General features: G+C 72.0%; 40 protein-coding genes, 1 tRNA gene, 1 rRNA gene and 1 pseudogene. 6 read left to right on the top strand and 37 right to left on the bottom strand.

Features of this window, described 5'->3' with window-relative positions; all coding sequences use genetic code 11:
- Together ACFYO8_RS28980 and ACFYO8_RS28975 are read left to right on the top strand one after the other, a co-directional pair.
- Positions 1–202 (top strand): hypothetical protein (locus ACFYO8_RS28980; protein ID WP_387257800.1); only part of this gene is annotated, 202 nt, incomplete at its 5' end.
- Between the two features lie 196 nt (positions 203–398).
- Entirely contained in the window at positions 399–1967 is a 1569-nt protein-coding gene (locus ACFYO8_RS28975; protein WP_387257799.1) for a hypothetical protein, read from the top strand.
- Positions 1968–2059: 92 nt separating this feature from the next.
- Here ACFYO8_RS28975 and ACFYO8_RS28970 read toward each other — a convergent pair whose 3' ends face one another.
- From ACFYO8_RS28970 to ACFYO8_RS28920, 11 genes and pseudogenes are all read right to left on the bottom strand, one after another.
- Positions 2060–3412 (bottom strand): zinc-ribbon domain-containing protein, encoded by a 1353-nt coding sequence (locus ACFYO8_RS28970; RefSeq protein WP_387257802.1) that lies wholly within the window; start codon positions 3410–3412, stop codon positions 2060–2062.
- Positions 3413–3511: 99 nt separating this feature from the next.
- Positions 3512–4828, bottom strand: a pseudogene (locus ACFYO8_RS28965) (zinc-ribbon domain-containing protein); the annotation flags it as partial.
- Positions 4829–4998: 170 nt separating this feature from the next.
- Positions 4999–5262: a DUF1883 domain-containing protein gene (locus ACFYO8_RS28960; RefSeq protein ID WP_387257797.1), complete on the bottom strand. Its 264-nt coding sequence runs from the start codon at positions 5260–5262 to the stop codon at positions 4999–5001.
- A 631-nt stretch (positions 5263–5893) separates the two neighbouring features.
- Entirely contained in the window at positions 5894–6844 is a 951-nt protein-coding gene (locus ACFYO8_RS28955; RefSeq protein WP_387257796.1) for a hypothetical protein, read from the bottom strand.
- A gap of 99 nt (positions 6845–6943) precedes the next feature.
- Entirely contained in the window at positions 6944–7453 is a 510-nt protein-coding gene (locus ACFYO8_RS28950; RefSeq protein WP_387257794.1) for a DUF4913 domain-containing protein, read from the bottom strand.
- A complete protein-coding gene (locus ACFYO8_RS28945) occupies positions 7450–8589 on the bottom strand; it encodes a hypothetical protein (RefSeq protein WP_387257793.1) in 1140 nt (379 codons plus the stop codon). The genes ACFYO8_RS28950 and ACFYO8_RS28945 overlap by 4 nt, the downstream gene beginning before the upstream one ends.
- Positions 8590–8608: 19 nt before the next feature.
- The gene (locus ACFYO8_RS28940) at positions 8609–10036 is read right to left on the bottom strand and encodes a relaxase (RefSeq protein WP_387257791.1); all 1428 of its coding nucleotides are present in this window, start codon (positions 10034–10036) and stop codon (positions 8609–8611) included.
- A gap of 8 nt (positions 10037–10044) precedes the next feature.
- Positions 10045–10461, bottom strand: a complete 417-nt coding sequence (locus tag ACFYO8_RS28935; protein WP_387257790.1) for a plasmid mobilization protein — start codon at positions 10459–10461, stop codon at positions 10045–10047.
- A 937-nt stretch (positions 10462–11398) separates the two neighbouring features.
- Entirely contained in the window at positions 11399–12271 is an 873-nt protein-coding gene (locus ACFYO8_RS28930; protein ID WP_387257788.1) for a hypothetical protein, read from the bottom strand.
- Between the two features lie 309 nt (positions 12272–12580).
- Complete coding sequence (locus ACFYO8_RS28925; RefSeq protein WP_387257787.1) at positions 12581–14149, bottom strand: ISL3 family transposase; 1569 nt, start codon at positions 14147–14149, stop codon at positions 12581–12583.
- Between the two features lie 116 nt (positions 14150–14265).
- Positions 14266–14679, bottom strand: coding sequence for a DUF6924 domain-containing protein (locus ACFYO8_RS28920; protein WP_387257785.1), 414 nt, complete (start codon positions 14677–14679; stop codon positions 14266–14268).
- Between the two features lie 191 nt (positions 14680–14870).
- Here ACFYO8_RS28920 and ACFYO8_RS28915 point away from each other — a divergent pair, with 191 nt between their 5' ends.
- The gene (locus tag ACFYO8_RS28915) at positions 14871–15122 is read left to right on the top strand and encodes a helix-turn-helix transcriptional regulator (protein ID WP_387257783.1); all 252 of its coding nucleotides are present in this window, start codon (positions 14871–14873) and stop codon (positions 15120–15122) included.
- Here ACFYO8_RS28915 and ACFYO8_RS28910 read toward each other — a convergent pair whose 3' ends face one another.
- Positions 15123–15350 carry a hypothetical protein gene (locus ACFYO8_RS28910; protein ID WP_387257781.1) on the bottom strand — a complete coding sequence of 76 codons (228 nt, stop codon included), beginning with the start codon at positions 15348–15350 and terminating at the stop codon, positions 15123–15125.
- Between the two features lie 205 nt (positions 15351–15555).
- On the opposite strand from ACFYO8_RS28910, the gene ACFYO8_RS28905 reads away from it, so the two are divergent.
- Positions 15556–16737 (top strand): tyrosine-type recombinase/integrase, encoded by a 1182-nt coding sequence (locus tag ACFYO8_RS28905; protein ID WP_387257779.1) that lies wholly within the window; start codon positions 15556–15558, stop codon positions 16735–16737.
- 114 nt (positions 16738–16851) lie between these two features.
- Here ACFYO8_RS28905 and ACFYO8_RS28900 read toward each other — a convergent pair.
- From ACFYO8_RS28900 to ACFYO8_RS28795, 22 genes are all read right to left on the bottom strand, one after another.
- A tRNA-Pro gene (locus tag ACFYO8_RS28900) sits at positions 16852–16925 on the bottom strand.
- A gap of 138 nt (positions 16926–17063) precedes the next feature.
- Complete coding sequence (gene der, locus ACFYO8_RS28895) at positions 17064–18473, bottom strand: ribosome biogenesis GTPase Der (RefSeq protein ID WP_355047310.1); 1410 nt, start codon at positions 18471–18473, stop codon at positions 17064–17066.
- Entirely contained in the window at positions 18470–19150 is a 681-nt protein-coding gene (gene cmk, locus ACFYO8_RS28890; RefSeq protein WP_387257777.1) for a (d)CMP kinase, read from the bottom strand. The genes der and cmk overlap by 4 nt, the downstream gene beginning before the upstream one ends.
- Before the next feature lie 171 nt (positions 19151–19321).
- The gene (locus ACFYO8_RS28885; protein ID WP_354874393.1) at positions 19322–20092 is read right to left on the bottom strand and encodes a pseudouridine synthase; all 771 of its coding nucleotides are present in this window, start codon (positions 20090–20092) and stop codon (positions 19322–19324) included.
- Entirely contained in the window at positions 20079–20957 is an 879-nt protein-coding gene (gene scpB, locus ACFYO8_RS28880) for an SMC-Scp complex subunit ScpB (RefSeq protein ID WP_355047309.1), read from the bottom strand. The genes ACFYO8_RS28885 and scpB overlap by 14 nt, the downstream gene beginning before the upstream one ends.
- 4 nt (positions 20958–20961) lie before the next feature.
- Entirely contained in the window at positions 20962–21972 is a 1011-nt protein-coding gene (locus tag ACFYO8_RS28875; protein ID WP_355047308.1) for a ScpA family protein, read from the bottom strand.
- Between the two features lie 41 nt (positions 21973–22013).
- Entirely contained in the window at positions 22014–22937 is a 924-nt protein-coding gene (locus ACFYO8_RS28870) for an AAA family ATPase (RefSeq protein WP_354874399.1), read from the bottom strand.
- A 170-nt stretch (positions 22938–23107) separates the two neighbouring features.
- Entirely contained in the window at positions 23108–24097 is a 990-nt protein-coding gene (locus ACFYO8_RS28865) for a site-specific tyrosine recombinase XerD (protein WP_355047331.1), read from the bottom strand.
- On the bottom strand, positions 24094–25209 hold the full coding sequence (gene ald / locus ACFYO8_RS28860; protein WP_354874400.1) for an alanine dehydrogenase: 1116 nt from the start codon (positions 25207–25209) through the stop codon (positions 24094–24096). Before ald ends, ACFYO8_RS28865 begins: the two co-directional genes overlap by 4 nt.
- 323 nt (positions 25210–25532) lie before the next feature.
- Positions 25533–26138 carry an NUDIX hydrolase gene (locus ACFYO8_RS28855; protein ID WP_355047307.1) on the bottom strand — a complete coding sequence of 202 codons (606 nt, stop codon included), beginning with the start codon at positions 26136–26138 and terminating at the stop codon, positions 25533–25535.
- On the bottom strand, positions 26135–27865 hold the full coding sequence (locus tag ACFYO8_RS28850; protein ID WP_355047306.1) for a CTP synthase: 1731 nt from the start codon (positions 27863–27865) through the stop codon (positions 26135–26137). The genes ACFYO8_RS28855 and ACFYO8_RS28850 overlap by 4 nt, the downstream gene beginning before the upstream one ends.
- A gap of 224 nt (positions 27866–28089) precedes the next feature.
- Positions 28090–30459 (bottom strand): hypothetical protein, encoded by a 2370-nt coding sequence (locus ACFYO8_RS28845; RefSeq protein WP_387189050.1) that lies wholly within the window; start codon positions 30457–30459, stop codon positions 28090–28092.
- Complete coding sequence (locus tag ACFYO8_RS28840; RefSeq protein ID WP_387189051.1) at positions 30459–31592, bottom strand: glycosyltransferase family 4 protein; 1134 nt, start codon at positions 31590–31592, stop codon at positions 30459–30461. Before ACFYO8_RS28840 ends, ACFYO8_RS28845 begins: the two co-directional genes overlap by 1 nt.
- The gene (gene murJ, locus ACFYO8_RS28835) at positions 31589–33286 is read right to left on the bottom strand and encodes a murein biosynthesis integral membrane protein MurJ (protein WP_387189052.1); all 1698 of its coding nucleotides are present in this window, start codon (positions 33284–33286) and stop codon (positions 31589–31591) included. Before murJ ends, ACFYO8_RS28840 begins: the two co-directional genes overlap by 4 nt.
- Position 33287: 1 nt before the next feature.
- On the bottom strand, positions 33288–34151 hold the full coding sequence (locus ACFYO8_RS28830) for a hypothetical protein (RefSeq protein WP_354874411.1): 864 nt from the start codon (positions 34149–34151) through the stop codon (positions 33288–33290).
- Between the two features lie 60 nt (positions 34152–34211).
- The gene (locus ACFYO8_RS28825; protein WP_355015285.1) at positions 34212–35153 is read right to left on the bottom strand and encodes a copper transporter; all 942 of its coding nucleotides are present in this window, start codon (positions 35151–35153) and stop codon (positions 34212–34214) included.
- Positions 35154–35181: 28 nt separating this feature from the next.
- Complete coding sequence (gene steA, locus ACFYO8_RS28820; protein WP_354874415.1) at positions 35182–36360, bottom strand: putative cytokinetic ring protein SteA; 1179 nt, start codon at positions 36358–36360, stop codon at positions 35182–35184.
- Between the two features lie 118 nt (positions 36361–36478).
- Positions 36479–38236, bottom strand: coding sequence for a DNA repair protein RecN (recN, locus tag ACFYO8_RS28815; protein WP_354874417.1), 1758 nt, complete (start codon positions 38234–38236; stop codon positions 36479–36481).
- A 652-nt stretch (positions 38237–38888) separates the two neighbouring features.
- Positions 38889–39773, bottom strand: coding sequence for an NAD kinase (locus tag ACFYO8_RS28810; RefSeq protein ID WP_354874419.1), 885 nt, complete (start codon positions 39771–39773; stop codon positions 38889–38891).
- Positions 39770–40618, bottom strand: coding sequence for a TlyA family RNA methyltransferase (locus ACFYO8_RS28805; protein ID WP_387189053.1), 849 nt, complete (start codon positions 40616–40618; stop codon positions 39770–39772). The genes ACFYO8_RS28810 and ACFYO8_RS28805 overlap by 4 nt, the downstream gene beginning before the upstream one ends.
- Before the next feature lie 21 nt (positions 40619–40639).
- Positions 40640–40867: a hypothetical protein gene (locus ACFYO8_RS28800; protein ID WP_354874423.1), complete on the bottom strand. Its 228-nt coding sequence runs from the start codon at positions 40865–40867 to the stop codon at positions 40640–40642.
- Entirely contained in the window at positions 40864–41547 is a 684-nt protein-coding gene (locus ACFYO8_RS28795) for a hypothetical protein (protein WP_387257776.1), read from the bottom strand. The genes ACFYO8_RS28800 and ACFYO8_RS28795 overlap by 4 nt, the downstream gene beginning before the upstream one ends.
- 111 nt (positions 41548–41658) lie before the next feature.
- Here ACFYO8_RS28795 and ACFYO8_RS28790 point away from each other — a divergent pair, with 111 nt between their 5' ends.
- Positions 41659–41994, top strand: coding sequence for an SCP2 sterol-binding domain-containing protein (locus tag ACFYO8_RS28790; RefSeq protein ID WP_043324901.1), 336 nt, complete (start codon positions 41659–41661; stop codon positions 41992–41994).
- A 12-nt stretch (positions 41995–42006) separates the two neighbouring features.
- Here the strand turns inward: ACFYO8_RS28790 and ACFYO8_RS28785 are convergent, their stop codons facing one another.
- Positions 42007–43077: an HAD-IIA family hydrolase gene (locus tag ACFYO8_RS28785; RefSeq protein ID WP_387257774.1), complete on the bottom strand. Its 1071-nt coding sequence runs from the start codon at positions 43075–43077 to the stop codon at positions 42007–42009.
- Positions 43074–44282 (bottom strand): hypothetical protein, encoded by a 1209-nt coding sequence (locus ACFYO8_RS28780; RefSeq protein ID WP_387257772.1) that lies wholly within the window; start codon positions 44280–44282, stop codon positions 43074–43076. Before ACFYO8_RS28780 ends, ACFYO8_RS28785 begins: the two co-directional genes overlap by 4 nt.
- Here ACFYO8_RS28780 and ACFYO8_RS28775 point away from each other — a divergent pair.
- Positions 44226–46106, top strand: a complete 1881-nt coding sequence (locus ACFYO8_RS28775) for a hypothetical protein (RefSeq protein ID WP_387257771.1) — start codon at positions 44226–44228, stop codon at positions 46104–46106. The two genes, ACFYO8_RS28780 and ACFYO8_RS28775, sit on opposite strands and share 57 nt — an antisense overlap.
- 94 nt (positions 46107–46200) lie before the next feature.
- Here ACFYO8_RS28775 and rrf read toward each other — a convergent pair.
- A 5S ribosomal RNA gene (rrf, locus tag ACFYO8_RS28770) occupies positions 46201–46291 on the bottom strand; the annotation flags it as partial.

Below are 46291 nucleotides of genomic sequence, written 5' to 3'. Positions count from 1 at the left end.
TGAACTGGTCATGCCCGTCTTGCTGCTACCAACACCGGCGCTTCTACTTCGAACCACCCAAGCCGGACACCCTCACGACTTTGCCGGGGCCCTGGGGGCCGACACCGTCGCAATCGCCGCGCTCACGCATCTCGAAGCCGCGCTGCCCGAACCCTGGCCAACTCTAGGCGGTGAAGCCGGGGAGGGCTTGAAGCACGGATAGACGACCCTGGCCCGATCGGCTGGTGCTGTTGCACGCATTGAGGCTGATCATTCCACGTCGAGGCTGGATGGAGGTCCCTGGCATCCCGCGCCGTGCGACCCGTCGAATGAGCGGGGATAACGACACCTGCTCGCCGTCGTTCGTCTGCAACGAAGCCCGGCACCCGTCATCGAGCTACACGTGCGAGGATCGGGCCATGGCACTGATCTCCGCCGATGCGCTGGCTGGTTACCTTCTAGAAGAGGCGATCGCCTTCCTACTTAGCTCAAACGGATACCGGCTCCTGCAGGACTCGGACGCGGATGAGCAAGCCTTACGTCAAGCGGGACACGGCCTGCTCGTTCGAGGCCGCGGCGCTGATCACCAAGCAGATGTCTTGGGGGATCTGCTTATGCCGACGCCGTTTTCCCTGCCTGTTCGACTCTTCGTCGAGGCCAAGAACCGCGGATCGAAGGTCGGTTTGGCGGAGGTGCGCAACGCCCACGGCGTGATCGACGACGTCAACCAGCAGTACTCGACCGAGCTGTCGACGTCTTACAGGCAACCGCTACGTCGGTATCAGTATCGCTACGCTTTGTTCTCGGGGGCCGGCTTCAAGAAAGAGGCGCAAAGCTACGCACTGGCTCAACAGATCTCGCTTGTCGACCTTTCCGGACCCGCGTTCGAGCCTCTCATTTCGACGGTGGCAGAGGCAGCAAAGACGATCTTAACCGAAGCGGAGGACGCAAATCTCACGAACTTTCCTGTTCGACAAACACGACAAGCACTACGGAACGCATTCAGCAATGCTGGTACCGAAATCCCTCCGACCGATGTAGTCTCCGAAAGCACGGGCGGCGGCCTACCTCCGAATGTCTTGGTACAATGGGCTGCCCGAGTAACTGCGGAGCTGCAGGACTCGGCTAGCGGCGAAGGCCTCATCCTGGGTTTTCCTGCAGCGCCCTTCATCCTAGCCATGCAGCCCGACAGCATGGAGGAGCTCGAGGCTTTCATCGCGGAGCACGGCACTCATATACCCGTCAATATTCGTTTCGGGCGAGAAGGGGTTCGTGGAGACTGGAACATAACTCCTGCGGGACACCCAGAAGGTTTCCGACTATGGTTCGGATTACCCGGAGCGCTCGAATCCTGGTTGCTGTCCACGCCCGAGCAGGAACGACGGCGCGCCGCCGACGCCAAAAAGATCTTCTTGCGGACGATTAGCATCTTCTTAGAAGATCGGCTGGTTCAATTGCGGTATGAGCCGATACAGGCACCTGCCCCGCTCCCCTCGCAGGAGGAGCAGGTTGAGGACGGAGCGGGAACCGACGCCGCTGACACTTCGTTCCTACGCCGGCATCTTTCTGCCCGAGCCCGAGAGCGGAGACGCCCAGAGCCATTCATTGTGATTGAAGATCAGCCTGAGCAAAGGCCTCGAGAGATCCGAGGCTGGTCAGAACAGGCAGCTTACCAGCTGATGACCGTTCTCGCCGGTCCCTATCCTATGCACGCAGAATTGATCCGCGCCGCCGCGCGTCAGGACGGTCGACTCGAGCGGGAACAGGTGTACACGATCGCCGAGTTTCCAGCGGAACGCACGCTGCGCGGACTAACGAGGCCCACCAACCGCATCACTGCAGCCCTCATCGAGCAAGACTGGCTTCCGGAGGAAGTGGAGTATCCGTTCCAGACGGGCTACGACCACGGTGTCCGAGCGACTCATTTCCTCGTGCCGCGCAACCTCGTGGCAGCGCTCCGGGCGCTTGGGCCACCTCGAGGTATCTAACAAAGGGCCTTTGTGAGATACCTGAGCGGGTCAATGGACGCGAGTCACTATCTGTCAGGTGTGCGAGGAACGATACTGGGCAACCGACGCCCTTAAAACAGTCGAAACTCGTCGAGCCGCATTCTTCTCCTGCTGGTTCCAACCCGCGGCCTTCCTGTCCTTTGCCCACGGCACCGTCCGCAGCCCTGCCCCTTGACTCGGGCGGAAACCTTTGTCTCCCACTCGTTCGACCCGCAGCAGGGACAGTGCCAACGGCAGCGGTCACCGGACCGTGGGCGGAGCCGATCAGGCCCCCGCTCGGGGTGGTCGAGGTTCGCCAGGAAGGTGTCCGCAACATCAGGATGCAAGTCGGCCAGGGACCCGCCTGGCGGAGGGTCCTGGCGGATCGCGCTGCGGCGACGGATGCTGCATGGCTGGCAGCCGCGTCCCGAGGTGCGGTTGACGACGGGCGCAACCCACTCGTGCGCACAGTCCGGGCATCGCCAGAGCACCCGGATGGTCGACCCACGAGCCAGGTCGAGCAGCTCGATGTCGCGGGTTTTGTCGACGTCAAGGATCCGCACTGCCTGGCTAAGCAACTCGGGAGCGACGTCACGAACCCGGAGCTCGGCCCGACTCAGGCGAGCTTGGTAGGAGCGTTCCCGCCGTGAGCACGGTGGACAGCCGGTTTTGCGCTGGGCTCGGCTGACTACCTGGGTTCGCCATACGTGTCGGCAGGTTCCGCACTGCCAGACGCACCGGTCTGCGGAGCCGGGAACCAGCCACTGCGCACCCATCTCCGGACGCGTCAAGTTCTCGACCAGTTCGCTCGCCAGCGCGGGGAATAGCTTCGCAAGGCTCTCGCCGGGTGGTGTGCTTTGGTATGCCTTCCACTCCTCGCGCGCCGCAGCGACTGCTACGGCCATCCGATCGCTAGACAACGACGAGCACGGCACGGACTGCGACCGCAACCACTCCGCGAGGATCAAAAACCACTCCGTCGCATCCTTGGTGCCCGCCACCACGGTCTCCCCTGGAACCGGCGGCGTGCCGGGTTGCCGAACCCGTACATAGCGCACGCCCAGCTTGGCCATGACCTCTGATTTGCGCAGGTCACGGGCGTGAGCAGCGGCACCGGCGTGCCAATGGGCCGGGTCCAGGTCGATGTAGATCTCGGCCGAGGACAGGAAGAGGTCCAGCCGCTCCGCTGATCGCCGACCGCCGTCGAGGCGCACGTCGACTTCGACTTCGTCGCCGGTCGCGGCCGCCAGCAGTTGGGCGAGCTCCAGTTCGAGGAGGCTGCGGCCTCGGCGGCGGCAGCGGCCGCAGCCGTAGTCCGGTGATTTCGCCCGATCGCGTACGTGCGCCTCGTAGAGCGCACCGCATCGGCAGCGCCAAGAGCAGAGTGCGGCAGCCCGCGGGTACAGCGTCTCCGGTCCATGCCCCGGCCAGGAGATGTTCGCCACGAAGGACGAGGCAACCTCTGGCATGAGCGTCGCCAGTGACTTCTTCTCGGGGGCGACCCGGCTGGCAACGCCTCGAGCAAGGTACGCGCATGCGGCACAAAGCAGGCGAGTCGCGTGAGTGGCGACGGAGCGTTCGAAGTGCCGGGAACACTCCGGGCAGCGCCAGACGCAGATGTCGTTAGTCCCCGCGGTGAAGCTCTGCGGGTCCCGACCAGGGTGAGACTTGTTGGCGACGAACGTGGCGGCCTGCTCCGGATGCGTGCTGCTGAACGGAGCCGCTTCGCCGGTATCTCGCAGCAGCTCACCCGCCCGTCGACGCCCACAGGGCGGGCAGCCACGGCCAGCGGTTCGGTTCGTCACGGTAGAAACCCACTCGTGCGCACAATCGCCACAGCGCCACAGGCATCGGTCGACCGAGTTCGGACGGAGGAGTGCGGGGCGCCGCTCAGGTCGACGCTGGTTGACGACGAACTGGGCCGCGATCTCTGGATACAGGTCAGCGAGCGACCGGCCGGCCAGCGGTGCGCCGCCCATAAACTCCGCGCATCGAGGGCAAGGCCGGCCGGCGCCGACCACATTCAGCACCGTCTGCTCCCACTCGTGATCGCAGGCGCTGCACCGCCATCGACACCGGTCAGTCGCAGATTTCGGCAAGGAGTCAGGGGTGCGGTGAGGGTGGGTCAGGTTGCGGATGAACATGTCGGCCACCGTGGGGTGGCTAGTGCGCAGCGGCGCTGTGGTCGGCGGCCGACGCTTCGCGGCCCGGCATCGTGGGCACACACTTCCGGCGACCCGGAGCCGGATTCTAGTGTGCCAGGTATTGCCGCAGCCGCAGCGCCACCAGGCCACCTTGTCGGAGCGGACGCTTACCTCGGTCACCGGCGTCTGCTCGGCCCGGTCCTCCCAGCGCAGGAAAAACTCGACGATCTCCGGGCAGGCGTCGCCGACTCGGCAGGCCACACGGCTGGAGTTGGCCGCGGCCCGACGCTTGCCTGCGCACGGCTTGCAACCGCCTCCTCCGGAACGGGTCCGTCGCACAATCGGGTTCACCCAGGAGTGACCGCAGGACGAGCAGCGCCATCGAACCTCGGCCGAGGACTGGGCGCTAACCGTCTCCGGTGTGGCGGTGGGATACGTGAGACACTCCAGCCACTCCTCGGCCAGCTCCGGCATGACTTCCACCAGGCTACGGCCCAGCCCCGGCGTGTCGGCCTTTCGTCGCAGACGGCTCCGGCAAGCCTTACAGCCGGGCGCCGCTCGCACTCGCACCGCCGCAGCCTGCCACCATTCGAGCCCACAGGTAACGCACCTCCACCGGGCCTTGCGGTTCGAGCCCCGGGGAAGGTCACTCAAAGCCCTCGTCCAGCCTTCGGCCTCAAGCAACTCTGGCAGGAGTTCCGGATGAGCGCTCGCCACCGTCTCCCGAGTTTTGGCAACCACGCCCGCATCATGGCAGCCGAGTACGACGTCGTCCGAGAGGCAGAGCGATTACGCGCTGCCACACCCTAACCGGCTGATACGAGCGCTTCTGCGGATGCCAGCGATTCGTCAGGGTGGCGCCATATATAGACGCGACGCCGCTCGCATCAATCGAAGACTTCTTCGTACTTGACCCTGATTCGCCCGTGGTAGCTGTCGACCACCAGGTACCAGTCGTCGTCGTACGGCACCTCGAGGAGTACGGGGCTGACGTCGAAGAAGCCGCCGTGATACTCGTACTCGTCGCCGTCGAGGTATGCCTGGTACTCGTCGGCGTCCATCACGCTCACCCGCGCGGACGAGCCGCGCAGATGCACTGCGAGTTGTGTGCCACCAGCGCAGCCGCCGAGATCGAACCATAGGTGCTCCATAGGCGACTACTAACCGACGGCGTGGCGTACGTAAAGGTACCCGTCCATTTTTGAACATGATCCCTGCTCCCAGTTTTGATCGGAGCAAGGAGGTGCAGTCGACGAGACAGCGAGCAGCGCGGCCGCTGGGGCCACCTGCTACTGCCCTGACCAGGGAGGATGCCACGGTAGGCCACGAACATCACGTCTTCCGCAACCCGCCGTCGTCCACACCGGCTGAGGTACACGCCGTCCTCGACCGCGGCGGCCGCACTGGACGCCATGGTCGGCACCGCCCTGTACGGCGACGGTGACTGGAGAGAGGTGCAGGAGCTGCATCTTCAGTTACTCGGGCACGAGGACCACCAGGCCAGCGCCCTCGCCGCGACGTGCCTTGGGCATGTCGCGAGGGTCTACCGTCAACTGGACGAACGGCGAGTAGTCGCCGCCCTTCCGCCGAGCCCAGTCATTGCCCCACATCAGAGGCACTGCCGACAACGCGCTGGACGACATCCGTCTGTTCCTTCACCCGCGTCGCGCGCGGTGGCGCCGGCGCGTCTGGACGGCCGTCCGCCCCTGGACGTGGATCTGACTCGCACGTCATTTGCATGCATCGTGCGTGCGAGCGATGCGCGGTAAAGCACCCCGGTGGTCAGCTCTGCTGGTAGTTCACCGCGGCGAACCCACACGGGTGGTGCAGGTGGAGGTAGTAGGCACCCTCGCCGTACTCGTCAAGGTCTGCGCCGCCGATCAGACCGACGTAGTCCATCGGTTGGCCGCATCCAGGGCAGAAGGCGTGCTCGGCGTCCTGGATCCAGTCGGGCCAGCCGCCCAGCGTCGAGCCGCCCTGCTCCCACGCGCTTGCCCCATAGGGGCCGCGCCGGGCCCCGTCGGGGGTCGGCACCAGTACCGGCGGATCCTCCGCCGCGGCGGGGCCCAGGTAGCCCGGGCGGGTGTTGCCGGGCCACCAGACAGTGTCACCGGCCGGCGTGACCTCGCTGTACAGCGTCGTGTAGCAGGCACAGAAGTGGCACGTCTCGATCACCAGCCGGCCAGGCCAGCCCGTGTGCGTCAGCGCCGCGCCGACGGACGGGTCCGCGGTGTCCAGCACGGCAGCCGTCCACAGTGGCGACGCGCACCATGGACAGGTGGGACGGTCCGCGCGGCGCGGAGCCTCGCGCATGCCCCACCGATACGCGCTGTTGCCGCACAGGTTTCGCCGGCGGCCGTCCGGGTCGACCGTCCAACCACCCTCCCGCGCGTAGTTCAGCGCACCGACGTACAGCTTATCCGCGCCGGCCGGCGACTGCGTCGACCAGCGGCGCAAGGCGCTCTCGGCCAGCGGGTGACCTGAGTGCGCCAGAATGAGCAGTAGGTGGTTGAGCCGGTCCGGCGTCCGGCCGCCGTCGATGCGCTCGACGACGCGGTGGACCACCTCACCGTCCGCCGCCCGGTACAACTTCGCCGGCCACAACACGTCCCGGTCGAGCAGGGAACCGAGGTACGGCGTCAGCCTTTCCGGATCAGTGTCCGCAATGACGGACAGCTCCTCGACCGCGTCATCGTCCCCGATGGAAGCCTTACTGACCAACTCCTCGATCACGGGTAGATGCTAGCCACGTCGACCAGGAGGCTCACGCGACGGACCAGGCAGGGACGTCACCCCATACACGGGCTTGCACATCGCCACCTGCGACGGGTGTCAGTCCCACCAACTCCACCACTCCGCTGGCGCAGGTTCGGCCGGCATCTCCGGAGACGAGTGGTGCCGCGCCGCCCCGAGGTCGCCGCTCACGGCGCAGTTGCGGAACGGCCCGTCGTCGCCGTACAGGATGGGCAGCTGGTGGTCGAGTTCTCTGAGCCAGTGCAGCATGCCGGTCATCTGCAGGCGGGCTTGTTCCCAGCCATACCAGAGGGCGGTCAACCGGGTGACCGCTTCGTCGTGGCGCCACCATTGCTCGCACCAGTGCCATCGGGACATGCCGACCTCGCTTACCGGCCGCGGGAAGGTCGGCAGCAGGTACGTGTTCACCCACTCCTCGACCGTGGAGTACAGCGGCGGCTGATCGCCCCCGTCATCAGCGTGGCCACGCTCGGCATGGGTCTGCTGGAGGTCGGTAACCTGCTTCGTCAGTCTCGCCACCTCAGCGGCAAGCTCATCGAGTTGGGTTGCCGCCTCGTTGGGGGTCTGCTGGGACGAGCTGGCGGTCATCGAGCTCTGCCGCGCATCTGGACTGCGGTGGTCGCCGCCGCGGGCTGCTTGGCGGCGACTGCCGCGTCGACTTGGGCAACGCGAAGCTTGGGAAAGGCCAACGTCCACGCGGGGGTCGCGAGGACCTCAGCGTTGTGGACTGAGGCGGTAGCGGCGGTGTGGTCAGCGTTGTCGTCGCGCACCACGCCCGCCGTCTGCCCGATCGCATGCTCGTCGACCGAGGTACGGGGATCGTCCAGCGTCCCACCGTCTCGGACTCCCTCACCCCGCTCAGCGGCAGCTCTGCCATGCAGGTCGCGGGCTAGAGCTTCCTCTACGTGACTGTGCGCGAGGCGGATGCCTTCGACCGGCCGTCCGTCGGCGTTCCCGGTCCTGATGGCCCGACGCATCTCTACCGTAAGGTCGCGAAGGAGCTGCACGGGTTCGCCGGCGGGGAGTTTGCCGTTGGCACGCCACTGGCGCTGTAGCTCGTCGAGGGCTTCGGGCCGTACGTGTTCCGCCAGCATCATTGCCTCTTGCCGGACAGCGGCGTCGAAGTCGTCGACCTGCCCACGGCCACCCCGCGGCAGAGCGGCGGGCCCGTCCGGGGTGATCCCCTGCCGGTCTGGCGTCCCGCCGTGGGCGCGAGCACCGTGCTGCCGGTAGCCCGCGCGGGCGTCGTTCTCCCACACCTCCCGGGCGGCGGCGCGCATGGCCTCGGGGATTGCGCTGCCGGCGTGCCGGTGTCGTTCGTAGGCGGCGATCAGGTCCGGGCGGAACTGGCGTAGTCGTTGCTCGGCGAAGTCTGCTGCCCGCCGGGCGACCGGGTCGGCGCCGGCGTGAATGGTCGCGGTGCGCCAGACGGCGGCGGCCTCGGCGAAGGTGGCCTTGTTGAGCAGCCAGTCGCCGTCGAGTGATGCTGCCATTCGTTCGCGGTCCGCGCGGACCTTGGCGGCCAGTCGGTCGGCTTCGCGGCGGGCTGCCGCGGCGGCCTGGTCGCGGTGGGCCTGGCGTTCGCGGTCGGCGGCCTTGTTCTGGATGCCGACGGCGGCCCAGCGGGCGCCGGCCTCGCCGACGGTTGCCATCGTGGCCAGCCCTTGCAGGAACTGCTGGCGGGTCTCGGCCATCGGGTCCTCGTGTTGCTGCGGGTACGGCACGTGCGCCTCCTTTGCCTGCTCAGCGGCCACGTCCAGCGTGTCGGCCGCCTCCCACTGTCGGTTCGGAGGTGGACGTGGCAGTGAGCGGCAGCGCTACCGCCAGTTGCCGGCCACCCGCTACCAGCCGCAACGCATCGGCTGCGGCTCGGGCTGTCTCGGCCTGGTGTAGGCGCTGCTGTGCCTTGCGTAGCTGCTCGAGGGTGTCGGCGAGGCGGGCCAGGTCCATCACCAGCGCGAGCGCAGCCATGGCGTCGTCGTCGCCGGAGATGCGGCCCATCAGCGCTACCAGCCGCGACATAACGCGCATCTCCTGGCCGCGGCCGGTTGGCCGACGGACCCGCCCGTACAGGTCCCGGGCCGCCCGGTCGAAGACCTCAGCGGCCCGGTGCAGCGGCCCGCGCCGGTCACCCTCCATCGCGTACGCCAAGCTGGTGAGCAGATCCGCCGCGGCGACCGCGGTGGCCTGCGCCCGGCCCGGTTCGGTACGGGCAGCGCGGCGGATGTCGTCGGCGGCCGCGGTGGCCACCTTGGCGGCCTGGCGCATCGCCTCGACACGTTCGCTGCGGCCAACCGTTGGTGCCGTCTGCTGCGGTGTCGGGGTGCCCCAGCGCACCCGCAGCTTGGGCAGGGTCATGTCGGGCGCCAGCCGGCCGCCGCCGAAGTAGACCGGTTGTCCGCCGGCGGTCCGGGCGCCGGGAAGCGCGACCGCGTACCCGGTGATCTGCTGGGCGTCGGTGCTGCTGCGTCGGAGTCGAACCAGCACCCCTGTCTCCCGGAGCCGGGTGAAGAACTCCTCCTCCGAGCTGGCTGCGGCCACGGCCCTGCGTACCCGCCGGCGCAGCTCGCCGCGGGGCGTCTGGGCGCGGCCGGTGCGGCGGGCCTTGCTGACCTCGACCGGGTGGGGACGGCGGTGGGCGGTCCGGTCCGCCGGCGGGACCCGGCGGTGCAGGTTGTAGCGGCGAGCGACGTTGTAGGTGGCCTTGACGCAGCGCGGGTAGTCGTTGCGCATCCAGTTGGTCCGCCCGTCCTCCCGCACCAGCGTGGCGACGATGTGCACGTGGTCGTCGGCGTGCCTCATGGCGATCCACCGCAGGCCCGGATCGGTGGCAGCGGTGGCGACACCGACCTCGGTGAGCATCTGCACCGCCATGCCCGCCCACATCGAGTCACTGATGGTGCGGCGCCGGTCCTCCGGCGCCAGCCGCATGCTGGCGTGCCAGACAAACTTGTCCGGCGGTCGGTAGCCCGCCCGAACCGGTTGCTCCAGCAACGCCGTCAGCACGCGGAAGTCCCGCTTACCGCCGGCGGCGGCCTTGGGCTCCAGGTCCGCCAGAGGACCCCCGCCGTCCCACGCGGTCACCAGGTGGGGGTTGGTGTGCTCCTCTGCCTTGCCCGGGCCCCATAGGTAGCGCAGCAGCCCACCGACCCGCGAGCCGCGTCGGTGCACCCGGGTAATCACCGTAGTCTCCGGTGGACCAATGAGATCACCTCGTCAAGCCGAGCCACCGCTGCGGCGCAGAGTCGAACGGCGTCGGTGATCCAGTCCGGGAGCTGGCCGGTGGCGTTGAAGGCCGCAGCGGCCTGGTTGACGTTGTTGCCGAACATCACCACGGCGCGGCGGGCAGCGAACAGCTCATGCTGCAGGTCTCGCAGGTCACCGATCGCATCGTTGGGAGCTTGGCCGGCGGTCGCGGCGGCGACGGCCGCCTTGGCCGCGTATCCCGTGGCGGTCAGGTTCGCGGCTGCGGCTGCGGCGTCGATCGCAGCCTTTTCCTCCTCCGATAGTCGGAGCAGGATCGCGTGCGGGCGGGCCGGTCGATGGTGGGCACGGTGCCGGGTCTTCCGGGGTGGGGCGGGCTGATCGTTGTCCATCACCTGCCACTGTGTGCCCCGGGCGCTGCCGGCAAGTGAGCGTCCGGGGGACCTCACTCAGGCATACGTGGCTGAGACCTCGTGCGCCGACAAGCCTGCGCTGGTAGCGTCCGCATACCCACCGACGACCCTCGGGTAGGAACCAGTTTGGGCGCGGTCTGCCGTCCTGGTCTGGGAAGGCCAAGCTTGCGCCTGCCCGACCTGCTGGCGTCGTTGCGGTCATCGGCGGGCGCTGCGGTAGTCATTCGAGAGCAAGCCGACCCGCACCGCAGCCGCGCAGCGGCGAGGAGCGGAAGCGGCGCGGTAGCAGGGGTAATCCCGGAGCCTCCGCGCCAGCGTCGTTCGTCACGCTACGCCTGGGCGTGGGCCGGAGACTGGTCCCGTTCGTCCGTACCTACCTGGCCGCACTCAACCGAACGCCCACACGGGGCCGGCGCGGCAGGCGCGGACTCGCCTCCATTGCCGATCTGCGACCGCGCCCGGTCGCAGATCGATAAGCAATGGCCATATCTTGCTTCACCCACCGCCTGCTCGACCGGATGCGTCATGGGCTCGTTGGTATCGCATCCGGTAGAGCCCTGCGTGGTCCGGATCTACTTTGCGGGGCGGGCCCGGAAGCGGCACTGAGGGGACGGCTATCAGAATCCCGGGTATGGTCGCGGCTGCGGCGGCGCGGGCCGGCAGGATGCGCTAGACGGCAAGCACGTCACGGCGGGCACCTACGGTGCCCGCGCCGACGCGACCGCCTCGGGCATCCACCAGCTGCCCAGGCGGGCCAGCCGGTGATCCTGCGCAGCCGCCTTCGAAGCCCCCAGCCGGGTACCTGCTCGGCCTGGGCGAGCGGCGAGCGCAACTATAAGCGGCTGGTAGCGCTAGACGGTGGCCTCGATTGGCACGCTCTGGGAGCTGCAGCCGCAGGCTTCACCGAGGTGCTGGGCTACTCTTCACCAGCACTGGTCTGCTGCTCCAGCAGCGTCAGCGCCGCCTGCAGCATCGCCGTGGCGGCGGTGAAGAACATGTGTAGGTGCGATGGCTCCAGCGCCTGCCGGGCATCAATGTAGTCGTCGTACTTCTCAGGTGTGCGGGCCAGCATCGGCACCGGCCATACCTTCCCGTGCGCGGCACCACTGCCGACCCGCCACATGAACATGTGCGAGTACTGCTTCACTACATCGCCCGGGTGAAGGTGCTCGGCCGCCCACTGGACGACAGCGGTGGCGTTGAAATTCGGGCGGGTGCATCCGCGCCGGGTCAGCTCGGCGCACAGCCGACGGCGGGACTCCGTCAGCTCTGCAATGTGCGCCCGGGCATCGTCGAGCCGATGCGGTGGCAAGAGTGCGTACCGCACAACGTCCTCGGCCTGCTTCTTCTCCTGGGCGCACTCATCTGCGGCTGTGATCAACGCCCGCGTAATCCGCTCGTCCTGCTGCGGTGGTGCGAGCATCCAGATCACCTGCGCTGCATTCAGCTGCGCTGGGCGGCACAGCGATGACCAAGCTGCTGGGGATGCGATCCACTCGGCCTCCCACAGCATGACCGCGACATCTAGGTGTTCACGAGCCGCGTGAACACCGATCCGCGCTGGCAGGCTCACCGACACCCCGAGCGGTGCCTCCTGGTCGTCGTACGCCAACCGGCTGCCCGGCCCCGGTATGAAGGTCGTTGTTCGGTAAGACCTCCATGTCCGCACCAGGCGTACCTGCGCCTCCAGGTCCGCCATCCGGTCGACGACATCCATGACCTCTGCCGCTTCCTCATCACTGAATCCCTGCAGGAACACGCGGCCGTTCGCATACGGAAATTCGGTCATCATGCTGGTCTATCAATCACGGTGGCAGGAGGCCAGCGCTTAACCGGTCAATTCTTGGCCTGAGAAGTCGACACGCACCCGACCTGGGAATCCAGCACGCAGGACGAACGGCCGGGCCGGTCGCCTGGCGCTGACGCCGAACGGGTGCCGTCGGCATTGAGAACTGCATCGAGCGGAGGACGATCCCGTAACTCAAAGGACGTACCCGGTAGTGGCCCGGGCGGTTCGTCTCGGCAACGCCGCGGACATTGTCGGCTCCGCCTGAAAACTGGCTCTGGCGCAGATTCTGTGATTGATCTTGGTGGCGGCTCACGAGTTGGTCAGGACGCGTTTGCGGAGGAGGTCGAGGTTCGCCCGGCCATACATCTGTCGCTTGATCGTCTTGATGCGGTTGACCTGGCCCTCGACCGGACCTGAACTCCATGGCTGGGCGAGGCCGGCGACGACGGCGTCGCGGTCGCTGACAAGACCGGCGGCGAAGCCGCGGATCTCGGGGTATCCGGCGCGGCGGGCGCGGTTGATCCAGGCGTCGAGGTGCTGCCCGGTTCCTTGATGGCGGACCAGCGCGGCAAACCCGCGGGCGAGGCCGTCGACGGTGTCGAGGTCCGGGCAGCGGCGGCGGGCGTCGGCGAGATCGACGTGTTCGTCGTCGGTGAGTTTGTGGCCGGGTCGCATGATCCAGGCGGTGATCCGCCGGGCCGACGGCACCCGGACTGCGGTCGCAGGGGCAGGCCGGGCGCGGTTGATGGTGAGCCAGTCCCGCAGCACCCGCAGGCTGCCTTGGTAGCCGCGGGCCAGGATCTCGCCGTGCAGGTCAGCGGTCTGATGGACGCCGTCGGTGAGGCGTTGCCGCAGGTAGGAGTGGAACGGGGCGAGGACGCTGGGTCGGCTGCTGGCGTTCGGGCCTATCAACGCCTCGGCGGTGGAGGCGCGGGCGTACCTGCGGGCGGTTCTGACGTTCATATCGAGTCGGCGGGCCGTCGCGCTGATAGACAGCCCTTCGGCTCGCAGAGCGTGCACGGCCGCGTGGCGTTGGCGCGTGTTCGCCGCCCGCCGCCCCGCCTCGCCCGGCTCAGCGGCCAGCGTGACCAGGGAAGATGTTGGTTCGGCGTGGGTGCGTAGGCATCGGCGGTGCCCGCGGATGACCTTCTCGACGGTGTCGCTGAGGTTCTTCAGCAGGTGCCACCGGTCGGCGACCTGGATCGCGTCAGGTGCTCCCTTGCGGGCACCCTCGGCATAGCTGCCGCCCCGATCGCGGCAGATGATCTGAACACCGGGATGGTCGTGCAGCCAGGCGGCGAGGGTGTCGGCGGTGCGGTCGGGCAGGACATCGATCGGTCGGCGGGTATGCATGTCGAGCAGCACGGTCGCGTAGCGATGCCCACGGCGGCGGGCAAAGTCGTCCACGCCCAGCACCGTCGGCGTCACCGGCGGCGGGTCGGGCATCCGGTGGATCATCCGGATCAGCGTTGACCGGGAGACCGACACCGCCAACCGCTGCGCCAACCTGCTGCCCGGTCGACCGCCCAACGCCACCGCGACGGCCTCCAAGTCACCGGCCGCCACGACGGTGTGACGGGCATGCCGACGAGTCAGGCCCGGGACCTGCTCAACGAAGGTCCGCCGCCCGCATTCGCCGTTCACGCAGGTGAATCGGCGGACCGTCAACGCGACCAGCACCTCGTGACCACCCAACCTGACATCGGCCAGCCGCCGCACATAGCGACCATGCCTTGTGGTCGACCAGGTGCTGCAGGTGCCACACCGCGCCCGCACAGTCTGTGTCGCCGCATCGATCCTGACCCCGACGCCCCGGACCACCACCGCTTCCAACCGCAGGCCCGTCAGGTGCGGCAGCAATGCCGGAATGATCTCCACCCAGGCACCCAACCCGAACCACCGCCGAGCGCGACTCACAAAATGTGTGCCAGAGCCAAGGTTGAGCCGGCGTTGACAGACATCACCTCGGAAGCCGCTTCCTGGCAGCCCGACACCTACTTCGAGAAACCTCGGAACACGCCATCCCGGTCTGCCGCGTCGGCGAACTCGAAGAAGTCCATGTTGGCGATCGAGAGGTTGTTCTCAACGCTCCAGATCTCAGCCGGCACCACACGGAACCAGCGACCTGGCTGGTGGAGCAGGTCCAGCGCAACGAGCGGCGTTTCCACGTTGGTCACGGTGACGTTGTCGACAAGGAACAGGAAGCTGCGATAGGTAGCCGTCGGCAGCGCCGCCACCTGTTCAGGGGTCAGGTCAGCGAATGCTCGATCGCTGACGAAGGACAGACTCGCCGCGAACCCATCCGCTGTGGGCGCGATGCTCGCCGAGCGCACCGCTTCCCAAGCTGCCTCGTCGGAGAAGTCGGTACGGAGCACCAGAGTGCAGGGCGTGTCCGGCAAGGTCAGCATTCGTGAAGTGTTGCAGGGGTTCCACGAGCCCCGCCAACCGCTACCAGGGCCGCCAACTGCCCGCTACCGCTGTGGCGGTAGCGCACCGGAGAACGGCCGGCCGCAATCGTCGTGTCAGGGCATGCCGATTAGTGCCTCGACAGCCGGTCGCCTCGGCGTCCACTCCCCTCACCCCTGGAGGATTGGGCAAGATGATCACCAGCTCGCTCACCCATGAGGAACTGCTGCGACTCCCTGCGATTGTCGACCTCTCCACTGCCGCTCGCGCCCTGGGCGTCGGCCGGACGAAGGCCTACGAGCTCGCAAAGCTGGACACGTTTCCTTGTCCAGTGCTCCGGATTGGCACGACATACCGCGTCCGGACTGCGGACCTGCTGAGGCTGGTCGGCATCGACCGGCACGGCGCCAATCAGGAGCACTCATCCGCTTGTACTGGTATGTGATCAGTCGGCGTTTCCTGTCTCCTCCGGCACGGCCCATTCCGGCCGGTACCGCCCGGCGAGCACGTCGTCAACGAGCAGCGCGAGAATGCCGGACGGCGTGAGGTCAGGCCGCATCGCCGTCAGCCTCTCCATCTCCGAGGGTGTGAGGCGAATCTTGACCTGCTGATCCCGCCTTTCCCGCGTCGGCAGCGGCGGCAGGTTCTCGGCGACAGGACGCTGTCGCGGCATGCCTCAACTCCTCGAACTGTCAGAACGGCTAGGTGACGAGTCGAGGTTGCCACATCCCACACCGCCTATCACCAATCACCAACCCACGAGCCCGACGGGACCGCGAATAGGTACCTAATTTAGGTACCATCGGGTCAAGTGCGCAGTAGCTTCACGCACGAGACCAGGGCGGCAGCCCATCCCTCATGGAAGGAACAGGACGCACGTGAGCGCCTCGGACCCGATCAAGAAGGTCACCCTTCGCAGCGGCAAGACCCGCTACCGGTTCGTCCTCGACGTCGGGCGTAAGCCGGACGGACGTCGCGACCAACGCACCTACACGTTCGACACCAGGAAGGAAGCCAGGGCGGAGTACGCCCGGATCAAGCACGAGACCGGCCGCGGCACCTACGTCAAGCCAGGCAAGATCACGGTCGATGAGTTCCTCGACGAGTGGCTGACGTCCGCCACCCGCGATGTCGAGAAGGCCACCACGGCGAACTACCGCGACGCGCTCCTGCCGGTCCGTGTCCGCCTTGGCGCCAAGCCGCTGCAGGACGTCACCGAGGCCGACATCGAGGTACTGGTCGACTGGATGCTCACGGAGGGACGGCGCCGTGGCGGTAAGCCAGGGACCGGATTGGGCGTCCGGTCGGTCCGCCTGACCCTCGGCCGACTCCGGACCGCGTTGAACGTCGCGGTTCGCCGTCAGCTCGTGGTGCGGAACGTCGCGGCATTCGTGACCATCCCCCGGGCAGCGGCGAAGGCCGCCGCTGAGGAGAAGGCGAGGCGCAAGCCCTGGACCCAGGACGAGGTGAAGGCGTTCCTGGCCGGCATCGCCGACGAGCGTCTGCATGCTCCCTGCCTGCTGTCGCTCATGGGTCTGCGGCCCGCTGAGGTGTGCGGGCTGCGGTGGTCCGATGTCGACTTCGAGGCCGGGACGATCGCCGCCGGCGACAACACCCGGACGCTCGTCGACGGCGAGGTCGAGGAGAAGGAGGCCAAGTCCGCGGCCGGCAAGCGCGGGCTACCGATGCCCGCCACGGTCGCGAAGGCGCTGAAGGACTTCCAGACCCTGCAGAAGAAGGAACGGCTGCAGGCGGGCGAGGCATATGTCGACAGCGGCTACGTCCTGGTCGACGAGCTCGGCCGCCCCCAACGCACCGACTGGCTGCGCCGCCGGGTCTACAAGCTGATGGAGAAGGTCGGCGTGCGGAAGGTCCGACCCTACGATGCCCGCCACGCCTGCCTGACCTATCTCGCCGGCGCCGGCGTGCCCGACGTCGTGCTGGCGGCCTGGGCCGGCCACGCGGACGGCGGCACACTGGCCAAACGGGTCTACGTCCACCCGGACAACAGCCACCTCAAGGTCGCCGCCGAGCACCTGGAATCAGGCCTGTTCGGGTAGCTCCAGTGACACGAAAGTCAGCAGTACGCGCGTACGTGATAAATCGTGAGACGGAACAGCAAGAAGGCCTCGACCCACCGAAGTGAATCAAGGCCCTGACCTGCTCTTTTACTGTCGGGACGGCCGGATTCGAACCGACGACCCCTTGACCCCCAGTCAAGTGCGCTACCAAGCTGCGCCACGTCCCGATGCCCCCGCCAGGTTTCCCCCGCGGCAGCCGGTACAGCTTAGCGCAGGATCTTCGCACCGTGCGCAGAGGCCCCTCCCGCGCCGCGCGCCACACCCCCTAGAGCATCCTAGGAGGGTGGCGTGCGGCAGAGAACGGGTCAGCCGTGGGCCTTGCCCCGGCCGCCGGGGCCGAGCTTCTTGCGCGGGCGTACCGAGATCTCGATCGGGCTGCCCTCGAAGCCGAACTCCTCGCGGAGCTTGCGCTCGACGAAGCGCTGGTAGCCGGCGTCCAGCGGCCCGGTGGTGAACAGCACGAAGCGCGGCGGCGCCGCCCCGGCCTGGGTGGCGAACAGGATGCGCGGCGCTCGTCCGCCGCGCACCGGGTGCGGGGTGGCCTGGACCAGCGCGGTGAGCCACTGGTTGAGCTGCGCGGTGGGGATGCGCGTCTCCCAGCTCGCCAGCGCCTTGCGCAGCGCGGGGGCGAGCTTGTCGACGGCGCGGCCGGTCTTCGCGGACAGGTTCAGCCGGATCGCCCAGGGGATGCGTCGCAGCTCCCGGTCGATCTCCTTGTCCAGGTAGTAGCGGCGGTCGCCGTCGACCAGGTCCCACTTGTTGAACGCGATGACCAGCGCCCGGCCGGACTCGACCACCATGGTGAGGATCCGCTGGTCCTGCTCACTGATCACCTCGCTGGAGTCGATCAGCACCACGGCGACCTCGGCCGCCTCGATCGCCGAGGCGGTACGCAGGCTGGCGTAGTACTCGGTGCCGCTGGCCTTGCCGACTCGCTTGCGCAGGCCGGCGGTGTCGACCAGTTGCCAGGTCTCGCCGCCGATCTCGACCAGGCTGTCGACCGGGTCGACAGTGGTGCCGGCTACCGAGTCGACCACCGCGCGCTCCTCGCCGGAGAAGCGGTTCAGCAGGCTGGACTTGCCCACGTTGGGGCGGCCCACCAGCGCCACCCGGCGCGGGCCGCGCGGCCGGTCCTCCACGATCTTCGGCGCCTCGGGCAGCGCCTCCAGGATCGCGTCGAGCAGGTCGCCGGAGCCGCGGCCGTGCAGCGCGGAGATCGGGAACGGCTCACCGAGGCCGAGCGACCACAGCGAGGTCGCCTCCATCTCGATGGTGGTGTTGTCGGCCTTGTTCGCGATCAGGATCACCGGCTTGGCGCTGCGGCGCAGCATCTTGACCGCAGCCTCGTCCACGTCGGTGGCCCCGACCATGGCGTCCACCACGAACAGCACCACGTCGGCGGTGCCCACCGCGATCTCGGCCTGGGCGGCGATGGCCGCGGCCCGGTCCTTGGCGTCGGGTTCCCAGCCGCCGGTGTCCACGACTGTGAACGACCTGCCGTTCCACTGCGCGTCGTAGGGCACGCGGTCCCGGGTCACGCCGGGGATGTCCTCCACGACTGCCTGCCGACGGCCGATGATGCGGTTGACCAGCGTGGACTTGCCGACGTTGGGACGGCCGACCACTGCCACCACGGGCTGCGGACCGGTCGGCTCACCGGAGTCGACCTCCGGCTCGCGCAGCTCCACCCAGCCACCGAAATCCTCGTCACTCATGAGACATCCCGCTCCGTGAGCATCTCGCGCAGGCGCGCCACGACCTCGTCGATGCCCAGCTCGGTGGTGTCCAGCACCACCGCGTCGGGGGCCTGCTGCAACGGGTTGACCTTGCGGGTCGAGTCGAGCCGGTCCCGGCGGGCCAGGTCGGCGGCGGTCGCCGCGACGTCCGCGGCGTCCTCGGCACTGCGCCGCTTCGCGCGCGCCGCCTCGGAGGCGGTCAGGTACACCTTCAGGTCCGCGTCCGGGGCGACCACCGTGCCGATGTCCCGGCCTTCGACCACGATCCGGCCCGCGTCGGCGATCACCCGCCGCTGCCGGTCCACGAGCAGCTCGCGTACGGCGGCGACGGCGGCGACCGCGGAGACGGCCCGGGTCACCTCGGCGCCGCGGATGGCCGTCGACACGTCGGTGCCGTCGACGGTCACGGCGTACCCCTGGGGGTCGGTGCCGATGCGGAGGCCGGCCTCGGCGGCGACCTTGGCCACCGACTCGGTGTCGGTGAGTTCGACGCCGGAGCGCAGGACCGCCCAGGTCAGCGCCCGGTACATGGCGCCGGTGTCGAGGTAGCGGGCGCCGAGGCCCGTGGCCAGTCGCCGCGACACGGTGGACTTCCCCGAACCGGACGGCCCGTCCACAGCGACCACGCATCGCCCGGCCGGTACGTTTTCCTCCACCGTTGTCCTCCTCAGCCCGTACCTCGCGGGTCGCCCGGTGTGTCAGGCGCCGTTGAGCGGATGGTTCTGTCGTCAATCGTGCCCGCGCCGCGCGGGCGTCCCGCCGGGCCGGCGTGTGCCGGCCCGCGGACCGCGTCGAAGCCTACCGGGAGCGGTACCCGGATCGGCGGGTCAGTCACCCACCGCCTTGAACAGGGCGGCGACCTCCGCGTTCGTCAGTCGCCGCAGCCGTCCGGTGCGCAGGTCGCCAAGCTTGATCGGACCGATCGAGGTACGGATCAGACGGGACACCGGGTGTCCCACCTCGGCCATCAGGCGCCGGACGATGTGCTTGCGCCCCTCGTGCAGGGTCAGCTCCACCTGGGCGGTTTTGCCCAGCGTGTCGACCACCTTGAACCCGTCGACCTTCACCGGCCCGTCCTCCAGCTCGACGCCGGCCATCAGCCGCTTGCTCAGGCTGCGCGGGATCGGCCCGGCCACCTCGGCGAGGTAGGTCTTGAGTACCTCGTACGACGGGTGCATGAGCTTGTGGGCGAGGGTGCCGTCGTTGGTGAGCAGCAGCAGACCCTCGCTGTCGGCGTCCAGTCGCCCGACGTGGTAGACCCGCTGCTCCAGCCGCGCGCCGATGAAGTCGGCGAGCTCGGTGCGGCCCTTCTCGTCAGCCATCGTGGTGACCACCCCGCGCGGCTTGTTCATCGCCACGTAGACGAGGCGGACGTCGGCCTGGAGTCGTTCGCCGTCGACGACGATCACGTCCCGCGCCGGGTCCGCCTTGTCGCCGAGCTGCGCGACCCGGCCGTTCACTGTCACCCGGCGCCGGAAGATCAGGTCTTCACAGGCGCGCCGGGAACCCACCCCCGCGGCGGCGAGCACCTTCTGCAGGCGCTCGGCGCCCTCGTACACGGGGGCGTCGGGCTTCGGGGCACGGTCATCGCGTCGCATCGGCAAGCTCTTCTACGTCGTCGGGAAGGAACGGGGCGAGCGGCGGCAGGTCGTCCACCGAGTTCAGCCCCAGCTTCTCCAGGAACATCGTGGTGGTTCGGTAGAGGTAGGCGCCGCTGTCCGCTTCGGTGCCGCACTCCTCGACCAGGCCGCGACCCACCAGGGTACGGAGCACCCCGTCGCAGTTGACACCCCGGATGGCCGAGATGCGGGAACGGGTCACCGGCTGCCGGTAGGCGACCACGGCCAGCGTCTCGAGCGCGGCCTGGGTCAGCCGCACGGACTGCCCGTCCAGTACGAACCGTTCCACGTACGTCGCGTATTCCGGCCGGGTGTAGAGACGCCAGCCACCCGCGGCCCGGCGCAGGTCGAAACCGTGCCCGGCGGCGGTGTACCCGGCGGCGATCTCGTCGAGCATCGCGCCGACCCGCTCCGGGTCCTGTTCGAGGACCTCGGCCAGGATCAGCTCGCTGACCGGCTGGTCCACCACGAGCAGGATCGCCTCCAGGGCGCCGCGCAGCTCCGCGTCGTCGAGCACGGGCGCGGGCGGCGGTTCGGGCGCGCGCCGCCGTCCCCGCTTCGGGGGTACGCCGTCGGGACCGGCGTCAGTCGGCCCGGTTGCGGCGATCTTGGAAGGAACAGGCCCCTCCAGCGGCCCTTCGCTGCCCAGATCTCTGGGCGTTTCCGACACCGCGCCGGGATCCGTTTGTGGCGAACCAGACGTGTCCGAGATCTCGGATTCCACCTGCTCCCCGGCCGCGTCCGAGTCGTTCGGGGCAGGCTTGGGCGGGGCGGGTCGCTCCCACGGGGGCACCCAGGCGGCAGCCTGGTCGGCCAGGGAGTCGCGCCGTTCCTCGTCGCTCATCCGCTCACTCCTGCGTCGGTGCGGGTTCGCCCGCGGCCTCTGCGTGTACGCCGGCGTCGGATGCGGAAGCATCGTTCGGCGCGGCGGCGTCGGCGGCGGGGGTGGATGTGGTCGTGGGTTCGGGGGTGCCGGCGTACTCGTCGACTGTCAGCTCGGCCCTACCCTCGGCCGGGCCGGTCCAGCGGACCGTCAGCTCCTCCAGCGCCTGCTCCTGCACGAACGCGACGAGGCCCTGCCGGTACAGCTCCAGCAGCGCCAGGAACCGGGCCACCACTTCGAGTGTCATCTCGCAGTCGGCGCAGAGCAGCGAGAACGTGGCGACCCCGGCGCGGCGCAGCCGGTCGGCGATGATGCCGGCGTGTTCCCGGACGCTGACCCGGACCATGTGCACGTGCGCGATCGACACTTCGGGCACCGGTTTCGGGCTCATCGCCCTGACCGCGAGCTTGCGCAGCCGCTCCGGACCGATGCCGAGCACCAGGTCGGGCAGCGCCTCGGCGTACCGCGGTTCGAGGGTGACCGCCCGCGGATAGCGCCGGCCGCCGACCGCCTCCAGCTCGGCGATGTGCGCGGCGGCCTCCTTGTACGCCTTGTACTGCAACAGCCGGGCGAACAGCAGGTCCCGCGCCTCCAGCAGCGCCAGGTCCTCCTCGTCCTCGACCTCGGCCGAGGGCAGCAGCCGGGCCGCCTTCAGGTCCAGCAGGGTGGCGGCGACCAGCAGGAACTCGCTCGTCTCGTCCAGGTCCCACTGGTCGCCCATGGCGCGCAGGTACGCGATGAACTCGTCGGTGACCTTGTGCAGGGCGACCTCGGTGACGTCCAGCTTGTGCTTGCTGATCAGCTGGAGCAGCAGGTCGAACGGGCCGGTGAAGTTGTCCAGCCGGACCGTGAAGCCACTCGCCCGCTCGCCGGCGCCCGGGTCGGCGGGCACCACACCGTCGACCTCGGCGGCCAGCTCCGCGGCGACGGCGGGATCGCCGGGGCCGTGCGGCGGGTCGAGGGGCGGTGCGGTCACCGGGAAACCGTAGACGACGCGGCGGGCGGCCGGCGTGCGCCCTACCGGTCCGACTGGGCGGCGATGACCTCCCGGGCGAGCTGCCGGTAGTTGCGCGCGCCGGAGGAGGCCGGGTCCATGGTGGTGATCGGTGCGCCCGCCACCGTGGACTCGGGGAACTTGACCGTCTTGGTGATGACCGTCTGGTAGACCTTGTCGCCGAACGCCTCGACCACGCGCTGGAGCACCTGCCGGCAGTGCGTGGTGCGGCTGTCGTACATGGTGGCGAGGATGCCTTCGAGTTCCAGGTCGAAGTTGAGCCGCTCGCGCACCTTGTCGATGGTGTCCAGCAGCAGCGCCACGCCGCGCAGGCTGAAGAACTCGCACTCCAGCGGGATGAGCACGCCGTGCGCGACGGTGAGCGCGTTGATCGCCAGCAGGCCCAGCGAGGGCTGGCAGTCGATCAGGACGAAGTCGTACTCCTTGCGGATGGTGCGCAGCACCCGCGCCAGGGCCATCTCCCGGGCGACCTCGTTGACCAGCTGGATCTCGGCGGCGGAGAGGTCGATGTTGGCGGGCAGCAGGTGCAGCCCGGCCACGTCGGTCTTGATCAGGACGTCCTCGGCGGTGACGTCGTCCTGCATCAGCAGGTTGTAGACCGACAGGTCCAGGTTGTGCGGGTTGACGCCCAGCCCGACGGAGAGGGCGCCCTGCGGGTCGAAGTCGACGAGCAGCACCTTGCGGCCGTACTCGGCCAGGGCCGCGCCCAGGTTGATGGTCGTCGTGGTCTTGCCGACGCCGCCCTTCTGGTTGGCCATCGCGATGATCCGCGCCGGGCCGTGCCGGTCGGTCGGCATGGGTTCGGGGATCGGCTTGCGCATGGTGTACGCGGCCGGGTCGGCGGGCCCGAGATCGGCGCCGAGCGTCGCCTGCTGCTCACGGAGCTCCGACGTCCAGGTCTCGGCACGGTCACCGTTTCCTGCCATGTCCTCGTTGCCCCCTCCCGACGACCACCCGGCGTCGGAGCCGTCCGACGTCCCTCGCGGCGCCGCTGCGCACCCCCCGGTCCGTCGTACCTGGAGGCCCGCGCCGATGCCGACTGTACGCCACCGGCCAGCAGCACGTTCGGTAGCGGGTCGGCGTGTCGGCCGCCCCGTCAGGCGAGGGCGCGCGGATGCGCCGTCGCGTACACCTCGCGCAACCGTTCCACTGTCACCAGCGTGTAGACCTGGGTCGTGGTCACCGAGGCGTGGCCGAGCAGTTCCTGCACCACGCGCACGTCCGCGCCGCCGTCGAGCAGGTGCGTGGCGTACGAGTGGCGCAGCGTGTGCGGGGAGACCGCGTCGGGCCCGTCGACCGGCAGGCCGGCGCGGGCGGCGGCGGTACGCAGCACGGCCCAGGCACCCTGCCGGGTGAGCGGGCCGCCGCGGGCGTTGACGAAGACCGCGTGGGCGCCACGCCCGGCGGCGAGCAGCACCGGGCGGCCCCGGACCAGCCAGGCGCGCAGCGCGTCGGCCGCGTACCCGCCGACCGGGACCAGCCGGGTCCGGCCGCCCTTGCCGCGCAGCAGCACGGTGCCGGCGTCCAGGTCCAGGTCGTCGACCGCCGCGCCGACCGCCTCGGAGATGCGCGCGCCGGTGCCGTACAGGAATTCCAGCAGCGCCCGGTCGCGCAGCGCGCGGGCGGCGGCGTCGCCGGTGGCGCCGGGCAGGTCGGCGGCCTCCAGCAGCCGCAGGACCGCGTCGACCGGCAGCGCCCGGGGCAGCCGGCGCGGCGGCGCGGGCGGCCGGACGTCGCGGCTGGGGTCGGCGCCGGCGAGTCCCTCGCGCAGCGCGAAGCGGTGCAGGCCGCGTACCGCGCTGGCCGCGCGGGCGGCGGAGGAGACGGCGAGCGGCGGGTGGTCGTCGTCGCCCGCGCGCAGCCGGGCCAGGTGGGCCTCGACCTGCGCGGGCCCGGCGGCGGCCAGGTCGGTCACCCCGGCCGCGGCCAGGGTGGCCAGGTAGCGGTCCAGGTCCCGGCGGTACGAGGCGAGTGTGTTCGCGGACAGCCCGCGTTCGACGGTGAGGTGGTCCAGGTAGGTCCGGACCGCACGGCGCAGGGCCGGTGCGGGTTCCGCACCGGCCCTGCGTACCGCGGCGTCGGTCAGCTCAGCACCTCGTCCAGCGGCAGCATGTCCATGCCGTGCGCCTCGGCGACCGGGCCGTAGACGACCTTGCCGGCGTGGGTGTTCAGGCCCAGCGCCAGCGCCGGGTCGTTGCGCAGCGCCTGCTGCCAGCCCTGGTTCGCCAGTTCGAGGGCGTACGGCAGGGTGACGTTCGTCAGCGCGTAGGTGCTGGTGTTCGGCACCGCGCCGGGCATGTTCGCCACGCAGTAGAAGATCGAGTCGTGCACCTTGTAGACCGGGTCGGCGTGCGTGGTCGGGCGCGAGTCCTCGAAGCAGCCGCCCTGGTCGATGGCGATGTCGACGAGCACGCTGCCCGGCTTCATCCGGGAGACCAGTTCGTTGGAGATGAGCTTCGGGGCCTTCGCGCCGGGCACCAGCACCGCGCCGATGACCAGGTCCGCGTCGAGCACGGCCCGCTCGATCTCGTACGCGTTGGACGCGACGGTCTGCAGGTGGCCCCGGTAGATGGCGTCGGCGGAGCGCAGCCGGGCCACGTTCTTGTCCAGCAGCAGCACCTCGGACTGCAGGCCCAGCGCGATGGCGGCGGCGTTCAGGCCGGACACGCCCGCGCCGATGACCACGGTCTTGGCCGCGTACACGCCGGAGACGCCGCCGGGCAGCACGCCCCGCCCGCCGCCGGTGCGCATCATGTAGAAGGCGCCCACCTGCGGTGCGAGCCGGCCGGCCACCTCGGACATCGGGGCGAGCAGCGGAAGCGACCGGTCGGGCAGCTCGACCGTCTCGTACGCGATGCCGGTGACCTTGCGGTCGACCAGCGCGTCGGTGCACTCGCGGGACGCGGCCAGGTGCAGGTAGGTGAACAGCACCTGCCCCTCGCGCATCCGGTGGTGCTCCTCGGCGATCGGCTCCTTGACCTTGAGCACCAGCTCGGCGGTGTCCCACACCTCGTCCGCGGTGGCCAGGATCTTCGCGCCGGCGGCGGCGAACTCGTCGTCGGTGATGCTGGAACCGACTCCGGCGCCTGCCTCCACGAAGACCTCGTGGCCGTGGCGGGTGAACTCGTGGACGCCCGCGGGTGTGATCGCCACCCGGTACTCGTGGTTCTTGACCTCGCGGGGGATTCCGACCTTCACGATGCAGACACCTTCCTCCGGGGCGGTTCGCCCCCGACTGCGCGGCGCCGCGCCGGCTCCGTTGCCGGCGCGGTCTGCCGGTCCCGCCGGCGGCAGTCTAGGCCCGTGGAGGGTCCACCGGCCGCGACACTGTGACAACCGGTGGCCGCTGGTGCTGACGGTGTGTCAGGCACCCCTCGGGCCACCCGGTGGAGACGTCACCCGCCGACGGAACAGAGTTCGACGTCATCTTCGCACCGGCGCCGCGGCGACGCCGGACGGACGTGAACTACCGAAGAGGGCCGCCCGGCGCAGTGCGCCGGGCGGCCCTCCGTCGTCGCCGGTCAGCGCGGCAGCGGCGCCTCCGGGCGGCGCAGCTCGGTGAAACCGGTCTCGCGGGCGCGGGCGGCGGCGAGCAGCCCGGCCACGCAGGACGCGTTGGTGATCTCGCCGGCCAGCACCATCCGCACCGCCTCGTCCAGGTCCACCCGGACCACCTGGAGGTCGGCCTCCTCGTCGTGCCGGTCGTGCCGCTGCTCGGCCGGCACGTCGGCCAGGTCGCGGGCCAGGAAGACCCGGACCACCTCGTCGGCGAAGCCGGGCGAGCTGTGCAGGTCGACGAGCACGTCGACGCGGCCCGCGGTCAGGTCCGTCTCCTCGGCCAGCTCCCGCAGCGCGGCGGCGGCCAGGTCCTCGCCGCCGACGTCCATCAGCCCGGCGGGCAGCTCCCACAGGTGCCGGCCGACCGGGTGCCGGTACTGGCGGATCAGCACCACCTGGCCGGCGTCGTCGAGCGCCACCACCGCTACCGCGCCGACGTGCCGCACGTAGTCGCGGGTGGCGCTGCCGCCGCCGGGCATGGTGACGTCGTCGCTGACCACGGAGAAGATCCGGCCGGACCAGATCTCCCGGCGGCCGGTCACCTCGTACCGGTGCTCGACGCCGCTCACTTCCCGGACGCCTTCGCGCCGCCGCCGCGGCCGGTCTTCCTCGACGCGCCGTCCAGGTCCACCGGCAGCTGGTCGGCCTGCGAGTACGCCACGGCGGCGCCGACGAACGCGGCGAACAGCGGATGCGGCCGGGTGGGACGGCTCTTCAGCTCCGGGTGCGCCTGGGTGGCCACGAAGAACGGGTGCAGGGTGCGGTCCAGCTCGACGAACTCGACCAGCCGACCGTCCGGCGACGTGCCGGAGATGTTCAGGCCGGCCTTGGCCAGCTGGTCGCGGTAGGCGTTGTTCACCTCGTACCGGTGCCGGTGCCGCTCGCTGACCTCGGTGCTGCCGTACGCCTCGGCGACGATCGACCCTTCGACCAGCTTCGCCGGGTACGCCCCGAGCCGCATGGTGCCGCCCAGGTCGCCGCGCCCGGCGACGATGTCCTCCTGGTCGGCCATGGTGGCGATGACCGGGTGCACGGCCTCCTCGTCGAACTCCAGCGAGTTCGCCCCGTCGAGGTTGGCCAGGTGCCGGGCCACCTCGATGGTCATGCACTGCAGGCCGAGGCAGAGGCCGAGCAGCGGGACGCCGTTCTCCCGCGCGTACCGGGCGGTGCCGACCTTGCCCTCGATGCCGCGGACGCCGAAGCCGCCGGGGATCACGATGCCGTCGACGCCGGACAGCGCGGCGGCGGCGCCGGCCGGGGTCACGCAGTCGTCGCTGGGCACCCACTTGAGCTGCACCCGGGCGCGGTGGCCGAAACCGGCCGCCCGGATCGCCTCGCTCACCGACAGGTACGCGTCGGGCAGGTCGACGTACTTGCCGACCAGCGCCACGGTGATCGTGTGCCGGGGCTGGTGCACGCGCTCCAGCAGGTCGTCCCAGCGGGTCCAGTCGACGTCGCGGAACGACAGGCCGAGCCGGCGCACCACGTACGCGTCGAGGCCCTCGCGGTGCAGCACCTTCGGGATGTCGTAGATGCTCGGCGCGTCCGGCGCGGCGGTGACCGCCTCCCGGTCGACGTCGCAGTACAGCGACAGCTTCTCCTTGACCTTCTCCGGGATCTCCCGGTCGCAGCGCAGCACCAGCGCGTCGGGCTGGATGCCGATGCTGCGCAGCTGCGCCACCGAGTGCTGGGTCGGCTTGGTCTTCAGCTCGCCCGACGGCGCCAGGTACGGCACCAGCGACACGTGCAGGTAGAAGCAGTTGTCGCGGCCCAGGTCGTGGCGGATCTGCCGGATCGACTCCAGGAACGGCAGCGACTCGATGTCGCCGACCGTGCCGCCGACCTCGGTGATCACCACGTCGGGCACCTGGCCGTCGGCGTCCGGGTCGGCCATGCCGCGGATCCGGGCCTTGATCTCGTTGGTGATGTGCGGGATGACCTGCACCGTGTCGCCGAGGTACTCCCCGCGCCGCTCCTTGGCGATCACCGCCGAGTAGATCTGGCCGGTGGTGACGTTCGCCTTGCCGGAGAGGTCCCGGTCGAGGAACCGCTCGTAGTGGCCGACGTCGAGGTCGGTCTCGGCGCCGTCCTCGGTGATGAAGACCTCGCCGTGCTGGAACGGGTTCATCGTGCCGGGGTCGACGTTCAGGTACGGGTCGAGCTTCTGCATCACCACGCGCAGTCCGCGCGCGGTCAGCAGACTGCCGAGGCTGGAGGCGGTGAGGCCCTTACCCAGCGAGGAGGCGACGCCCCCGGTGACGAAAATGTGCCTGGTCGTCCGTGCTGTTGGGGCCAAGGCCTGCTCCCGTGTCGTCCGTAGCGGTCGTGCGAACCGCCGTGCCGATCAGCAGAGTGATCACGCGATCCACGGGATTCCACGGTAACACCATCCGGACCGTGAGCCGGCGTCGCACCCGCTGTCGGCGCACGTGGGGCCGGTGCCGGCCCTCTCCGGCCCCGCGACGGCCCGGTGCGACGGCCCGGCGCGGCGGCCCGGCGCGGCGGCCCGGACGGCCCAGCTCAGCCGGCGGGGATCTCGGTGGACGCCGGGGCCGGCTGTGCGGGGATCCGCGCACCGGCGGCGCGCGGCCCCTCCGGCGCCTCCTCGCCCGCGGCGTCCTGCCCGGCCGGCTTCCCGGCCTCCCCCGCGGCGTCGCCGTCGCCGGTCGGGCCGTCGGCAGTCGGGCCGTCGGCAGTCGCCCGGCCGCCAGAGCCGTCACCGGCCGCGCCGCCACCGCCCGGCCCGCCGCCCGGTGGGACCGCGCCCGTCTCGCCGCCGGGACGCCCGCTGTCGGGCACCGTACGGTCCGTGGAGTGGTCCAGCACCCGCAGCGCGGCGAGGGCCGCCATCGGCACCACGAGCGCCGCCGCCGCGCCGGCCACGTCCAGCGCCGACCCACCGAGCACACCGCCCAGCCCGACGGCCACGCCGGTGCCGGCCATCGCCGCCCGGATCGCCGGGTAGATGCCGAACAGCCGCATCAGCCCGCCCCACGGCTGGAGCAGCGCGAGCCAGACCATCGCGGCCCCGGCCAGGGCCAGCACGGTCAGCGGGCTGTTCACCAGCGTCTCGAAGTTGGAGCTGCCGGACCGGTGCACGGTGAGCCCGCCGGTGCCGTCGCCCAGCGCGGCCAGGAACCGGCCCAGGCTGCCCCGCTCGGCCGCCGGCCGACCGAGGTCGACCAGGGCGAAGCCGACGGTGACCGCGAGCGCGGCCATCGTCGCCCAGGCCAGCCGGCTCACGGTGAGCCAGCCGCCGGTGCAGATGGCGGCCGCGACGCTCACCCCGGCGGTGAGCGCGATGGCGCCGATCGAGTCGGCGCCCAGGTACGGGCTGCCCACGATCACCACGGCCAGGCCGCCGACGGCCACCATCACCATCGGCCGCCAGCCCTTGCGGAACCGCTGGGCGAGCCAGCCGCCGCTCAGCAGGGCCCCGGCGATGAACACGCCCAGCCCCACGGTGCCGAGACCGGCGTACCGGCCGCCCTCCAGCGCCGAGTAGCCGACCACGCCGTTGAGCTGCAACCGGGAGCCGGTGAGCACGTCCACGCCCACGACGAGCGTGGCCAGCCCGGCGACCGCACCGAGCGGACCGAGCGTGCGCTCGTGCCCCGGGGCGAACCGGACCACAGCGGTGCCGCCGACGATGAGCAGCGCGGTCACCGACGCGTACCACAGGTCGGCGTGGTCCCCTCGCCACCAGGGCACGGCGTCGGCGAGCAGCGCCGCGGGCACTGCCAGCGCGGCGGCGATCAGCAGCAGCTCGACCACGGCCACGATCCGCCGGGACACCGGTTCCGGCCCGTGCGGGCCGGCGAGCCGGCGGGCCCGGCGCAGCAGCGGCAGCACCGTCACCGCGAGGGCGACCTGGGCGGCGGCGAGCAGCGTGAAGAACCAGCCGGCGACGCGGCGCTGGGCGGCGGCCTCCCGGTCCGCGTCGGCCGGCGCCTCGATCGCGGCCCGCAGATCGTCCGGCCGGTCGTCGACAGTCACCGCCGGCCGGCCGAGGAACGCCCGGTCCGGCATCGGCTTGTCGAGCACCGCGAGCACCGTCGGAGCCAGGTCGACCAGTTGCAGGTAGCCGGACCGGGCGGTGCTCGGCGAGGTCAGCCAGCCGCCCTCCCAGCCGGGACCGTCGGCGACCGCGACGTGCAGCCGCGCCGGGTAGTCGGTGTCGGACACGCCCGCGACGAGCACCAGCGAGCGCGGCGGCCGGGCGGCGAGCACCCGGGCCAGCCGGGCGTCGGCCTGCCGCGCCTGAACGGCCCGTACGGCCGGGTCGTCGTCGTCGACGGTGCCGATGTCGACGATGCTCAGCACGCAGGAGCCGAGCAGTTCCGCCGGGTCCTCGGGAAGCGTGGGGGCGTACCTGTCGACCCGGCCGAACGGGCGGGCGGCGGCCACCGCGGCGCCCGGTCCGACCGCCACCGAGCAGCGCACCGACTCGGCCAGCGCGCCGGGCGTGGCGCCCCAGGAGAGCTGGTCCTGGTTGTGCGCCACCGCGCCGACCTGGTCGGGCAGGTTCGCGCCGATGCCGTCGGGCCGCTCGACGGTGACCGAGGTGGCCGGGCAGCCGCCGCCCGGGCGGGCACCGGGCCACGCGGCGTAGTTCCCCGCGCCGAGCGTGAGCCACCCGTCGACCGGGCAGGTGGGACGGTGCGCGGAGCGTACCGAGAGCGACCCGATCGCACCCTGCTCGGCCATCCGCCACAGCGTCGGCGTGTTCTCCGGGTCGACGTCGTCCCACCGCAGGCCCGCCGCGCCGACGAGCACCACGAAGTCGGCGCCGGGCCGGGACGCGCCGTCGTGTGGGCGGGCGGAGAGCGCGGTGATGCCCAGCGCCACCACGACCAGGGTGAGCAGGACCGGGGTCAGTCTGCGCAGCATCAGCGGTTCCCGGTCGAGAGCTGGGGCGTCAGCTCGGCGTAGAGGCCGGCGAGCGCGGCCACGGTGTCCGCCTCGGTGGGCCAGGTCGCGGCCCGCGCCACCCCACGGCGACCCAGTTCGGCCCGGCGTACGGGGTCGTCGAGCAGCTCGCGCACCGCCGCGTCGACGGCGTCCACGTCACCGGGCGGGACCAGCACCGCGGCGTCGCCGACCAGGTCCGGCAGCCCGCCGACGGCTGTCGCGACGAGCGGCACGCCCGCCCGCAGCGCCTCCTGCGCGAACAGCTGGCGGGCCTCCCAGTCGCTGGTCACCACGGCGAGGTCGGCGCCGGCCAGCAGGTCCGCCACGTCGGTGCGGTGCCCGAGCAGCGTCACCGGCGCGCGGGCGGCGGAGATCCGGGCGGCCAGCGGCAGGTACGCCGGACCGCTGCCGGCGATCACCACGAGCGGGGCGGGGGTGCGGGTGCGCCAGCGGGCGGCGGCGTCGATCAGCACGTCGTACCGCTTCTGCGGGTGCAGCCGGCCCACCGACAGGATCAGCTGACGGTCGGCGGCGACGCCGAACTCGGCGCGTACCGCGGCGCGGCGGCGACGCGGCGCGGGCAGCGCCGGCGCGGCGACCGGGGCCAGGCGGGCGTCGGCGGCGCCGAGCGCGGCGGCGCGGTCCACCAGGTCGGCGGAGGCCCCCAGGGCGACCCGCACGGACCGGGCGACGACCCGCTCGACCAGCCGGGACACCGCGCCGCGCAGGCCACCGGCGAGGACCGCGTTGTGCCAGGTGACGACCAGCGGGGCGGCGGGGCGGGCGAGCGCGGCGACCAGGCCGGCGCGCAGCCCGTGCGCGTGCACCACGTCGACCGGCGTGTCCGCGAGCGCGCGGCGCAGCGCGGTGACCGCGCGTGCGTCGCCCGGCGTGGGGCTGGCCGGGATCTCCACCGGCGTGAACCGGGCCCCGGCGGCGGTGAAGTCGAACTGTTCCTCGGTGGCGGCCGGGCCGCAGACCAGCACGGACGCGCCGGCCTCGGTCAGCCCTCGGCTGATCGAGCGCACGTGCTGCCCGACCCCTCCGGTGCTGGAGGCGAGCACCAGGGCCACCGACCCGGGCCAGCGCGGTGCCGGCGAGGCGTCCGTCATGAGGAAACGGTCTCCCTTCCGTCACCCCGCTCGCCGGGGTGCTGCTGCGCCGGCGGGCCGTCGTCCCCGCCGGCCGGGCGTCGCCGGCGCAGCCGGCGGGTCACGGCCGCGAGCAGCGGCCGCAGGTCGCGGGCGTCGGTCAGCCAGGCGACGGCCAGGAACAGGACACCGACCACGACCCCGGACAGCATGCCCTGCGCGAGCGCCTGCGGTGTTGTCGGGGTGCCGTCACCGAGCCCGGCGAGTCCGGCCGCGACGGCCGTCCCGCCGGCTGCCGCGACGCCGGCGGCGAGCAGCCCGGCGGCCCCGGCCCGGCCCGCACCGGCGAGCGCCTCGCCACCGGCGGCCCGCCGGACCGCGACGAGCAGCAGCCCGCCGAGCAGCAGCATCCCGGCGGAGCTCGCCAGCGTCACCGCGAGCACCCGGTCGGCGAGCGGCAGCGCCTGGGCGGCGAGGACGGCGAGCGTGGGCACGCTGAGCCAGCCGAGCGCGGTGGCGACCGTGGCCCGGCGCGTCTCGCCGCGCGCGTACAGGGCGCGGGTGAGGACCGCGAACAGCCCGTAGCCGACCAGGCCGGGCGCGAACCCGGTGATCCCGGCCGCTGCGGTACGCGCGTCGAGCGGGTCGGCGAAGAAGAAGTGCCCGACCGGAATCGCGGTGCCGACCAGCGCGGCGGCGCCGAGCAGGCTGAGCAGCACGACGCCGCGTACCGCAGGGGCCAGTGTCTCCCGGTAGGCGCGCTCGTCGCCGGTGGCCCGGGCCGCCACGAGCGTCGGGTACGCGGCCACCGCCAGCGGCACCGCCAGCACCGCCCAGGGCAGGAAGTAGACGGTCTGGGCCAGGTTGTAGACGCCGACGTCGGCGGTCCGGCCGTAGGTGACCTGGTTGAGCGCCACCACCAGGGCGATCTGCTGCGCGGTCACGGTGACCACGCCGGCGACCGCCAGCCCGCCGACCCGGGCCCGCGCGTCGGCCGGGAACCGGTAGCCCGGCCGGATCCGCAGGCGCAGCCGGCGCAACGGGATCAGCAGCGACAGCGAGAGCACCACCACGCCGAGCGTGGTGCCGGCGGACAGCAGCAACTCGCCACCGCGCCCGGCCTCGCCGATCGTGGCCAGCCGCCCCTCGGCGGCGGTGAACCCGAGGTAGACGGCGATGACAGTGACGCTGGACAGCAGCGGCGCGATGACCGGCCAGGCGAACCGGCGGTGCGCCTGGAGCACGCCGGCCAGCACGATGCCCACGCCGTACAGCGGCAGCTGCGGCGCGAAGACCCGCAGCATCCTCGCCCCGGACTCCTGCTGAGCCGCGCTGAGACCGTTTCCGATCAGGCCCGGCAGCGGGTCGGCGAAGACCGCCACCAGCACCGCCAGCGGAACCAGCAGGGTCAGCGTCCAGGTCAGCAGCGCGCCCGTCGTGGCGGCCACCGCCCGCCGGTCACCCGTCTCGACCGCGCCGGCCAGCAGCGGTACGACGAGACTGGCGAGCGCCCCACCGGCGACGATCTCGAAGATGAAGTTCGGGACGTAGTTCGCCACCAGGTAGGCGCCGCCGAGGTCACTGGTGGACAGCGTCCAGGTGAACACGGCGGTCCGGCCGAAACCGGCGAGCCGGCTGAGCACGGTGAGGACGGCGATGAGAGCGGCCGCCCCGGCGACCCGGCCGGCGGTGGCGAGAGGAGCCGGTTTCGTCACGTCAGTCCGGGAGCCGGCCCAGCTCGTCGAGATGCCGAAGCCCCGGCGTCCGCGCGATCACCTGCGTGAAGCTGACCTTTTCGCTGGCGGCGGTGAGCGCGGCGAGCACGGCCAGCACGCCGGCCCGGCCCAGCGGCCCGGTACGCGCGGCGAGACTCACCCCGAGCAGCGCGCCGAGCGCGTTGGCGCCGCTGTCGCCCACCATCACCCGCTCGCCCAGGTCGTCGCCGACCAGCGCCGCGGACGCGCCGACCGCGCCCGCCGCGACGCCGCCGTACGGGCCGGTGGTCAGTGGCACGCCGAGCAGCATGCCGGACTTCAGCGCCCGGCCGGGCCGCAGATCGAGCAGGTTGACCAGGTTGGCGGTGCCGGCCACCACGCCGGCGCCGAGCAGCACGTCGACCCCGCGGCCGAACGCCCCGGCGTCGCGTCGGCGCGGGTGCGCGGCGACCCGGCGGTCGGCGGCCAGCAGCGCCGCGGCACCCAGCCCGGCCACGCCCACCCCGGCGACCTTGACCATCCCGGCGGTGATCTGGCCCTCGCGCAACGCGGCGAGGTGCCCGGCGAAGCCCTTGGCGGCCTTCTGTTCGGGGCGGGCGCCGACCACGTCGTCGTAGAGGCCGACAGCGCCCGCGCCGAGCCCGGCGACGAGCGCGGCGGCACCGGCCGGTGCGCTACCGGCGCCCAGCGCGGCACCGGTGGCCGCGCCGACGGCCAGGGCCGGACCGGCGGCCAGGGTCACCGTGCGGCCCCGGTAGTTGGTGCGTTCCAGCGCCGGCCCGCCCGGCGACGTGCGCGTCTGACGCAGCACGTAGCGGGCGGCCAGCGCTCCCGCGCCCACGGCCAGTAGCCGACCCAGTCTCACGGGACCTCCTCGATCCGGACTTCGAACGCGACACGGCACGGACCGGGCGGCCCGGAGCGGTCACCGGGGCAGTGTAGGCACCCGGGCCGCGGCGTTGTCGCCCACGCCGTACTGGCCGGTCTTCTTGTCGGTGAGCTGCTCCGCCAGGGCCAGGCTGGTGGCGAGCTGACCCTGCACGGTGTTGGCGTTGTCGACGGTGGAGATGGTCTGCGACAGCACCGGGTCGCCGCGGACCACGGAGACGAGGTTCCCGCCGGTCGAGCCCATGCCGGCCACCACCAGCGCGCCGGCCCGGTCGAACTGCTCGGCGATCTTCACCACCGACTCGTCCTTCTTCGCCGAGTCCTTGTCCACGTACGGCTGGCCGGTGACCATCACCACCGCCTCGGCGGCGGCGGAGATCCGGTCCGCCGGGGTGAGGTATCCGGCGGTGGCGTACTGCTCCAGCACGGCACGCCGGTCGGCCTCGCTGACCGGCGGGCTTCCGGCGGGGCGGTCGACGAGCACGTTGGCCAGCAGCGCGCTGGAGGTCTCCACGCCGTGCCCGTTGCCGGGCAGGTTGCCGGTAGGGGCGCTGTTCGGCCGGGCCGCGGTGACCGCCAGTTCCAGCAGGTTGTTGTTGCTGTCCGGGTTGACGAACTTGTCCTGCACGTTGATCCGGCCGGTGATGTCGGCGCCGGCGGTCTGGAGCATCTTCACCACGCCGTCCGCCTGGTCGCGGCCGGTGGGCAGGGTGAACACCAGCACCCGGCGGCTGGTCAGCTTGCCGGGCAGGACGAGCTGGGCCATCTCGGCGGCGAAGTCCTCCTCGGTCTCCAACTGCTTCTGCATGCTGTTCACCGACTGGCGCATCAGCGAGTTGTCCTTACGCAGGCCGTTGACCTGTTCCCGGAGCGAGTCGGCAACCGGCCCGTTGAGGGCGGCCGTGCCGACCACCAGGCCGATCGCCAGTGCCAGGAACACCGCGGTCAGGGACACCACGTGGTAACGAAAGTTGATCACGCTTGCAGCCTCTTGATCGTCGGGAGGGCTAGAAGAGCTGGCCGAGTTGGAACACGAAATTGTCCCACCATTCGGAGACCACGCCCAGATACGCCTTCCCGACGGTGGAGACCGCCACGGCGGAGGCCATGGCGGCCAGCGCCGACAGGACCAGCAGCAGCAGCGACGACCCGGAGATGCTCTGCCGGTAGAGCCGGCTGACGCCCTTGGCGTCGACCAGCTTGCCGCCCACCTTGAGCCGGGTCAGGAACGTCGACGCCATGCCGCCGCGTCCCTTGTCCAGGAACTCGACGAGGGTGGCGTGGGTGCCCACCGCCACCAGGAGCGAGGCGCCCTTCTCGTCGGCCAGCAACATGGCCAGGTCCTCGCTGGTGGCCGCCGCCGGGAAGGTGATCGCCGGCACGCCGAGCCCGTTGACCCGGGCCAGACCGGGCGCCCGCCCGTCCGGGTAGGCGTGCACGATCACCTCGGCGCCGCAGCGCAGCACGTCGTCGGTGACCGAGTCCATGTCCCCGATGATCATGTCCGGCGTGTAGCCCGCCTCGACCAGCGCGTCAGCCCCGCCGTCCACGCCGATCAGCACCGGCTTGAACTCCCGGATGTACGGGCGCAGCACGTCCAGGTCGGCCTTGTAGTCGTAGCCGCGCACCACGATCAGGCAGTGCCGGCCCTGGACCTGGGTCTGGATCTCCGGCACGCCGACGCCGTCGAGCAGCAGGTCGCGTTCCTGCCGCAGGTAGTCCATCGTGTTGGCGGCGAACGCCTCCAACTGCACCGACAGACCCTCCCGGGCGTCGGCCATCGACTTGGCCACGGTCTCGGCGTCCTGCAACGAGCCGTGCGCGACCGGCTCCTCGCCGACGAAGACGGTGTTGCCCTCGATGCGGACCCGATCGCCCTCGCGGACCTGCTCGAAGACGCCCTCGCCGAGGTCGTCCAGCAGCGGGATGCCGGACGAGATCAGCACCTCGGGGCCGAGATTCGGATAGCGGCCGGAGACCGACGGCTTCGCGTTCAGCACGGCCGCCACACCCACCGCCACGAGCGAGTCGGCCGCCACCCGGTCCAGGTCGACGTGGTCGATGACCGCGATGTCGCCGGGCCGCAGCCGCCCGACCAGCCGTTTCGTGCGGCGGTCCAGGCGCGCGGTGCCGACGATGGAGCCCGGCTCCGGGTTCCGGCTCCGGCGCAGTGTGGGTAGACGCATCGTGACCATCCTGGCATGTGAGGCAGGTTTTGCTGTCGCGACATGCCTGAGCAGGGCCGCCTACCCAGGGAAGCACACCGGGACCCGCGCCGGTGTGCTTGCGCTCACAATCGGCGTCTCACGGACGCCTTTCCTTTGCCGCCACGGCCAAGAGCTCCTCGGCATGGGCGATACCCAGATCCGAGTCCGGCAAACCGGCGAGCATCCGGGCCAGCTCCCGGGCGCGTTCGGTGTCCTCCACCACACGCACCCCGCTGGTGGTGACCGCTCCCCCGGTGTCCTTGGCCACCACCAGGTGCCGGTCCGCGAACGCGGCCACCTGCGGCAGGTGCGTGACCACGAGCACCTGGTGGCTGCGGGCCAGCCGGGCCAGCCGGCGACCGATCTCCACCGCGGCCTGGCCGCCGACGCCCGCGTCGACCTCGTCGAACACCAACGTGGGCGGGCCACCGGACCCGGCGAAGACCACCTCTATGGCCAGCATCACCCGGGACAGCTCGCCGCCGGAGGCGCCCTTCTGCAACGGCAGCGCCGGCGCACCCGGGTGCGCCAGCAGCCGCAACTCCACCTCGTCGGCGCCGTCCGCGCCGACGCCGGTCTCGACACCGTTGACCGGCAGGCTCGGCTCGGACCGGCCCGCCGGGCGCGGTAGCACCGCCACCTCGATGCGGGCGTGCGGCATGGCCAACCCGGCCAGCTCGACAGTCACCTCCTCGGCGAAGCGGACCGCGGCCTCCCGCCGGGACGCCGACAGCCGGCCGGCGAGGTCGGCCACCTCACCGGCAAGCCGGGTCGCCTCGCGGTCCAGCTCGTCCAGCAACTCGTCGGAGGTGTCCAGATCGGACAACCGGGTCCGGGCCCGCTCGGCCCACGCCACCACGCCGTCGACGTCGTCGGCGTACTTGCGGGTCAGCCCGCGCAGCGCGGCCCGCCGCTCGTAGACGGTCTGCAGGCGGGCCGGGTCGGCGTCCAGCGCGGCCAGATAGGCCGACAGCTCCGCTGCCACGTCGGTGACGAGCGTGGCCGCCTCCTCCAGCCGGGCCGCCAGCTCACCCAGCGCCGGGTCGGTGCCGGCCTGCGCCTCGAGGGTGCGCCGCGCGGAGCCGAGCAGCGCGCTCGCGTCCGGCGTCTCGTCGGCCGCCTCCACGCCACCGGCCACACACTGTTGCGCCACCTGCGCGGCCGTGCGCAGCCCTTCGGCGTGCTCCAGCCGCTGCGCCTCGGCCTTCAGCTCGTCGTCCTCCCCCGGCTGCGGGTCGACCCGGGTGATCTCGTCCAGGCCCAGGCGCAGCAGGTCGGCCTCCTGGTTGCGCTCCCGGGCGTTGCGCCGCCGGTCGGCCAGGTCGTCGACGACGGTGCGCCACCTGGCGTACGTCTCACGCAGCGCGTCGAGCAGCTTCTCGTGCTCCGGCCCGGCGAACCGGTCGAGCGAGGCGCGTTGCTCGGCCGGGCGCAGCAGGCGCAGCTGGTCGGACTGGCCGTGCACGGCCAGCACCTGCTCGCCGACCTCGCCGAGCGTGGACACCGGCATGGCGCGGCCGCCCAGGTGCGCTCGGGAGCGGCCCTCGATGGTGACGGTGCGACTGAGCAGCAGCGAGCCGTCATCGTCGGGCTCGCCACCGGCGTCGATGATCCGGGCGTGGACCGACTCGGCCACCCGGCCGCCCAGCCGCAGCCGGCCCTCCACCACCGCGCGGCCCGGCTGGGCGCGCACCCGGCCGGCGTCGGCTCGGCCGCCGAAGAGCAGGCCGAGGCCGGTCACCACCATGGTCTTGCCGGCGCCGGTCTCGCCGGTGATGACGTTCATCCCCGCGGCCAGGGACAGCGTCGTGTCCTCGATGACGCCCAGTCCGGTGATGCGCAGCTCTTCCAGCACAGCACCCGACAGTAGCCCCGCCGTGTGACAGTTGACCAGCCGGCCGGGCCGGACGCGGGCAACCGTACAGTTCAATCCCGTGCTGGAGGACGCGCTGGCCCGGGTCGTGCGCTACCGCGCCATCCACGAACGGGCGATGCTGCTGGAGCCGGGCACGCCGGCCGACGTGGAGCGTGGCGTACACGCCGGTGAGCAGGCCCGGGTGCGGGACCGGCTGCCGGTGCGTCTGGCCGTGGTGGACGGTCGGACCGCGGTACGCCGGCCGACCGGGCCGCCGCACCGGCGACATGTCGCCAGGTGGACACGGGCACGACGGAGTGGGGCCGGGACGCCGGAGACCGCATCGCCCAGGTCGCGTGCCGCCGCTTCCTCCGGCGGGCGGCCCTGCGACCTGTCGGCCCGGCCGGGGTCGACACCCGACCGGACTCGGCATGCCGGTCCGCCCGCCGCGGCCGGCTACGACGCTCCGGCGTCCCGACCGTCGCGGTCCCGACCACCCCCTGGCCGAGCCCGCGACAGATGGGCCGCATCCGGGGAGCGGCGGGCCTCACCGCCGCGTCCGGACTCACCTCTTCGCGGCCCGTACGCCCACCGTAACGCGCGCGAGCGCCGGGGCCGGTGGGCCGAACGGAGATTTCCGCTGAGCCGCTAGTCAGCGGCGATTGCCCCGCCAGCCCTGTACGGGCAGGTCGAACTTGGCCACCAGCCGGTCGGTGAACGGGCGTGGCCGCAACCGCACGATGCGCACCGGCAGCGTGCCACGACGCACCGTGACCCGGGCGCCGGGCGGCAGGTCGTAGACGCGCCGCCCGTCGCAGCAGAGCACCGCCAGGGTGGTGAACGGGTCGACGGTGATGACGAACGTCGACGTCGGCGCGGTCACCAGCGGGCGGCTGAACAACGCGTGCGCGCTGATCGGCACCAGCAGCAGCGCCTCCACCTCAGGCCAGACCACCGGCCCGCCGCCGGAGAACGCGTACGCGGTCGAGCCGGTCGGAGTCGCGCAGATCACGCCGTCGCAGCCGTACCGGGCCAGCGGCCGGCCGTCCACGTCCACGAGCAGTTCCAGCATCTGGGCGCGTTCGCCCTTCTCCACGCTGATCTCGTTCAGCGCCCACGACTCGATGGTCGGCCCGCCCTCGAACTCGGCGGTGACGTCGAGGGTGAGCCGCTCGTCCACCGTGTAGTTGCGCTCGACCACGTCGCGTACGGCGGTGTCCAGGTCGTCGATCTCCGCCTCGGCGAGGAAGCCGACCTTGCCCAGGTTGATGCCGAGCAGCGGCACCTTCGTCGGGCGGGCCAGCTCGGCGGCGCGCAGGAACGTGCCGTCCCCGCCCAGCGCGAACACGATCTCGGCACCCTCGGCGGCTTCCGGGCCGGTCACCGGCACCACGCCCGGCAGGTCCAGGTCGTCGGCCTCCTCGGCCACCACCCGCACCTCGAAACCGGCGGCGATCAGGTCGGCGGCCACCGCGCGGGCGTGTTCGGTGCTGCGTCGACGGCCGGTGTGCGTGACCAGCAGCGCGGTACGGCTCACCCGGACACCTCCTCGGTCGTGGCCGCCGTCGCGGCGGCGCCCTGCGGGCCGGCGGCCACCACCGCGCGGACCCGCTCCGGGTCCGCGGCGGGCGCGTCCCCGCGCAACCATACGAAGAACTCGACGTTGCCGCTCGGGCCGGGCAGCGGGCTGGCCGCCACACCGGCGAGGCCGAGGCCGAGCCCGGCGGCCGCCGCGGCCACGTCGAGCACCGCCTCCGCCCGCAGCGCCGGATCGCGGACCACGCCGCCGGCGCCGACGCGCTCCTTGCCGACCTCGAACTGCGGCTTGACCATCAGCGCCAGGTCACCGCCGGGGCCGGTGCACGCGGCCAGCGCGGGCAGCACCAGACGCAGTGAGATGAACGACAGGTCGGCCACCGTCAGGTCGACCGGGCCGCCGATCGCCTCCGGCGTGAGCGTACGCACGTTCGTGCGCTCGAACACCCGGACCCGCTCGTCGGTCCGCAGCGACCAGGCGAGCTGCCCGTAGCCGACGTCCACGGCGACCACCTCGGCGGCGCCGCCGCGCAGCAGCACGTCGGTGAAACCGCCAGTCGACGCGCCGGCGTCCAGGCAGCGCCTGCCCGTGACGGTCAGCCCGCCGGGGGCGAACGCGGCGAGCGCGCCGGCCAGCTTGTGGCCGCCCCGGGAGACGTACTCCTGCGCCGGATCCTCGCCGGTGACCAGCAGCGGGTCGGCCGGGTCGACCATCGCCGCGGCCTTCCGCGCCGGCACTCCGCGCAGCTGGACGCGACCGGCCTCCACGAGCGCGGCGGCCTGCTCCCGGGAGCGGGCCAGGCCGCGCCGGACCAGTTCGGCGTCCAGCCGGGTACGACGAGCCATCAGGTGTGTCTCCGCCTCTGCTCAGGCCTGGTCGATGGTGGCGAGGGTTTCGCGCAGCGTCTCGTACGCCGCCTCGTACTGGGCGATCTGGTCGGCCGGCGCGAGCGCCTCGGCGTTGGCCATGCCGAGCACCGCGGCGTCCACCGCCGGGTGCCGCGCCTCGCCGACCTCCTCGACCGGCGCGGGGCGTGCCCCCGGGGGCGGCCCGGGCCGCGGGCCCGGCGGCGGCCCGGGCCGGGGCGCGGTCACGAGCCGGCCGCCCGGCGCCCGGTGGCCTTCTTCGCCGGCCGGGCGGGCGCGGCGGGCAAATCGTCGGCAGGGGTACGGGCCACGGTGGCGGGCGGCTTCTTCGCGATCGCCTTCTTGGCCACCGTCTTCTTCGCCACCGCCTTCGTCGGCGTCGGCGCGGGGGCCTTCGTCGGCGTCGTCGCGAGCGAGGACTCGGCGGCGGGCGATCCGGTCTTCGGCTGCCCGGCCCCGGACTGCGCCGCATTCGACGGCTCGGCGCCGGCCGAGCCGACGCTGGACGGCTCGCTCTGCGGTGCGGTCGCGCCGGACGGTGGTGCGGCCGGTGTGGCGGCGGGCTCGGACGCTCCGGCGGGCGGCGTGTCGCCCGGCCCGAGGTGGCCGCGCGCCTCGCGCAACTGCCGCTCCAGGTCGTGCACCCGGCGGGTCAGCTCGGCAACCTCGTCGGCGGTGGCCAACCCGACCGCGCCCAGTGCCCGGTCCACCTCGAAGCGGACCAGCTTGGTCAGCGACTCCCGGTTCGCCAGGCCGGTCGCCACCAGTTCCTCGGCGAGCGTCTGGATCTGGGCGGCGGTCGCGCCGCCCTGGCCGACGACGCGCATGACCGCGTCCTGTGCCTTCTTCCGGGGCGCCTCCGTCAGGCCCATGGCCAGCTCGAGGTAGGCGCGCCACGCGTCCTGCATGCCTGAGTCCTTCCGCGGGGCGAGGTGTGCAGGTGCCACGCTACCGGGCACCCCGGACGTCCCATTGCGGTACGGTGCCGGGAACGGCGTGGTTCATGGTGAGGAGACGATGTGGCCAGCGTGGACGAGTGCCGGCAGGCGTTGCAGGACCTGGCCGCGCGGCTGGACCGCAACGCCGAGGCGCAGGGGCGCATCGACCTCGACCGCACCCTGGCCTGCCGGATCACCGATCTCGGCACCGCGTTCCACGGGCGGCTGGAGGGTGGCCGGCTGGTCGACCTGGCCGACGGCGACGACCCGAAGGCGAAGATCGCGCTGAGCACCGGCAGCGACGATCTCGTCGCGCTGGTGAACGGCCGGCTCGACGTGATGTCGGCGGTGGCCTCCCGGCGGGTCTCGATCAAGGCGAACCCGTTCGACCTGATGAAGCTCCGCAAGCTGCTCTGAGCGGCCGGCGCCTCAGTCGTCGAGGCCGAACGCGGCGAGCGCTTCGGCCGCCGCCGGGGACTGCGCCCGCACCCGCGGCCCGCACGCCGTCGACCAGGCCACTCCGCAGAGCGCCGCCAGCGCTTCCAGCGGCGGTCCCGCGCCGTCGAGCACGAGATTCCCGCCGGACTCCGTCACCGACCAGCCGCCCGCGTTCTCCCGGCCCGGCACGGCCACCACCGCGGCCGGGTCGAACAGACCCGCCAGGTCGAACGAGACGTACGCGGGGCGACGCTCCTGCGGTGCGGCCAGCAACTCGGCGGCGTCGCTGACGCCGGTGAGCACCAGCAGGCTGTCCAGCCCGGCCCGGCGGGCGCCCTCGATGTCGGTGTCCAGCCGATCGCCCACCACGAGGGTGCGCCCGGTCCCGGCCCGCCGCGCGGCGGTGGTGAACAGCGCCGGCTCCGGCTTGCCCACCACCACGTCGGGGTCGCGGCCCAGCGCGGTACGCAGCACCGCGACGAGCGAGCCGTTGCCCGGCAGCGGGCCGCGCGGGCTGGGCAGGGTGCGGTCGGTGTTCGTGGCGTACCAGGGGGCGCCCGCGCGTACCGCGAGGGACGCCTCGGCCAGGTCGGACCAGCCGACCTGCGGGCCGTAGCCCTGGGCCACCGCGGCGGGCTCCTCGTCGGCCGTGGACACCGGCCGCAGGCCCACCGCGCGCAGCTCCGCGCGCAGCGCTTCCGCACCGACCACGAGCACTGGTGAACCTTCGGGCAGCCGGTCACGGAGCAGTTCGGCGGTGGCGGCCGCGGAGGTGAGCACCTCCGCCGGCCGGGCCGCGACGCCCATGCCGGTGAGCAGGTCGGCCACCTCGCTGGAGCGGCGGGAGGCGTTGTTCGTCGCGTACGCGACCGCGCGCCCCTCGGCGTGCAGCCGGCCGACCGCCTCGACCGCGCCGGGGATGGGCCGGTCGATCAGGTAGATGACGCCGTCGAGGTCGAAGACCACGAGCGAGTACGCGTCGACCAGCCGACCGCCCGCCCCGGCGCGGTCGGGTTCTCCCCGATCCGCGCCGGAGGCGGTGTCACCGGCGTACCCGGTCATCGGCGCTCCGCCGCCTCGCCCTCGCCGGCCTCGCCCTCGCCGGCCGCGGCGTCGCCCGGCGCGGGCCGGACGGCCTCGTCCGCCGGGGTGACGTCGGGCGCCGGTCCGTCTGCGGTCACGGCGCCGGTGTCCGGCGTGGTCGTGGCCGGCGTGGTCGGCGCCTCGGCGTCGGCCGTCGTGGCGCCGGCGGCGAACGAGCCGGCCTCGGCGTCGGTCAGCGCGTCGTCGTCCAGGTCGCCGGCGTCCCGGTCCCGGTAGCCGGCCCGCGCCGCGTCCCCGCCCGCACCCGAGACGGAGTCGTCGTTGCTCAGCCGCTCGTCGTCGTCATCGTCATCGTCCTCATCGTCGTCGTCATCGTCGTCATCGTCGTCATCGTCGTCGTCATCGTCGTCGTCATCCTCGTCGTCGTCGAGGTCGTCGTCGTCGAGGTCGTCGCCGTCCTCGTCGTCGTCGAGGTCGTCGTCGTCGAGGTCGTCGCCGTCGAGGTCGTCGCCGTCCTCGTCGTCGTCGAGGTCGTCCTCGCCGCGGGCGGCCTCGGCCGACGGCTCGGACGCGTCCGCGTCGTCCTCCGGCTCCTCATCGCCCTCGATGACCACGCCGTCCAGCTCCAGCAGCCGCTCGGCGGCGTCGGTCTCTCCCTCGGAGTCGACGTCGGCGGCCCGGGAGAACCACTCCCGCGCCTCCTCGCGCCGGCCCACCGCCAGCAGGGCGTCCGCGTACGCGTAGCGCAGCCGCGCCGCCCACGGCTCGGTCGAGTCGCCGCTGAGCTCGCGGACCTGGAGCATCGCCACCGCGGCGTCCTTCTGCCCGAGGTCGCCACGGGCCCCGGCGGCCACGATCAGCAGCTCGATCGCGACGGCCTGGTCGAGCTTGTCGCGGTCGGCGCCGCGGAACAGGTCGATGGCCCGCTCCGACCGGCCCAGCGCCCGCTCGCAGTCGGCCAGCACCGCCAGGTGGCTCTGCAGCCCGCTCATCCGGTGGTACGTCCGCAGCTCGGCGATAGCGGTCTGCCACTCGCCCGCGTGGTACGCGGCCAGCCCCACGGCCTCCCGCACGGCGGCGATCCGCGAGGCGAGCCGGCGGGCCGCCATGGCGTGCGCCAGCGCGAGCGTCGGGTCCTCGTCGATCAGCAGACCGGTCGCGACCAGGTGCCGGGCGACAGTCTCCGCCACCGGCTTGGCGAGGGAGAGCAGCTCCGCCCGCACGGCCGTGTCGAGGTCGCTCGCGACAACGTCGTCCGGCAGCTCCGGCGCCTCACCGGTACGCCCCTCGCCCTGCTCGTCCCGGCGCTCCCGCTGCGGGCCGTAGTTGCCGCGGCGGTCGTCGCCACCCGGCCGGTCGCCGTAGCCGCGGCGCTCACCGTCGCGCTCGCCCCGGGAACCGCCCGGCCGCCGGTCATCACTCCGGTCGTCGCGCCGGAAGCCACGGTCGCGGTCACCGCCGCGGAACCCGTCGTCGCGGCGCTCGCCACCGGCGTAGCCCTGCCGGCGGTTGTCACCCTGGTGGCCGCCCTCACGACGGTCCCCACCACGGAAGCCTCCGTCGCGGTCTCCACCGCGGAAGCCGCCTTCGCGGGTGCCACCCTCGCGACGGTCCCCGCCCCGGAAACCGCCCTCACGGTCACCACCGCGGAAGCCGCCCTCGCGACGGTCCCCACCGCGGAAGCCTCCGTCGCGGTCGCCGCCGCGGAAGCCGCCTTCACGACGGTCACCACCGCGGAAGCCGCCCTCGCGGGCACCACCCTCACGACGCTCACCGCCCCGGAAACCGCCCTCACGGTCACCGCCGCGGAAGCCACCCTCACGACGGTCGCCCCCCGCGCGGCTCCCACTCCGGAAGCCACCGTCACGGTCGCCACCGCGGAAACCGCCTTCGCGGGCGCCACCGCGGAAACCGCCTTCGCGGGCACCACCCTCACGACGCTCACCGCCCCGGAAACCGCCCTCACGGTCACCACCGCGGAATCCGCTCTCACGACGCTCACCGCCGCGGAAGCCTCCATCACGGTCACCGCCACGGAAGCCACCCTCGCGGCGGTCACCACCGGCGAAGCCACCTTCACGACGATCCCCGCCGCGGAAGCCACCCTCGCGGGCGCCGCCCTCGCGGCGGTCGCCACCACGGAAGCCACCCTCGCGGCGGTCACCACCGCCGAAGCCGCCGCCCTCACGGCGGTCACCGCCACGGAAGCCACCCTCGCGACGGTCGCCACCACGGAAGCCACCCTCACGGTCGCCGCCCGGGCGGCTTCCACTCCGGAAGCCGCTGTCGCGGTCGCCACCACGGAAACCGCCCTCACGACGGTCACCGCCACGGAAACCGCCCTCACGGCGGTCACCGCCGCGGAAGCCACCCTCGCGGGCACCGCCTTCACGACGGTCGCCACCACGGAAGCCACCCTCACGGTCGCCGCCCGGACGGCTTCCACTCCGGAAGCCGCTGTCACGGTCGCCACCACGGAAACCGCCCTCACGACGGTCGCCACCACGGAAACCGCCCTCACGACGGTCACCGCCACGGAAACCGCCCTCACGGCGGTCACCACCGCCGAAGCCGCCGCCCTCACGGCGGTCACCGCCACGGAAGCCACCCTCGCGGGCACCGCCCTCACGACGGTCACCACCACGGAAGCCACCCTCACGGTCGCCGCCCGGACGGCTTCCACTCCGGAAGCCGCTGTCACGGTCGCCACCACGGAAACCGCCCTCGCGACGGTCACCACCACGGGCGCCGCTGTCGCGGTCGCCGCCACGGAAACCGCCCTCACGGCGGTCGCCACCGCGGAAGCCACCCTCGCGGGCACCGCCCTCACGGCGGTCACCACCACGGAAACCGCCCTCGCGACGGTCACCACCACGGCCGCCGCTGTCGCGGTCGCCACCACGGAAGCCGCCGGGGCGGTCGTCGCGGCCGCCCCGGTACGAGGGACGGTCATCGCGACGACCGTCGCGGCCGGCGTCACCACGCCCCTGGCCGCGGTCGGCGCGATCCTCGTAACGACGGGGGCGGTCCCCGCCCTGCGGTCCTGAACTCACAGGTACATCCTTCCTGATGGCGTTTCCGCCGAGAACGCTAACGCAGTCGAGGGCCGCCCCTGCTGGGGCGGCCCTCGACTGGAAGTTTGTCCGGCGGTGTCCTACTCTCCCACACCCTCCCGAGTGCAGTACCATCGGCGCTGGAGGGCTTAGCTTCCGGGTTCGGAATGTTACCGGGC

This window comes from Micromonospora sp. NPDC005257 (genome assembly GCF_042872445.1).
Lineage (GTDB): Bacteria > Actinomycetota > Actinomycetes > Mycobacteriales > Micromonosporaceae > Micromonospora.
This window is presented reverse-complemented; position numbering and strand designations above follow the sequence as displayed.

Excerpts from the sequence above, each read along its gene's own strand:
- ACFYO8_RS28870 (WP_354874399.1), bottom strand. The coding sequence starts at position 22,937 with ATGGCAGGAAACGGTGACCGTGCCGAGACCTGGACGTCGGAGCTCCGT.
- ACFYO8_RS28785 (WP_387257774.1), bottom strand. The coding sequence starts at position 43,077 with ATGACCGGGTACGCCGGTGACACCGCCTCCGGCGCGGATCGGGGAGAA.
- ACFYO8_RS28845 (WP_387189050.1), bottom strand. The coding sequence starts at position 30,459 with ATGCTGCGCAGACTGACCCCGGTCCTGCTCACCCTGGTCGTGGTGGCG.
- der (WP_355047310.1), bottom strand. The coding sequence starts at position 18,473 with ATGAGTGACGAGGATTTCGGTGGCTGGGTGGAGCTGCGCGAGCCGGAG.
- ACFYO8_RS28975 (WP_387257799.1), top strand. The coding sequence starts at position 399 with ATGGCACTGATCTCCGCCGATGCGCTGGCTGGTTACCTTCTAGAAGAG.
- ACFYO8_RS28920 (WP_387257785.1), bottom strand. The coding sequence starts at position 14,679 with ATGCTGACCTTGCCGGACACGCCCTGCACTCTGGTGCTCCGTACCGAC.
- ACFYO8_RS28795 (WP_387257776.1), bottom strand. The coding sequence starts at position 41,547 with ATGCAGGACGCGTGGCGCGCCTACCTCGAGCTGGCCATGGGCCTGACG.
- steA (WP_354874415.1), bottom strand. The coding sequence starts at position 36,360 with ATGCGTCTACCCACACTGCGCCGGAGCCGGAACCCGGAGCCGGGCTCC.
- ACFYO8_RS28930 (WP_387257788.1), bottom strand. The coding sequence starts at position 12,271 with ATGACCGAATTTCCGTATGCGAACGGCCGCGTGTTCCTGCAGGGATTC.
- scpB (WP_355047309.1), bottom strand. The coding sequence starts at position 20,957 with ATGAGCGACGAGGAACGGCGCGACTCCCTGGCCGACCAGGCTGCCGCC.
- ACFYO8_RS28805 (WP_387189053.1), bottom strand. The coding sequence starts at position 40,618 with ATGGCTCGTCGTACCCGGCTGGACGCCGAACTGGTCCGGCGCGGCCTG.
- ACFYO8_RS28915 (WP_387257783.1), top strand. The coding sequence starts at position 14,871 with ATGATCACCAGCTCGCTCACCCATGAGGAACTGCTGCGACTCCCTGCG.
- ACFYO8_RS28960 (WP_387257797.1), bottom strand. The coding sequence starts at position 5,262 with ATGGAGCACCTATGGTTCGATCTCGGCGGCTGCGCTGGTGGCACACAA.
- ACFYO8_RS28910 (WP_387257781.1), bottom strand. The coding sequence starts at position 15,350 with ATGCCGCGACAGCGTCCTGTCGCCGAGAACCTGCCGCCGCTGCCGACG.
- ACFYO8_RS28885 (WP_354874393.1), bottom strand. The coding sequence starts at position 20,092 with ATGCGACGCGATGACCGTGCCCCGAAGCCCGACGCCCCCGTGTACGAG.
- ACFYO8_RS28840 (WP_387189051.1), bottom strand. The coding sequence starts at position 31,592 with ATGACGGACGCCTCGCCGGCACCGCGCTGGCCCGGGTCGGTGGCCCTG.
- ACFYO8_RS28935 (WP_387257790.1), bottom strand. The coding sequence starts at position 10,461 with ATGGACAACGATCAGCCCGCCCCACCCCGGAAGACCCGGCACCGTGCC.
- ACFYO8_RS28950 (WP_387257794.1), bottom strand. The coding sequence starts at position 7,453 with ATGACCGCCAGCTCGTCCCAGCAGACCCCCAACGAGGCGGCAACCCAA.